This window comes from Streptomyces sp. NPDC020996, from assembly GCF_040641355.1.
Taxonomy (GTDB): Bacteria; Actinomycetota; Actinomycetes; order Streptomycetales; family Streptomycetaceae; genus Streptomyces.
Genome location: NZ_JBFADM010000008.1, coordinates 1 through 57,671 on the forward strand (window position 1 = coordinate 1; position 57,671 = coordinate 57,671).

The following is a 57,671-nucleotide window of genomic DNA, read 5'->3' on the forward strand; positions in this document are numbered from 1 at the left end:
CCCTCTCGGGCTTTCCTCCGGGCGCTTCCCTTCGGTCTTGCGTTTCCGACTCTATCAGATCCTTTCGGCGTCTGATTCCCAGTCAGCGGGAGTTGCCTTCCCGGCCGTTGGGCCGTTCCGACGTCTCAAACCTTAGCGGATCCGGTCGGCAGTTCCTAATCGGGCTGCCGGCCCCCAATTCGAGCAGAATTCGGGAACGCCGAATTCATCCCGGCTGGGAAAGGTCGTGCTGTGGTTTGGTGCCGCTAGCGCGGCGGAGGTGCTGTCGCAGAAGCGTTACGCCCCCGCGGCAACCCGAAGAACCTTACGGATACCCGAGGGGGCTGTCAAGCGCCCCCTGTCAAGATCTTTTAGTCGAGGTCGCTGAGACGCCCGCCGGCGTCCGGCTGCGCGTGCTCCACCCTGCGCAGCAGGCGGGTGAGGACCTCACCGAGGGCCGTGCGCTCCCGCGGGCTGAGGTCCTGGAGCAGGTCCTCCTCGAAGACCGACGCCAGGCGCATCGCCTCGAGCCACTTCTCGCGGCCCTCCGCGGTCAGCTCGACGATCACCCGCACCCGGTTCGACTCGTCGCGTTCCCGGGTGACCAGGCCCTCGGTGACCATGCGGTCGATGCGGTGGGTCATCGCGGCCGGCGTCAGGCCGAGGCGCTTGGCGAGGTCGCTCGGGCCCAGGCGGTAGGGGGCGCCGGACAGGACGAGGGCCTTGAGGACCTCCCACTCGGCGTTGCTGATGCCGAGGGCGGCGGTCTGGCGGCCGTAGGCGACGTTCATGCGGCGGTTCAGGCGGGACAGCGCCGAGACGATCTTCTCGACCTGGGGGTCGAGGTCCCGGAACTCGCGCTGGTAGGCGGCGATCTGCTCGTCGAGGGTCGGCTCGCCGCTGAGGCCGAGGGTGCCGGGTGTGTCGCCCATGGGCCCAAGTATCGCATGGGGCCGGTTGGCGTTGAAGTCCTTCGGGATGTAATGTTTAGCTTCGAACTTTAGCTTTGAAGTCTTTGGTGCTAAGTACTGACCGCACCAACCGTGTGAGAGAGGTGAACGTGACCAGGGCGATGGGCGCAGCGATGCGCCGGATCCACGTGGGCAACGCACTCAGCGCTTTCGGCCTCGGCTTCACGGTCCCCTACCTGTACGTCTACGTGGCGCAGGTGCGGGGACTGGGCGCCATGACGGCGGGCCTGGTGCTCGCCGTGTTCGCCGTGGCCGCGCTGGTCGTGCTGCCGTTCGCCGGGCGGGCCATCGTCCGGCGCGGCCCGCTGCCGGTGCTGCTCGCCGCCCTCGTCACGGCCGCCGCGGGGGCGCTGAGCCTGGGACTCGCGGGTGACGCGACGGCTGTCTTGCTGTCGGCCGCCGCGCTCGGGGCCGGGCAGGCCGTGATGCAGCCGGCGCTCGCGACGATGATCGTGGACTGCTCGACGGCGGACACCAGGTCGCGGGCGTTCGCCGTGCAGTTCTTCCTGCAGAACCTGGGGCTGGGCGTCGGCGGGCTCATCGGCGGCCATCTCGTCGACTCTACGCGCGTCGCGTCGTTCACCCTGCTGTTCTCGATCGAGGCGGCGGTGTTCTTGCTGCTGGTGGCCGTGATGGCGACGGTGCGGATGCCGCGCTCGCCGCGCGTCGAGGGCGCACCGGCGCGCTCGGCGCGGGGCAGCTGGAAGCAGCTGCTCGGCAACCGGGCCATGGTGCAGCTGTCGGTGCTGGGCTTCGTGCTGTTCTTCGCCTGCTACGGGCAGTTCGAGTCGGGGCTGGCCGCGTACGGGGTCGAGGCCGCCGGGATCTCGACGTCCGCGCTCGGCACCGCGCTGGCCGCCAACACGCTGGTGATCGTCGTCGCGCAGTTCGCCGTGCTGAAGTTCGTCGAGCGCCGGCGGCGGTCCCGGGTGATCGCGGGCGTCGGTCTGATCTGGGCCGTGGCCTGGGCCGTGGCCGGGTATGCCGGGCTCGGGCACGGCAGCCGGGAGATGGCGACGGCGGCGTTCGTCACGACGTACGCCCTGTTCGGGCTCGGTGAGGCGATGCTGTCGCCGACGGTCGCGCCGCTGGTCGCCGATCTCGCGCCGGAAGGGTTGGCGGGGCAGTACAACTCGGCTTTCGCCCTGGTGAAGCAGCTCGCGCTGGCCGTCGGGCCGGCGGTGGGCGGGCCGATGGCGGCCTCGCTGCACGGGCCGTACGTCGTGACGTTCCTGTTGTTCTCGCTGGGGATCAGCGTCCTGGCGGTGCGGCTGGGGCGGCTGCTCACCCCTGCGCAGGACCATCCGTGGCGGGGCAGGAGCCGGGTGGTCACCCGGGGCGGAGCGGCCGCGGAGGCCGTGCCCGCGGAGGCCTGAGCGGGCTGCGGCCTGAGTGGGCGGCGGCCGTCACCTCCGGGTGGCGGCCGCCTCCGGTTTCCGGCGGGGCGGCCGCCTTCGTGCCCCGGTCAGGCCGCCGCCTTCGGCAGGACGAACTCGCACCAGACCGCCTTGCCGCCGCCCGGTGTCCGTCTCGATCCCCAGCTGGACGCGATCGTCGCGACGATGGCGATGCCCCGGCCCGACTCGTCCCCCGGTTCCGCGCGGCGGCGGCGCGGGAGGTGGTCGTCGCCGTCGGTGACCTCGATGATCAGCCGGCGATCGGTGCGGCGCAGACGCAGGCGCATGGGCGGGGTGCCGTGCTGCAGGGAGTTGGCGACCAGTTCGCTGGCGGCCAGGACGCCCAGGTCGTGCAGTTCGGTGGGGAAGCGCCAGCTGGTGAGGACGCCGGAGGCGAACGCCCTTGCGCGCGGGGCCGCTTCCACCCCGCCGAGGAGTTCCAGGGCGGCGTTGCGGAACAGTTCGCTGTCCGGGCCCGAGCGCGCGGGGTGCTGCAGGACGAGGACCGCCACGTCGTCGTCGTGACCGGCGGTGACGCCCGCCGAGCGGACCAGGCGGTCGCAGACGACCTGCGGGGAGCCCGTCGCGCCGGCCAGGGCGCGTTCCAGTGCCGCGATGCCCTCGTCCAGGTCCTCGTCGCGCCGCTCCACGAGGCCGTCGGTGTAGAGCACCGCCGTGGAACCGGGACCCAGCGCGATCGAGCCCGACGCGTGCACCCAGCCTCCGGTGCCCAGGGGCGGCCCGGTCGGCTCGTCGGCGCGCGAGACGTCACCGTTCTCGTCGCGGACCAGGATCGGCAGGTGACCGGCCGAGGAGTACACCAGCCGGCCCTCGTTCGGGTCGTGGATGGCGTACACGCACGTGGCGATCTGGTTGGCGTCGATCTCGGTGGCGAGGCCGTCGAGGAGCTGGAGGACCTCGTGCGGGGGCAGGTCGAGGCGGGCGTACGCGCGGACGGCGGTGCGCAGCTGGCCCATGACGGCCGCGGCCCGCACGCCCCTGCCCATGACGTCGCCGATGACCAGGGCGGTGCGGCCGCCGCCGAGGGTGATGACGTCGTACCAGTCGCCGCCGACGGCGGCCTCCGTGCCGCCGGGCTGGTAGGTGGCGGCGACGCGCAGGTCGTCGGGCTGTTCCAGTTCCTGGGGCAGCAGGGAGCACTGGAGGGTGACCGCCGTCTCGCGCTGGCGGCGCTCGCTGGCACGCAGGCGTTCGGCGGCCTCGGCGTGGTCGGTGACGTCGGTCGCGAACACGAGCACACCGGGGCCGCCCGGGCCTCTGTGGCCGTCGCCCTCCGCCACCGGGGTGCAGGTGAAGGTGTAGGAGCGGCCGTCGGGGGCCTTGCGGGACTTCAGGGTGCGGGGTTTCCCGCTGCGCAGGACCTGGTCCAGGAGGGGCAGCAGGCCCAGCTCGTCGAGTTCCGGGAGGGCGTCGCGGGCGGGCGCGCCGAGGGGGCGGGCGCCGAAGGCCGCCGTATAGCTGTCGTTGACGTAGGCGACGCGGTGGTCGGGGCCGTGGACCAGGGCGACCAGGGCGGGGACACGGTCCAGGACGTCACGGACGGGGAGTTCGTCGACGGCGGGCACGAGCGGGCGCTCGTCGGTGAGGTGTTCGGCGCGGGCCGTGGGCACGGACCCCTCGCGGGCGATCACGTGGTCGGTCCGCGCTGCGGCGCGGCGCTGCGTTCCGGGGAGCCGGGCGCTCCAGCGCGTGAAGTTCACGAATCCTTGCCTCGTGTCGTCGTCTTCGGCGTCTTGGACCGGCTCCGGATCCGGCCTGGGGGTGGGGGGTTGGCGTCCCCGGGAAGCAGCACAGTGGAAAGCCTCTGGGTTCGAAGGGCGAGCGGATGCTCGCCCGAGCGGCGGGGATCAGTCTGGCAGGGTCGCCCACCGGGTCGACACCCGTCAGACGCCCACCCGGGCGCAGGAGTTCCTGGGTCCGGTCAGGACGACCCCTTCGGGTCGGACGTCGGGTCGGTAGGAGGCTTTCCACCGGCCGCGAGTTCGAACTCCGCTCGAGGATGTTCGAGCGATCCGAGGGAGACGATCTCTCGTTTGAAGAGGCCCGCCAGCGTCCATTCGGCCAGCACGCGGGCCTTCCGGTTGAAGGTGGGCACCCTGCTGAGGTGGTAGACGCGGTGCATGAACCACGCGGGGTAGCCCTTGAGCCTGCGCCCGTAGACGTGTGCGACGCCCTTGTGGAAGCCGAGTGAGGCGACCGAGCCGACGTAGCGGTGGGCGTACGTCTCCAGGGGCTCGCCGCGCAGGGAGTGGGCGATGTTGTCGCCGAGGAGCCTGGCCTGGCGCAGCGCGTGCTGGGCGTTGGGGGCCGTCTCCTTGCCGGGTCCTCCGGCGGTGACGTCGGGGACGGCGGCGGCGTCTCCGGCGGCCCACGCGTGCGGGGCGCCCTCGATGGTGAGCTGAGGGGTGCATTTCAGCCGACCTCGTTCGGTGCGCGGGAGGTCGGTGGCGGCGAGCAGCGGGTGGGGTCTCACGCCGGCCGTCCACACCACCGTACGGGTGGGGAAGCGGGATCCGTCGCTGAGGACGGCGACGCGGTCGGCGCAGGACTCCAGGCGGGTGCCGAGGCGTACGTCGATGTTGCGCCGGCGCAGTTCGGAGACCGTGTAGCGGCCCATCTCCGGGCCGACCTCGGGCAGGACGCGGTCGGTGGCCTCGACGAGGATCCACTTCATGTCGCCGGGTTCGACGTTGTGGTAGTAGCGCGTGGTGTAGCGGGCCATGTCCTCCAGTTCGCCGAGCGCCTCGACGCCGGCGAATCCGCCGCCGACGAAGACGAAGGTCAGGGCCGCGTCGCGGATCGCGGGGTCACGGGTGGAGGAGGCGATGTCCAGCTGTTCGATGACGTGGTTGCGCAGGCCGATGGCCTCCTCGACCGACTTGAAGCCGATCGCGTGCTCGGCGAGTCCGGGGATGGGCAGGGTGCGGGAGACCGACCCGGGCGCGAGGACCAGTTCGTCGTACGTCAACTGCGTGGGGCCCGTTCCCTCCTCCGCCGTGGCGAGGGTGGTGAAGGACGCGGTGTGCTTGGCGTGGTCGATGGACCGGACCTCGCCGACGACGACGTGGCACAGGTCGAGGACGCGGCGCAGCGGGACGACGACATGGCGCGGGGAGATGGACCCGGCGGCCGCCTCGGGGAGGAACGGCTGGTAGGTCATGTACGGGTCGGGGGTGACCACCGTGATCTCGATGTCACCGCGCCTGAGCTCGCGTTTCAGCCTCCCCTGCAGACGCAGGGCCGTGTACATCCCGACGTAGCCGCCGCCGACAACGAGAATGCGCGCACGTTCCTTCACCATCCCATGACGCACCCGGCGCGTGCGTTTGTCCACAGCCCCGACAGGGTCAGTGACGCGGGGCCGACGCCGCCCGGAGTTGGCCGAATCGCCGAAGTCCCCCGAAGGCGCCCAGGTCAGCGGGCATGCGCCGGGGACGCCGAGGGGGACCAATCGGGACGTTCACGACCCGTGCTCCGATCGGTGGGCGCTCCGTGCGGAACCTGCCCCTTCTGAATTGACTCCCTCTCAACTATGTTCGTGACGACGGGGTGTAGGGGGATGCGCTCTTCGGATCCGGAGTCCGTGACGGGCGGACCGGTGGTCCAGGATTCCCCGCGCGCTCCGCCTTCAGCTGCGGGGAGAGTCTCCGGGGGGAGACGTCATTACCGGGGGATCACTTATGAGCATTCAGGACTCGCACTGGTCGGCCGCGTCCGCTCTGGCACCGGGCGGCATGATGAGCGCGGCGGCGGGCAACGGACGCGCGGACAGAGCGCGGACGACGCCGCTGCGCGTGGACGCACAGCGCAATCTCGAACACGTACTGCGCGCGGCGCGCGAGGTCTTCGGCGAGCTGGGGTACGGCGCGCCGATGGAGGACGTGGCGCGGCGGGCACGGGTGGGCGTGGGCACGGTGTACCGGCGCTTCCCCTCCAAGGACGTCCTGGTGCGCCGGATAGCCGAGGAGGAGACCTCCCGGCTGACGGACCAGGCCCGGGCGGCGCTCGGCCAGGAGGACGAGCCGTGGTCGGCGCTCGCGCGCTTCCTGCGGACGTCGGTGGCCTCGGGCGCCGGGCGGCTGCTGCCGCCGCAGGTGCTGCGGGTGGGCGTGGCGGACGAGAGCGCCGTGCTCGACGAGTCTCCGGTCCCGCAGCAGCGTGCGCAGGCCGGCGCCGGTGAGCTGCGGCTGGTCGCGGAGGACGGTCCCGCGGCCGCCGCGGACGACGACACGGGGGCGACGGAGCTGCTGAAGGTCGTGGGCCGGCTCGTGGAGCGGGCGCGCGCGGCGGGTGAGCTGCGGCCGGACGTGTCGGTCTCGGACGTGCTGCTGGTGATCGCGACGGCGGCTCCCTCGCTGCCGGACGCGGCGATGCAGGCGGCCGCCTCGGCGCGGCTGCTGGACATCCTGCTGGAAGGGCTGCGGTCGCGCCCGGCCTGAGCCCGCGGCCCCGAGCCCCCGGGCCCCGTCGCCGATCCGCACGCACCGCGGTGCGTCGCCGGGCGGGCGGATCACTGGGCGCCGGTGACGCGGACACCGACGGTACGGGCATCGGTGACGCGGCGCAGGCGCCGGTCACGGTCACGGCAGGTGCCTACCGAAGGCGACGTCGCCCGCAGCGGAAGCGGGTCGGAGGGGACACCGGGAAGACGGCGTCCCGTGGCCGCCGTATGCCTCCGCGCGGGCCGTCCACAGCAGCCGCTACGCGCCACGCGGCTGCGACACGCCACGCCACTGCTGCACGCCACGCGGCTGCTGCACGCCATGCCGCCGCTGCTACATGCTCCCGGCCCGCTCGCCCGAGGCCAGCGCGCCCCGCTGCGGGCTGATGCCCGCGGGCACCGCCCGCTGGCGGGCCGGGGTGCCGGTCCAGCAGGTGCCGCGGCGGGCGAGGAGGCGGCCGAGCCACAGTTCCAGGGAGACCAGGTCGGCCAGGCCGTCCAGCGGCAGGGGTTCGCCCTGCGCGGCCGCCCGCAGCGCCTTGCGGACCACCCGCGCCTCGACCAGGCCGGCCTCCGCGAGCAGCGGCGTGGCGAACAGGGACATCAGGGAGTCCGCGGCCACCCGCAGCCCCGTGCGGGCGGCGACCGCCGCCGGCGCCTGGGAAGGGGCGCCCCAGCCGGGCGGGAGGTCGCTGACGCCGGCGCCCTCCAGGACCGTACGCAGGATGGCGGCGCGGGCTCCGGGCTGCACCCGCAGGGCCTCGGGCAGGGCCCGGCAGGCGCGGACGACCTGGTTGTCGAGGAAGGGCGCGTGCAGCCGCTGGGAGCGGATCTCGGCGGCCTGTTCCAGGACCCGGAGGTCCGCCGCCTGCCGTGCCAGGGCCGCACGCGCGCGGTAGTCGCCGGGACGCTGCCCCGGCCCGACTCCGGAGCGGCTCGTGGAGGCCTGCAGGCGAACCGATACTTCAGCCAGCGCCTCCCCGGTCAGCCAGCGCGCCGCCGGTCCCGGTCTGGCCCATGTCAGCGCGGCGAGCGACGCCCCGACGGCGCCTCCGGGTTCGTCGAAGCGGCGCTGCATCAGGCGCTCGGCGAGCAGGTCGAGCCCCGCGCGGTACGACGTCCGCGCGAGCTTGCGCGCCGCGGTGTACACGCGCGCGGGGACCAGCACCGAGCCGTCCGCCTTGGCGAGAGCGGCGACCGGGCGGACGAGGTGGCGGCGCTTGCGGTCCATGAGGAGGTCGGCGAGGCGGGCGGGGTGGGCGTCCAGGACCTGGCGCGCGCCGTATCCGGTGAAGTGGTCCGCGCTGCCGGCGGCCAGGCGGGCCCGGTGGCGGGCCGCGGTGACCAGGCTGGGGCCCGGCTCGTCGGTCAGGGGACCGTCCAGGTCGGCGTACGGCAGCAGCTCCTCGCCGCCGGTGACGACCACGTGGTGCAGGCGGGGATTGGCGGCCAGGGTGCCCGCCCGCTCCAGTTCGGCCTCCCGGCCGCCGACGGCCAGGTCGTTGAAGGTGACCGCCAGCAGGCGCTCGCCCGCGCCCGTGCCGTGGCCCAGGAGGGTGCCGGGCCTGCCGGGCAGCCCGGCGGCGAGCAGGGCCAGGGTGCCGGAGGCGGGCCCGCCGGAGAGGTCGGCGCCGATCCCGGCGACCGGCATCCCGCGCGCGGCGCGGCGCTCCGCGGGGCCCATGCCGGGCACGGGTCCGGGGTCCATGTCGGCGCCGGGCACGTGCCGGGGCGCCGCCAGCCGGGCGCGTACCGCGTCCACCAGGGCGTCGCGCACCGCGTCGAGGGCGCTGTCGGGGTCGGCGGGGGGCGCCGCCACCGCGAGGGAGGCGACCGGCTCGTAGCCGGCGATCTCGCGCGCCCCGGCGCGCAGGATCAGCGCGTGTCCCGGCGGGATGCGGCGTACGCCCTCGTAGGGCGTGGAGTCGTGCAGCGCGGCCGGCACGTCGGGGGCCGCCAGCAGGGCCGCGAGGTGGCCGAAGTCGAGGTTCGCCTCGGTGAGGTCGGCCAGCGGCAGCGCGGCCGTCGCGTACGCCGTGCCGCCCGCCCACGGGGTGTGGAAGACCGGGCGCGCGCCCGCGAGGTCGCCGCAGACGGTGATCCTGCGGCCGACCTGGAGGACGGCCGTGTAACTGCCCGGCCAGGCCGTCAGATGGCGCAGCGCGCCGCCGCGGGCGGCGAACAGGGCCACCCGCAGCTGCTCGTCGGAGGCCCCGCAGGTGCCCAGGACCGCGATCCGGGTCCGGGCGTCGGCCTTCACCACCCGCACCTCGTCGGGGCGCCAGTCGCCGACCGCCCACAGCGGATCGGGGTCGCCCCACAGGAGTTGGGAACCGACGGGGTGCACGGTCTCGCCGTCGTGCCCGGTGGACCCCGCGGAACCGGTCCCGGAGGTGCCCGCGGCGGTGCTGCTCCATCCCACCAACCACCGCATCGACGCCTCCACAGGCTGTGGACAACCAGTGCACCGTACGAACCGGTTCCCCATGCTGCCATGAAGGAGGCGCGCCGGAGGCGTGGCGGCGCCGCACGAGATCCACCGGGCGCGCACCCGCGCCGAACCGGCCGGAGGCGCGGACACCCGCGCCGCACAAGGCATCCGCGACGCGAATGCGCCCCCGTAGCGCGCCCCGAAAACGCCCTTCGCGCCCTCAAGTACCGTGGTGGGAGCGGTGATCGCCCGGGAGAGCAGGGGCGATTTTCGGCCAAATCGGCGGCACGCGGACAGGCGCGGGCCACGCTCCGTACAGGCTCCGCGCACCGTATACCGCGCACGCGGTCCGGGAGACGGAGATCGCCTCCCGGACCGTTCCGCCGCCCGCGGGGATGAAGGCGGCGGTGTCCCCCAGCCCACTGGATCCAGTACAGCGGGCCGACCCACGCACGATCCATGCAAGCGCTCCCCCGCCGGCCGCAGAAGAGCGCACGCACGGGCGCACGGCCACACGGCCGGGAGCACGACGCAACTGCGCGTATCGGGCCCGCACTTCAGTACGGACCACAATCCCGCCATCCGGAACAAAGCCCCTTAACGCTTGGGATGCGGCGAACTACGCTGGGTTTACGAATGCCGCGTGGTTATGCCAGCGCGGCAGCCGTCTGTGTCGAGGGGTGGCGCATGTCCAGGGAGCAACGCGGGCCGAACGAAAAACTCGGCGCCGTTCTCGCCCTCGCGGGAATCAGCAACGCGGGCCTCGCGCGACGCGTCAACGACCTTGGCGCTCAACGCGGGCTGACTCTTCGCTACGACAAGACCTCGGTGGCGCGCTGGGTGTCCAAGGGGATGGTGCCGCAGGGCGCCGCCCCGCACCTCATAGCGGCCGCCATCGGGCAGAAGCTCGGCCGTCCGGTGCCCCTCCACGAGATAGGGCTGGCGGACGCCGATCCCGCGCCGGAGGTGGGCCTCGCCTTCCCCAGGGACGTCGCGCAGGCGGTGAAGTCGGCGACCGAGCTGTACCGGCTCGACCTCGCCGGCCGGCGCGCCGGCTCCGGCGGCATCTGGCAGTCACTGGCCGGCTCGTTCGCGGTGAGCGCGTACGCGACACCCGCCTCGCGGTGGCTGATAACCCCGGCCGACAGTTCGGTGGCGCGCGAGGCGAACTCCGCTGAGGGGTCCGGCGCATCACTGAAAGTCGGCCACAGCGACGTGCGGAAGCTGCGGGAGGCCGCCGAGGACGCCAGGCGCTGGGACTCCAAGTACGGAGGCGGCGACTGGCGTTCGTCCATGGTGCCCGAGTGCCTGCGGGTGGAGGCGGCGCCCCTGCTGCTCGGCGCGTACTCCGACGAGGTCGGCCGGGCCCTGTTCGGGGCGTCCGCCGAACTCACCCGCCTCGCGGGCTGGATGGCCTTCGACACCGGCCAACAGGAGGCCGCACAGCGGTACTACATCCAGGCGCTGCGGCTCGCCCGCGCCGCCGCCGACGTCCCCCTCGGCGGCTACGTCCTGGCGTCGATGTCCCTGCAGGCGACCTACCGCGGCTTCGGCGACGAGGGCGTCGACCTCGCGCAGGCCGCGCTGGAGCGCAACCGGGGCCTGGCGACCGCCCGCACCATGAGCTTCTTCCGCCTCGTCGAGGCACGCGCGCACGCCCGCGCGGGCGACGCGCAGGCCGCCGGTGCGGCCCTGAAGGCGGCCGAGGGCTGGCTGGAGCGGTCCCGGGAGGGCGACAACGACCCGTCCTGGCTCGGCTTCTACTCCTACGACCGGTTCGCCGCCGACGCCGCCGAGTGCTACCGCGACCTGAAGGCGCCGCGGCAGGTGCGCCGTTTCACGGAGCAGGCCCTGTCGAAGCCGACGGAGGAGTTCGTGCGCTCGCACGGGCTCCGGCTGGTCGTCTCGGCGGTCGCCGAACTGGAGTCCGGCAACCTCGACGCGGCGTGCGAGCAGGGCGTGCGGGCGGTGGAGGTCGCCGGACGCATCTCGTCCGCGCGCACCACCGAGTACGTCAAGGACCTCCTGCACCGCCTGGAGCCGTACGGGGACGAGCCGCGGGTGGCGGAGCTGCGGGAGCGGGCCCGGCCCCTGCTGATGGCCCCGGCGTAGCGGCCCCCGCGATCCGCCGCGTCCGAGGCACCGTATAGGAAGGCACCGTATTCGAAGGCACCGCGTTACCGGGCACCACGTTTGAAGGCACTGTCAGTGGCGCAGTGCACTATCGGATGCGGGAGGTGGTGCCAGGTGCGGACCGGAAAGGTCTACGACTGCGACGTGCTCGTCGTCGGCGGCGGGATCGTCGGCTTGTCGACCGCGTTCGCGATCACGCGTGCCGCACCGGGCACGCGGGTGACGGTGCTGGAGAAGGAGCCCGGCCCGGCCCGGCACCAGACGGGGCGCAACAGCGGCGTCATCCACAGCGGGATCTACTACCGACCCGGGTCGCTGAAGGCCCGGTACGCGGTGCGGGGCGCCGCCGAGATGGTCAAGTTCTGCGCCGAGTACGGCATCGCGCACGCCGTCACCGGAAAGCTGATCGTCGCCACGGAGCGGGCGGAGCTGCCCCGGCTGCACGCACTCGTCCAGCGCGGCCGGGAGAACGGCATCCCGGTGCGGGAACTGGGTGCGGCGCAGATCGCGGAGTACGAGCCGGAGGTGCGGGGCCTGGCGGCCATTCACGTCGGCACGACCGGGGTGTGCGACTACGTCGGCGTGGCCCGGCAGCTGGCCCACGCCTCGGGCGCGGAGATCCGCTACGGCGCCCAGGTGGAGCGGATCGACCGGCGCCCGGAGCGGGGCGTCGCCGTGCGGACCCGGGCCGGCGACGTCGTACGGGCGCGTGTGCTGGTGAACTGCGCGGGCCTGTACTGCGACGAGGTGGCGCGGCTCACCGGGGACGACCCGGACGTACGGATCGTGCCCTTCCGCGGGGAGTACTACGAGCTGGCGCGGCCCGAGCTGGTGCGGGGACTGGTGTACCCGGTGCCGGATCCGGCGTTCCCGTTCCTCGGGGTGCACCTCACCCGCGGGATGGACTCCGGCGTCCACGTCGGACCGAACGCGGTGCCGGCGCTGGCCCGCGAGGGCTACGGCTGGGGCGTCGTACGCCCGCGGGAGGTGGCGGGGACGCTGGCGTGGCCGGGGTCCTGGCGGATAGCCCGCGCGCACTGGCGCTACGGGGCGGGCGAGCTGCGCCGGTCGGTGTCCAAGCGGGCGTTCACGGCGGCGGTGCGCAGACTGCTGCCGGCGGTGACGGAGGACGACCTGGTGCCCGCGGCGGCGGGAGTGCGGGCGCAGGCGGTGCTGCGGGACGGGACGCTGGTGGACGACTTCCTGATCCACGAGGGCCCGCGCGCGATCCACGTCCTGAACGCCCCCTCCCCCGCGGCCACGGCGTCCCTGCCGATCGGCCGGGAGGTGGCCCGCAGGGCACTGGCCGCACTGGGCGGCGACTGAGCCCGGCCCGGGACCCGGACGCCGCCACCGGCCGACCGGAAGGCCGGCGTGCAGCAACCACCGGACGGCCATCGACCGGCCGACCGGGCCCGTGCCCACACCCCGGCGGCCGCTGGGCAGCCGACAGAGGACCACAGCCGGTCAGCCCGGCCAACGGGAGAGACGCCCCCGGCCGACCACGCACCCACCGGCCGGAACCGCACACCTACCCGCCGGACGACCATGCACCCCCACCCGGCACCCGTCACCCACCACCTACCACCTACCACCGCCGGACGACGACGCACCCCCACCCACCACCACCGGACGACGACGCGCCCCAGACCGGAACCGCGCCCCCACCACCCCCGCCCGAAAGCACGCCCCCACCACCCCGAACCGCGCACGTAAAATCGACCGCACTGTGTCTGACTCCCGCAACGCCCCCGAGACCCCCCGCCCCGCCGCTCCCGCCCCCGTGGCCGGCGAGCACCACAGCCCCGCCCCCGTGGCCGGCGAGCGCCTCGCCCCCGGCCCCGGTGCGGGCGCGTCCTTCCCGCGTGCCCGGGGCAAGGGGGAACCGCGGTTCCCGGACGGGCCGCAGGCCGATCCCGCCGGGTCGCACTTCGAGCGGCGGATCCGGAGTTTCCAGCCCCGGCGCAGCAGGGTGACCGCGGGGCAGGCGGACGCGTTGCAGCGACTGTGGCCCAAGTGGGGACTGGACATCGACGGGCAGCGGGTGCTCGACCTCGCCGAGCTGTTCGGCAACACCGGCCCGGTGGTGCTGGAGATCGGGTTCGGCATGGGCGAGGCCACGGCGCAGATGGCCGCCGCCGACCCGGGGACCAACATCCTCGCCGTCGACGTGCACACCCCGGGCCAGGGCAATCTGCTCAACCTCGCCGACCAGGCCGGCCTGTCCAACGTCCGGGTCGGCAACGGGGACGCGATCATCCTGCTGCGCGAGATGCTCGTCCCGGACTCCCTCGACGGCCTGCGCGTCTACTTCCCCGACCCCTGGCCCAAGAAGCGGCACCACAAACGGCGCCTGATCCAGCCCGAGTTCCTGGATCTCGCCGCGTCCCGCATCAGACCGGGCGGCATCGTGCACTGCGCGACCGACTGGGAGCCGTACGCCGAGCAGATGCTCGAGGTGCTCACCGCGCATCCGGGGTTCGAGAACACCCAGCCCGGCGGCGGTTTCGCGCCGCGCCCCGGCTTCCGGCCGCTGACCCGTTTCGAGGGACAGGGACTGGACAAGGGACATGTCGTGAACGACCTGCTGTTCCGCCGCGTACAGCAGCACAACCAGCCCCAGCCCCCCACCGGCGCCTGAAGCGCGCCGGACGCGTCCCGCACCGTCGCGGGCGGCGCGCTGCCTCGTTAGGGTCGATGCCGTGGCCACCTTTCCCCCGTACCCGACGCATCCGCCGTACGCCGGGGGCCCCGCCGGCGGCGGGGCCAGGCACGCGCACTGGTGGCAGCGCAGGTGGGTGCGCTACGGCGCGCTCAGCACCCTGCTCGCGCTCTCCGGGCTCGTCATCCTCGCCCTGGTACGCGAACAGACCGGCACCGAGGGGTTCCTGGTCGGGCTGGGCCTCGCCGTGCTGCCGGTACCGCTCCTCGTGGCCGCCTTCCGCTGGCTCGACCGGGTCGCCCCCGGCCCGTGGCGCAACCTGGTGTTCGCCTTCGCGTGGGGCGCGTGCGCGGCGGCGCTGATAGCGATCGTCGCCAACAGCTTCGCGACCAGATGGATAGCGACGTCGACCGCGGACCCGGCGAGCGCGGACACGCTCGGCGCGACGGTCATAGCGCCGGTCGTCGAGGAGTCCGCGAAGGCCGCGGCCGTGCTGCTGGTGTTCCTGTTCCGCAGACGGGACTTCACGGGAATCGTCGACGGGGTGGTGATAGCCGGGATCACCGCCACCGGCTTCGCGTTCACCGAGAACATCCTCTACCTCGGCACCGCCTTCGGCACCGACCAGCTCACCGGTGACCGCGGCATCGCCTCCGTCACCGCGGCGACCTTCTTCGTCCGCGTCATCATGTCGCCGTTCGCGCACCCCCTGTTCACCGTCCTGACCGGTATCGGGTTCGGCGTGGCCGCGCTCTCGGCGGAACGGCAGCACGTCCGGCGTGTGCTCGTCCCGCTCTCCGGGCTGCTGCTCGCCATGGGCATGCACGCGCTGTGGAACGGCTCGGCGACGTTCGGCGGGTTCGGGTTCTTCGCGGTGTACGCGGCCTTCATGGTGCCCGCGTTCGGGCTGCTGACGTGGCTGGTGATCTGGACGCGGCAGCGCGAACTGCGGACCGTGCGCGAGGAACTGCCGCCGTACGTCCTCGCCGGCTGGCTGACGCCGGCCGAGCCGTACGCGCTCGGCTCCATGCGGGCGCGGCGGACGGCCCGCGACTACGCCCGCCACCGCTTCGGCAAGCCGGCCAGGCGGACGGTGGCCGAGTACGAGGCGTACGCGACGTCGCTGGCGTTCCTGCGGCACCGGGGACGGCGCGGACGCGCGGACGCCGACTTCGTCGTACGGGAGCGGGAGTTGCTGGCCGAGCTGTGGTGGCGGCGCGAGATCGCGCGGCCGGCACTGGACCACGCGGCCAGGATGACGGCTCCCCCGGTGCCGGTCGTCACACCGCCCTGGCCGGCGTACGGGCACCCCGCGAACCCCGCGTACAACCCGTACCGCCACTAGCCCTTCAGGCCCTGGACCGGCCGACGGCGTCGTCCCCGGAGTTCTCGGGCACGCCTGACCGGCAGTCCTGACGTCGGGGGGTTTGCCGTCAGGACCGCCGGGGATCAGGGGAGATCAGGGGTTGAGTCCCTTGCCGCGCAGCCAGGCCATCGGGTCGATGCCGCCGGCCTGCCCGTTCAGGTGGACCTCGAGGTGCAGGTGCGGGCCGGTCACGTTCCCGGTGGCGCCCACGCGCCCGATGACGTCACCGGTGCTGACCTTCTGTCCGACGCTCACACTGATCGACGACTGGTGGCAGAACCACAGCTCGGTGCCGTCGTCCAGGGTCAGGATCGTGCGGTAGCCGTACGCCCCCGCCCAGCCGGCCTCGGTGATGGTCCCGCTGTGGATGGCCTTGATGAGCGTGCCGGTAGGGGCGGCGAAGTCGAGGCCGGTGTGGTGGCCGGAGGACCACATGGAGCCGGCCTGGCCGAAGGTCGAGGTGATCGTGTACGAGGAGGTCGGCAGCGTGTACTGCTTGGCCAGCTCGGCGAGACGCGCGGCCTCGGCCTTCTTCTTGGCCTCCGCCTCCGCCTTCTCCTTGGCCGCGGCGGCCTTGGCGGCGGCCGCCTTCTCGGCCTGCTCGGCCGCGTCGGCGACCTGCTTGGCGAGGGCGGCCTCGGTGGCCTGCTGCGTCTTGCTCTCGACCTGGATCTGCTGCGACTCGGCCTGCGCCATGATGCGGTCGCGCAGCGCCTCGCCGGCGTCCTTGGTGCTCTCCGCGGAGGTCACGCCGACGCTGCTGAGCGGAGTGGCGGACCGCTGCGGCTCGGGCTCGTCGTCGGAGATCAGCGAGCCGACCGAGGGCAGGTCGGGCATGGAGATGGACACCGGCGGCTTGCCGGTGTTGGCGCTGGCCATGCCGCCCGCGCCGACAGCGGCTATGACGCCGACGCCCAGAACCGTGGAGCTGCGGGCGAGTCCCCCGCCGCGCTGCTTGGAGACGCGGTGCCGACCGCGGACGGGGCGGACGGAGTCCTCCGTGGGGTTCCATGCCTCCCACGGGCCCTCGTCGGTGCGGTAGCTGCCGTAGCCGAAGGTGTCACTCGGCTGGAACGGGGCTGTCGGGGCAGGCCGGTTTGACGCCACGTGGGCGTGCTCCTTTCCTTCCTCCTCGCCTACCGGGTTAGCTGACGGGTTCGGAGCAGGAAGGTCTCCTACGCGCGTATATCCACCGTGATCCCACGGCGGCATTCGCGCGATTCACCCCAGGGTGGTGGTTCCCCGGTTCCCTTGCGGGATTCGGCGCGTGCGCACGGAGCCGCCTCTTGTGACGGCTGGGACGACCGCGCTGCGTTATCGAACGTTAATAGACGCAGGGGCTCGTTTCCAAGCCGTTCCGCTTGATCATTAACGAATCCAGGTCGGACGTACATCCCCATGACCGTCTAAAAACGGGCGAGTTGGCCCCTCACATACCCCGCCGATCACACTGCGCAGGGCGGCCGCCCCATCACTCACAGTCACGGACCGTGCAAAAACACCGACGGCCGGGACCTCTGAGGATCCCGGCCGTCGGCCTTGAGTAGCGGGGACAGGATTTGAACCTGCGACCTCTGGGTTATGAGCCCAGCGAGCTACCGAGCTGCTCCACCCCGCGTCGGTGTGTCACCAGTGTACGTCATACGCAGGACGGCAAGCACACGCGTTTCTCCGCGGTACCCGCCGTCAGCCGCGTACGGCGGGAAGGCGACTCTGTCCGCACCGCAGGCGCAACGCGCACCCCCACCGAACCGCGACAGGCCGCCGCAGGCATCCCGCACCACGCCGCCACACGCACCCCGCTACCCCACCAGATGCCGATTGGGCGCCTTGGCCCGCTCCGCGTACTCCGGCAGCACGACCACGTCGACCCCCTCCCCCGCCAGCAGCCCACTGCCGTCGGCGCTCTCGACGAACGTGTCGGGCTCCCGCCAAGCCGTCACCACCCGCCGGACCCCCGCGTCGAGGATCAGCCGCGCGCACGGCTTGGGCCGGGACGCACGCCGGGCGCACGGCTCGAGGCTGCTGTAGACCGTGGCGCCGGCGAGCCGGGGATCGTCCGGATCGAGCTTCGCCAGAGCCGCCTCCTCGGCATGCACCACAGGATCGTCCCCCTCACGGGAGTACCCCCGGGCCAGCTCGGTGCCGTCACCGGCCACCACCACCGCCCCCACGCTGAACGCCGTCCGCGACGGCGGGCACAGCGCCGCCAGCTCGCACGCGAGGGCGAGCCAGTGGCGGTCGGCGGCCACGGCGACCTCCCCCGCCCCGGGAGCCGTCGGCTCGTACCGCATGAGGACGACGTCCTCGATCCGCCGCGTCTCCAGCAGGCGCAGCCGCCCGCCCTGGTACGCCCCCGGGCCGAACAGCCGCGGCGCGGCGGGGTCGCCCACGAACACCGGCGCCAGCACGAGCTGCAGCTCGTCGGCGAGCCCCTGCTGGAGCAGCTGGGTGTGCACGAGCCCCCCGCCCTCCACCATGAGACGGCGCACTCCCCGGACGTCGTGCAGATGCCGCAGCAGCGGCCGCCAGCCGACGTCGCCGCCCAGCGCGACGACGTCGGCGGCGAGTCCCAGCGCGCGGGCCCGTTCGGCGCCCTCGTTGGTCGTGTAGAGGACCTTCTCGCCGCCCGTGTGCCAGAACCGCGCCGCCGGATCGAGTTCCCCCGAGGCGCTGACCGTGACCTTGAGCGGGTAGGCGGACCGGCCCGCGGCCACCCGGCCGGCGCGGCGACGCTCCGAGTTGACCAGCAGCCGCGGATTGTCGGCCCGGATCGTCCCGGCACCGACCAGGATCGCGTCGACGGAAGCACGTACCTCGTCGACCCGGTCGAAGTCCGCCGGGCCGGAGAGCAGAAGCCGCTCGGGGCCGGTGTCGTCGAGGTAGCCGTCCAGGGAGACGGCGGCGGACAGCAGGACGTAGGGATGCGGCATCGAGCGCGCTCACTCTCGGAGGCGGGCGGTCTTGGTTCAAGTTTGAAACAAACTTACACTGGTGGCATGACGACCCGCTGGCTCACCCCGGACGAGCAGCGCGCCTGGCGCGCGTTCATCGCGGCGACGCACCTCCTGGAGGACGCGCTCGACCGGCAGCTCCAGCAGGACGCCGGCATGCCGCACCTGTACTACTCCATCCTGACCAATCTTTCCGAGGCGCCGGAGCGCAGGCTGCGCATGACCGACCTCGCCGAGAAGACGAAGATCACCCGTAGCCGTCTGACGTACGCGGTGACGCGGCTGGAGAAGGACGGCCTGCTGCGGCGCGAGAACTGCAGGTGGGACAAGCGGAGCAGCATCGCCGCGCTGACCGACGAGGGCATGGCGGTGCTGGAACGCACGGCCCCCGGCCACGTCGAGACGGTGCGCGCGTCCCTGTTCGACCACCTCACCGAGGAGCAGGTGGGACAGCTGGAGGACATCTGCACGGGGATCGCGCGGGCGCTGGAGGGCCAGGATGCCCCACGGCCGGCCCCCGACGAGGTCCCGTGGCGCCGCCGCTCCTCCCCTTGCTCGTGAGCCCCGGCGCCCCTTGCCGGTGAGCCGCGCCGCTTGCCGGTGAGCCGCGCCGCTTGCCGGTGAGCCGCGCCGCAAACCTGTTGATTCAAATTTAAAGCATGTAGTAGGGTCCCCTCAGCGGATCTGCTTCAAATCTGAAGCACCTCCCGTGCGACTGCAAGCACGGAAGCAGAGCACCCATCCGCGCCGTACGCCCCCCCGGCCCCGGAGGACCGCATGCCCGACCCCGACTTCCCCGCCGCCACGCCGCGCTCCCGCGTCCGGGTACCGCTGCGTTTCCACGACGGCTACAGCACCGACGCCGACCTGGTCACCTTCCACGGCCTGGCCGACGACCGCGAGCACGTGGCCGTCGTCCTCGGCACCCCGGCCCCCGGCACGCCCCCGCTGGTCCGCCTGCACTCCGAGTGCCTGACCGGCGATGTCTTCGGCTCGGCCCGCTGCGACTGCGGGCCCCAGCTGCGCGAGGCGGTCGAGCGCATCGCCGACCGCGGCGGCGTCCTGCTCTACCTCCGCCAGGAGGGACGCGGCATCGGCCTCTACAACAAGCTCGACGCCTACGCGCTCCAGGACGACGGCCTGGACACCTACCAGGCGAACGCGGCGCTCGGCCTGCCCGAGGACGCCCGCGACTACACGGCGGCCGCCCAGATGCTGCGCGCCCTGGGCATCGGCGAACTGGACCTGCTGTCCAACAACCCGGACAAGGCGGAGCAGTTGCGCACCCTCGGCATCGACGTCCGCGACCGCGTGCCCACGGGGGTGTTCACCACCGCCCACAACGTCCGGTACCTGCGCGCGAAGGTGCTCCAGACACGGCACACGCTGCCGTTGGACAGCCTGGCGGAGCTGACCGCGGGCTGAGGACGGCGGCCGTCAGCGGGCCGAGTCCGCCAACAGTCCGAGGACCCGCTCCAGCTCCCGCCGCGTCTCCGGATCGGCGATCAGCCCGTCCGCCCCGATCGCCTGCCGGTTGACGGGCAGCCGCACGCAGGCGGACGGCACGACGGTCGCGCCGGTGTACTCCAGCACCGTCCGCAGCGTGGCCTGCGCGCCTTCGCCGCGGCCCGGAGCGGCGGCGTTGACCCAGGCGACCGGCTTGCCGCCGATCTCGGTCCCGCCCACCGTCCAGTCGAGCAGGTTCTTGAACGAGCCCGGCAGCGTGCCGGCGTACTCCGGCGTGCAGACCAGGATCCCGGCCGCCCGGCCGATCGCCACCCGCAGCCCGGCCACCGGCGCCGGCAGCGGGTCCCGGTCGTCGTCGGGGTTGAAGTGCGGCAGCCGCGCCAGGCCCTCGTACAGCTCCGTGCGCACCGGCACGGACGGGGCGACGGCCTGCGCGGTGCGCAGCACGGCCTCGTTGCCGGAGCCGGCCCGCAGGCTGCCCGACAGCAACAGGATCGACGGAAGCGAGGACATCCGCCCAACCTACGACAGAACCCCGCCGGCACTCCCCTCCCCCCTCGCTCTCCCCGCACCACACCCCGAACCCGGACAATCCGCCCATAACATGTGTAACTCCCACACATCGGGGGACGTGCATGGATGCGGACCACCCCCGTGTCCGTCCCTGGCCGTGCCGTTGCAGTTGCCGTTGCGATCCGGTGGGGCTGTCTGCGCATGCTGGAGACGTATGCCGGTTCGGGAGGTGAGGCGGCTCCGTGAACGACCGGTCGGGCACGAACAGTGAGGGCTCTGACCAGCGGCTGCCCAGCAGGGCGGCGCCGGACGGGCGGCGAGAGCACGCCCGGGGGGTCCTCGACGGCCGCGACCGGATGCAGACGCTGCTGGACGCCGTCGTCGCGATCAGCGGAGACCTGGACCTGGAAGACCTGCTGCGGCGGATCGTGCAGTCCGCGGCCGACCTGGTGGACGCCGACTACGGTGCGCTGGGCGTCCTGGGCGAGGAAGGCCGGATACGGCAGTTCGTCACCGTCGAACGCGGCCCCGACTGCGACCAGGAGCCGACGATCCGGCATACCGGGTCCCGCCCCCGGAGCCGGGCCCTCCCCGACCCGCCGCCCGACCCGCCGCCCGACCCGCTGATTCGCGAGCCGCTGATTCGCGAGCCGCGTTCCCTCAGCTTCCTCGACACCGCCGTACAGGTCCGTGGCGAGGTCTACGGCACCCTGTACCTGGCCGGCAAGCGGGACGGCCGGCCGTTCGACGCCGACGACGAAACGGTCCTGCGCAGCCTGGCCGCCGCGTCGGGCGTGGCCATCGACAACGCCCGCCTCTACGACGAGAGCCGGCACCGCGAACGCCGGCTCGCGGCCGGTGCGGACCTGACACGCGCCCTGCTGTCCGGCGAGCACCCCGCACGGACCCTGCGGTCGCTGGCCGACACGGTGCGGGAGATGACCGGCGCGGACCTGGTGACCCTGGCCCTCCCGGTGGGCGACGGCGAGGAACTGGTCGTGGAGGCGGCGGCCGGCCGTTCGGCCGGCCGGGTGCGGGGCCTGGCGCTGCCCGACACCACCCTGGCGGCGAAGGTCTACGCGACGGGACAGACCGTCAGCAGCGCATCCCTGGCCGCCGATTCCCGCATCGCGGGCGGCAGCGCCTCCGTCGTCCCGCTCGGACCCGCCTTCTTCGTCCCGGTCGCCGGCCGCGAGCGGGTGCGGGGCGTGCTGCAGGTGGCCAACGAACCCGGCGGCGCCCCCTTCGACGAGGCGGTGGTGGAGATGGTGTGCGCCTTCGCCGACCAGGCCGCCCTGGCGCTGGAGATCGCCGAGCACCGCCGGGACGCCGAACAGCTCACTCTTCTGGGGGAACGCGACCGCATCGCGCGGGACCTGCACGACCTGGTCATCCAACGGCTGTTCGCCGACGGCCTGAGCCTGCAGGCCGCCCTCGGCCGCCTCGGCGACCGTCCGGACGCCGCCGAGCGCGTCCAGCGGGTCGTCGACGACCTGGACGACACCATCAAGGTCATCCGCTCCACCATCTTCGGGCTGCAGCACCAGGACCAGCCAGGCCGCCGCGACGGCCTGCGCTCCCGGCTCGTGGCGCTGAGCGCCGAGGCCGCCGCGGCCCTCGGCTTCACCCCGGCACTGCGCATGACCGGCCTGCTCGACACCGACGTGTCCGCGCACCACGCCGACCACCTCCTGGCGGTACTGCGTGAAGCGCTGTCCAACACGGCCCGGCACGCGGTCGCCTCCGCTGTGGAGATCACCGTGGATGCGTCGGACGCGACCCTGCGGCTGACCGTCGCCGACGACGGACGCGGCATCGACCCCGCCGTCACCCGCCGCAGCGGTCTGGCCAACATGCACAGCCGCGCCGGGGAACTCGGCGGACACCTCGTCGTCGGCCGCCGCGAACCCTCCGGCACGGTCCTGGAGTGGTCCGTGCCGCTGCCCGCCTACGGCCCGGACGCCACCTGACCGACGGCTTCCACGCGGTCGTCCGCCTCGACAGCTCCGGCAGGAGCCCGCGGCGTTTCCGGCGGCGCCGCTGCCGCCGGTCTCGGCGAGCAGCGCGGCACCGTATCCGGGCGGGCCGACGATTCCCGGCGACACCGGAGAATCACAGCGAGACCGGTGATTCCCGACGGCACCGGCACTCGCAGTGAGGGGAGTAGCGTGGTCAGCAGCACGGCGCACCCCGTGTCCGCCGGATCCCGAAGGCGTGGTCCTCATGACCGACTCCGACACATCCCCCGCTCCCCAGCAGCTGCCGAGTGGCATCCATCAGACCGTACGACCTGGGTGCGCACTGCTCCGGCTTCAGACGACGGCATCGCGCGAAGGGGTTCTCGACGGGGCGTGGTGGCCGCGATCCCATGACATCGGTGCGGAGTTGCCGGCACTGCTGGATGCGCTCACGGAGTACCTCGGCCCCCTGAGTCGGGTGGGGCTGGACGCCACGGCCTGGGCGGGGGTCCCCACCCGGATCGCCGTCGACGACCACGTGGTGCGGGTGGACTCCTTCCCGGTGGGCGATGACACCATCTTGATCACCCGGGGCGACAGGGACCACTTCTCGCTGCTGGTCATCCCGCCGGAGGCAGCCCCCGAGGACGCTCGGGCGGCGATGGCCCAGGCTGTCCTGGCCGGCAACGTCAGCTCCGCGCGGCAGATCCTCGTCGACACAGGACGAGGGCGGACGCCGTCGGGCTGACGAGTCGTCCCGCCCGGCGGGCCGCGGAGGCGGCGGTGGGGTCAGCCGACGCCGCGCCACTCCACCAGGAGCAGCGTGGCGTCGTCCGTGGTCCGTCCGCCGCGCGCCCGCTTGAGTGTGTGTGACAGGGCACGCGCCACCGCCCGGACCCCACGGCCGGTCCGCTCCAGCCCGTTCACCAGGCCGATCAACTGCTCCTCCCCGAACTGCTCCCCGCCCGCCGTGTGCTCCTCGATCAGCCCGTCGGTGAAGCACAGGACGCGATCTCCGCGCTCCAGCCCCAGCTCACTGACCTCCGGCTCCGCACCGCCCAGGCCCACCGGCAGGGTCGTCGGCCCGACCAGCCGGTGCGTGACGCGGTGGTCGCGGACGAGCATCGGCGCGGGGTGACCGGCGTTCACCCACTGCAAGCGACCCGTCGTCGTGTCCAGCCGCATCATCTGCGCGGTGACGAAGTGGTCGGCGCCGAACTGCTTCGCCACGGCGTCGTCCATGTAGGCGTAGATCTCCGCCAGGCCGATGCCGAGGCGGCGGGCATGGCGGTAGGCGCCGATGGCCACGGTGGCCATGGTGGCCGCACCGAGGCCGTGCCCCATCGCGTCGATCATGGCAACGTGCAGCATGTCGCCGTTGAGCGCGTAGTCGAAGCTGTCTCCCGCCACGTCGTAGGCGGGCTCCAGGACCCCGGCCACGGCGACCCGCGGCATGATCATGGCCAGCGGCGGCAGCAGGGACCACTGGATCTCGGCGGCCACGCTCATCTCCTCACCGCGGCGCATCCGGAAGAACAGGTCGGAGTAGCCGTGCTTGGTCACCAGCAGATCAGCCACCAGTCCGGCGACCCGGCGCAGCAGGCGGCGGTCGTCGTCGTCGACCTCGTCCAACGTCACCGCCATGACGCCCACCTGATCGCCGCCGTCCAGCAGCGGCAGATGGACGCGTACACCGTCCTCCCCGGGCAGCTCGACGGGCAGCGCGTCGAGGAAGCAGCCGCCCGCGGCGGAATCGTCGATCACCTGAGGGTCCCCGTCCGCGAGGCCCTCGCCGGGCAGGGGGACGAGCAGCAGCTGGCTGTAGTCCTGCAGCAGGATCTGCGGACGGCGGCCCCCCAGCCGCTCCATCACGTCGGCGACGAGTGGGCCGATGAGGTGGGCCGGCAGCTCATGCGCGCGATCGAGGAGCGCTCCCAGGAGCGCTTCCCCGAAGCTCTCGGAGCGGTCCGTGCCCGGTTCGGCCGTCATCTGCCCGTCCCATCACTTCAGCACGGTCCGTGCTGCTCCCCCGCGCTCTCCTGACCGGAGCCGTCCTCGACACGAGCGAAGGTGTGCTGAGCCGACTGCGGGTTCCACGGATCGGCGGCGGCGGTCAGCAGGCGTGCGGCGGTTCCGGCCGGCTCGTCGGGCGGGACGACCAGCAGCTCCCAGCGCCCCACGGTGCCGCAGTCCAGGGTGATGGCGTGCTCCTCCGCGGTGGCGTCGCTCAGAACGACCTCGATCACGTGGTCGGGCGCCGACACGGTGAGTGGCGCGTCAGGCCAGGCCGCAGCACCCACCGTGACGCGGGTGACCGTGCCACGGCCGGGGTCGAGCGAGCCCACGAGCGCGGGCAGCTCCAGTTCCAGGGCGTCACAACGCGGCCACCACGCGCCGTCCAGCGGTCCGTGGCTGGCCTCCGGCGTGAGGCTCAGCCGTGCCAACGGCATGCTGTACGTGTGCGCGTCGCGCGGTGGTGCGCCCCCGGCGGGCGGTGTGAGGGAGTCGTCCATCGTGCGATCCCGTCCGGGCGGCCCGGAGCCGCCCTCGTTCGTCACTTGCCGGGAACGGCGCTGCCGTGACCGTGCGCCCGACATGCACTCGGCACCTCCCAGGCTACGCCCGCCCTGGACCGGCGGCCCGAGACGCAGACGGCGAAGATCCGCTCTCCCGGGACCGGGCCGGCACGCGAGGAGCGCACCGACCGGGCAGCCCGGCCGTCTCCCCGTGGTTCCGCCGGCCCCAGGAGTCGTGGACGGCCTGTCCGACCCGGTCGGCCGGATGGAGCAGGGCCACTCCGAGCTCGACACGCCCATCGGCCCCGTACGCCGCCGGCCTCCTCGTCGAGCCGCAGCAGCGGACGGGCTCGACGCACGAGCGCACCGCCTGCCGAGCACTCATGGAGACATCCGGGGCAGACGGCCCACTCGTGAGGCACACTGCCGTACCTCACGCCCGCCGGGTATCCGCTGCGGGTGGTCTCACACGAACCCGCCGCATGGCCGCGCTTCCCGCTCACGCGTCGCTCACGCGTCGCTCACGCAAGGAGCCCGAAAACGAAGCAGCGTCCGAGCCGGCCGAAGCCGACCCGGACGCTGCACAGCAGGTCAGGGGTCATATACCCCGCCTACCAGCCGTAGGCCCTGTGGGACTCGAACCCACAACCAATGGATTAAAAGTCCACTGCTCTGCCAATTGAGCTAAGGGCCCTGGCGATGTTGCCTACCCGAGCATAGCCGGACGCGGCCGTGTCTCCGATCGGGTATCGCGGACACGGCCGCGTCGGAACTGCGGCCGGGGCCGGGAGTGTTACGGATCGACCTTTTCCGCCGCACCCGCCCGGGCCGCCTCACGGGCCGTCTCACGGGCGAGGGTGCGGGCGTGTTCCGGGTTGAGGAACCAGTGCCGGGCCGACGCCAGCCACCAGGTCGAGGCAAAGCCGAGCACCACCAGCACGGCCACGGGAGCGTAGTTGAACGTCTCCGTGGTGACCGGGGACACCTGCGGCAGCATGAACAGCACCGTGATCACGCCGACCCACGCCACCGCCACCACACCCACCAACTGCGACCAGCGGCCCAGGTGCCACGGCCCCCGCTCGAAGTCCGCGCCCTTGCGCACCCGCAGCAGCGTCGGAATGACGTAGGCGATGTACAGGCCGATCACGGCGATCGACGTCACCGCCGCGTACGCCGTCACGTTGATCAGGTACGGCAGACCGAGGACCAGCGCCCCGGCCGCCGCCAGCCACACCGCCGCCACCGGGGTGCGCGTGCGCGGGCTGACCGTGTGCCAGACGTGCGAGAAGGGCAGCGCCCCGTCCCGCGAGAAGGCGTAGATCATGCGGCTGTTGGCCGTCACCGACGCCATCCCGCAGAACAGCTGCGCGCCGATCACCACCAGCAGCAGCAGCTTCCCGGCCGTCGCGCCCAGCGCGTCGAGCAGGATCTGGGCCGGCGGCGCCCCGGTCGGCGACGCGAGTTGCCTGTCGTAGGACTGGATGGCGAAGGTGAAGCCCAGCAGGAGCACGAAGCCCGCGATCCAGGACGTCCAGATCGAGCGGACGATCCCCTTCGGTCCGGCCGTGGACGCGTCGTGCGTCTCCTCCGTCATGTGGGCCGAGGCGTCGTACCCGGTGAACGTGTACTGCGCCATCAGCAGACCGAGCAGGACGACGTACACGCCGCTGCCCCAGCCCGTGTTGTTCACGAACTCGCCGAACACGAAGGACGCCGACTGGTGCCTGTCCGGGACGAAGGCCAGCGCGCCGACGATCACCGCCACACCCAGCACGTGCCACCACACGCTGACGCTGTTGAGGAGGGCGACGATCCGCACCCCGAACGTGTTCAGCAGGCCGTGCAGCAGCAGGATCGCCGCGAACAGCAGGACCGTCCGGCCGGGCGTGACCTCGAAGCCGAACTGCAGGTTCAGATAGGCGCCCAGGAAGGACGCGGCGCCGAAGTCGATGCCCGCGGTCACGGCGACCTGGCCCAGCACGTTGAACCAGCCCGTGAACCACGCCCAGGCGGCCGCCGTGCGCGGCGGAGCGAGCCGGTGCGCCCAGAAGTACAGGCCGGCCGACGTCGGGTAGGCCGAACAGATCTCGGCCATGGCCAGACCGACGAACAGCGTCATCAGGCCCACCGCGACCCAGCCCCAGGTGATCACGGCGGGGCCGCCGGTGTTCATGCCGAACAGGTACAGCGTCAGGCAGCCCGACAGGACCGAGATGATCGTGAAGGAGACCGCGTAGTTGGAGAACGCCGACATGCGGCGGGCAAGGACCTGCGTGTAGCCGAGCTGGGCAAGCCGTTCTTCGTCCGACAGCCCAGTCGCGATGGCGTCATCTGTCATGTCCCCAGCGATTCCCGCGCCGGAGGCGTGACATGCGTCACAACATGGCCAAAAAATGCCCCTCGCCGTCGCCGCGTACGCGAAAGACGAAGAGGCCCGCACGACACGAAGTCGTACGGGCCCCTCCAGAATCACCCCGCGTCAGCCGACGGGTCCGGCCGACGGATCAGCCGTTGCGCTTCCAGCGCGGCTTGTCGTCACGACGACCGAAGGAACCGGCCCCACGGTGGTCGGCCCCACGGTGGTCGTCACGGCGGCCGAACGGGCGCTCGTGCCCGCCCGCACGGAAACCGGGACGGTCGTCACGGCGGTCGCGGTTGAACGGACGGTCACTGCCGCGGTGCCCGCCCCGCTCGTCACGCCGCTCGAACGAACGCCCACCCGAACGCTCCTCCCGGCGGAACCCGCCACGGTCGTCACGCCGCTCGAAGGACCGCCCGCCACGGTCGTCACGCCGCTCGTCCCGGCGGAACCCGCCACGGTCACCCCGGTCGTCACGCCGCTCGTCACGACGGAACCCGCCACGGTCGTCACGCCGCTCGAACGAACGCCCACCACGGTCGTCCCGGTCGTCACGACGGAAACCACCACGGTCGTCACGGTCGTCACGACGGAATCCACCACGGTCACCCCGGTCGTCACGCCGCTCGTCCCGACGGAACCCGCCACGATCGTCACGCCGCTCGAACGAACGCCCACCACGGTCGTCGCGCCGCTCGTCCCGGCGGAACCCGCCACGGTCACCCCGGTCGTCACGCCGCTCGAACGAACGCCCGCCCCGGTCGCCCCGGTCGTCCCGGCGCTCACGCCGCTCGTACGACGACGAACCCTCCGAACGCTCCTCGCGCTCGGCGGCGTCCACGTCCCGCGCGGCCGGCTGCTCCGGCACCGACACCTCGACGGCCTCCGCCACCGCGGCCGCCTGCGCCTCGGCCAGCGCCGCCTCCGGGTCCTCGCCCCGCTCACGGGCGGCCCGCGCGATCAGCCGGTCCGCCTCCTCCCGCAGCTCCGCCGCACGCCGCTGCGCCCGCTCCAGCTGCTTGGTCAGCTGCGCGACCTCACGCTCGGCCTGCTGAGCGGCGTTGCCCGCGGACTCCGCCTGAACCTCCGTCATCGACCGGGCGCCGGTGATCTCGGCTACCTCCGGCTCGAAGGCCGTACCCGAGTTGATGATGTGACGCGAGGCGTCGACACCCGCGTCCTCCATCAGCCGGAAGATCTGACGACGCTGGTGCGGCAGCGACAGCGACACCACCGTGCCGGTGCGGCCCGCACGGGCCGTACGGCCGGCGCGGTGCAGGTAGTCCTTGTGGTCACCGGCCGGGTCCACGTTCAGCACCAGGTCGATGCCGTCGACGTGGATGCCGCGGGCGGCGACATCGGTGGCGACCAGGACGTTGACGTACCCGTCCTTGAAGTCGGCCAGCGTCCGGGTCCGGGCGCCCTGCGTCATGCCGCCGTGCAGCGCGTCCGCCTTCACACCCGCGTCGCGCAGCTGCTCGGCGACACGGTCGGCGCCCAGCTGGGTACGCACGAAGATGATCGTGCGGCCCTTGCGGGAGGCGATCGCCGAGGTGACCGGCGCCTTGTCCTTGGGCTTCACGATCAGGATGTGGTGCGACATGGTCGTCACCGCGCCCTGCGCCGCGTCGACCTCGTGCGAGACCGGGTCCTTCAGGTAACGGTCGACGAGCGTCTTGATCTCGTTCTCCATGGTCGCGGAGAACAGCATCCGCTGGCCGCCGGCCGGCACCTGGTCGAGCAGCTCCGTGACCTCCGGCAGGAAGCCCAGGTCGGACATCTGGTCGGCCTCGTCCAGGACGGCGATCCGCACGTCCTCCAGGGAGCAGGCACCACGGCCGATGATGTCGCGCAGCCGGCCCGGCGTGGCGACGAGGACGTCGACGCCGCGCTCCAGGGCGTAGATCTGGTTGCCCATCGACGTGCCGCCGCAGACGACCTTCATCTTCAGCCCGAGAACGTCGCCGTACGGCTGCAGCGCGTCCGCCACCTGCATGGCCAGCTCACGCGTCGGCGTGAGGATGACGGCGCGCGGCTTGTGCTTCTCGGTGCGGCCGCCGGCCAGCGCGGCCAGCGTCGGCAGACCGAAGGACAGGGTCTTGCCGGAACCGGTGCGGCCCCGGCCCAGGATGTCCTTGCCGGCCAGGGCGTCCGGGATGGTCGCGGCCTGGATCGGGAAGGGAGTGGTCACGCCGTTCTGCGCCAGCTTGCGCACGACGCCCTCGGGCAGACCGAGGTCGGCGAAAGTGACCTCGGGGGCGTCGGTCGCCTCGTCGTTCTCGGACACGACGACGTTCTCGGACACGACGACGTTCTCGGACACGACGACGTGATCAGCACTGGAAATGGACATGCGTATGCGAAACCTTCCGGAGTCTCGTCGGCACGCGCCCGTCAACTCCGTGATTCGCAATACGACCGCCTCTGTGCGGTCAGCCACGGCAAGGGAGAGTACGCGCCACACGGCGCGCTCTGCGTTGGCGCCGGGCAAATGGGATCAAACGATCTACCACCATACGCACCCACCGCCCCCCAAGGCAAACCGAGCCCCCGGGACGTACGTCACACCCCACCCCCCGCACCGGCACACCGCCCCCGTACAAGCGCCTCCCGCCCCTACACCGGCGCCCCCGCCGCCGGTACCGGCACCGGCTCCCGCCCCGCCAATTGCGGCCCCTGCTCGTGCGCCGACGACGACGGCTCGGCCGACGGCGGCGGCTCCGGCGCCGACGACGACGGCTCCTGAGTCGGCGTGGGCTCCGTCACATCGGACCGCGTCGGCGTCGGCTGCTGCCCCCCGGTCGACCCCGGGACCCCCGGCCCGGAACTCACCCCCGGCCCACCCGGACGCACCGACTCACCAGCCCACGCCGACGGCGAAGCGGCAGCGGAGGCGGACCCCCGCCCCTCCCCCTTCTTCCGCCCGCCCTTCCCCTTCCCCCGGCCCTTCCCGTGCCTGCCACCCACCGCAGCCCCGACCCCGGCCCCGCCCCCGGACATCGCCGTCCCCCCGTCCGGCGCGGCACCACCCCGCTCCCCGACGGAACGCGACGGCCTGACACCCCCGCCCCCGTCGTCACCCACACTCATGCAGCTGGCAGCCGCGGCGACAGCCACGACCGCAGCGGCCAGACGGACGGACACGTACAAGGGGCGCACGGGCAGCCACCTCCGAGAGGGACGAAGTCAACCTGCCCAACTCCCGCCGCCCACAAGAGGACACGCGCAACGCGCCGACGACGGCCTACCCGTAACCCAGCGCGTGCAGCCGAGCGTCGTCGATGCCGAAATGGTGCGCGATCTCATGCACCACCGTCACCTCCGTCTCGGCCACCACGTCCTCCCGGGTCTCGCACATCCGCAACGTGGGCCCCCGGTACACCGTGATCCGATCCGGCAGCACCCCCGCATACCATTCGCCCCGATCCGTCAGCGGGGTACCCTCGTACAACCCGAGCAAATCGGGATCATCCACCGGAGGCTCGTCCTCGACGAACACCGCCACGTTGTCCATCAACCGCGTCAACTCCGGCGGAATCCGGTCGAGCGCCTCGGCGACCAGTTCCTCGAACTCCTCGCGTGTCATCTCCAGCACACGCCCATTGTCAGCCACGACCCACCGCAACGAGAGCCATGCGCACCACCGCATATCCAGCCGCACACCTGGGCATACGCGACCAATGGCCCGCGTCCCCGCCGTCCCCGCCATCGCCGCGACCGTCGTGAACCGGATCCGCAGGACCCCGCGCCCCCTCACCCGCCGCCACCGCACACACCGACCGCACCCCACCATGGAACTGCCCGCGCGACCCCGCCCCTGGACCCGCGCCCTCGGCCTCATCACCGTCGTCCTGCTCGGCGCCTGGCTCGGCCTGCTCATAGTCGGCAACGTCCGCGTCCCCGTAGGCCCCATGGACACCACCATGACCCTGCGCCCCTCCCTCACCGGCGGAACGAAGATCAACATCTCACCGCTCGGCGCCCTCCAACTCAACAGCCACCACGCACCCGTCCGCCTCGACGTCAACGTCGACCAACTCGACCCGGTCCGCTCCCAAGCCCTCGTCGACCACCCCGAACGCCTCTCCGGCCTCCAGGACGAAGTCGCCCACGACATCGAGGACGGCACCCGCGACCTCGCCCTGCGCTCCTGCGTCGCCGTCGTCTCCGGCGCCACCGCCCTCGGCCTCGCCGTCTACCGCCGCCCCCGCCGCGCCCTCGCCGCCGGCGGCCTCGCCCTCGCACTCCTCGGCGCCTCCGGGGCATCCGCGTACGCCACCTGGAACCCCGAATCCGTCCTCGAACCCAAGTACTCCGGCCTGCTCTCCTCGGCCCCGTCCCTGGTCGGCAACGCCCGCAGCATCGTCACCGAGTTCGACGTCTACCAGAAAGAGCTCGCCCGCCTCGTCACCAACGTGACCAAGCTCTACGACGTCACCTCCACGCTCCCCGCCTACCAGCCGGACCCCAGCACCGTCCGCGTCCTGCACGTGTCCGACATCCACCTCAACCCGGCGAGCTGGAAGATCATCGCCTCGCTGGTGGACCAGTACAAGGTCGACGTCATCGTGGACACCGGCGACACCATGGACCACGGCACGGCCGCCGAGAACGGCTTCCTCGACCCCATCAAGGACCTGGGCGCCCCGTACGTCTGGGTCAGGGGCAACCACGACTCCGCCGCCACCCAGCGCTACCTCTCCCGCATGGGCAACGTCCACGTCCTCGACGACGGCCGGGCACAGACGATCGCCGGACTGCGCTTCGCCGGCATCGGCGACCCGCAGTTCACCCCCGACCGCTCGAAGGCACCAGGAGCCGACGCCTCGGAGGAACTCGCGGGCGCCCGCCTCGCCGCCGCCCTGCGCGACCAGACCAACGCGGGCACCCCCGTCGACATCGCCCTCGCCCACGAACCGTCGGCGGCACGCGAGACGGACGGCACGGTGCCGCTGGTCCTGTGCGGACACCTGCACCACGAGGGCGACGAGGTCATGCGCTACGGCACCCGCCTGCGCATGGAGGGCTCCACCGGCGGCAGCGGCCTGCGCGCACTGGAACGCCAGTACCCCGCGCCGATCGAGGCGTCCGTCCTCTACTTCGACCGGGACACCCGCCGGCTCCAGGCCTGGGACTCGATAAAACTCGGCGGCCTGGGCGAGACCACGGCCGAGGTCGCCCGCCACCTCCCGGACGAGAACAAACCGGGCGCCACTCCCTCCTCTCCCGCCCCTTCCGCCTCCACCCCTTAAACCGTTTTGGCGATACCTCCCGCCATCCCATATGCTTCTCACGTCCCCGACGCGCTGAGAAGCGCCCAGGCGGGCCGATAGCCCTCATCGTCTAGCGGCCTAGGACGCCGCCCTTTCAAGGCGGTAGCACGGGTTCGAATCCCGTTGGGGGCACGCAGTACGGTGTGCGACACTGTCGTACACGAAGCTTGGTCCTGTGGAGCAGTTTGGAGTGCTCGCCACCCTGTCAAGGTGGAGGCCGCGGGTTCAAATCCCGTCAGGACCGCTGAGGTTTCACGTGAAACCTTGCGGCTGGGTAGCTCAGTTGGTACGAGCGTCCGCCTGAAAAGCGGAAGGTCGCCGGTTCGACCCCGGCCCCAGCCACAGCAAAGGCCCTGATCTTCGGATCAGGGCCTTGTTGTCTGTGGCTGCCTGTTCTGCTGGATCACTGGATCACTCGTACGAGCGATCGCGTCCGCTGCCCGAGAGCCGTGCTCCCCGGCTTGCAGCTCGTTGCCGCCGATGGCTTCGGCGGGAACGGCGCATCCAGCCCTACACGATCAGCGTGAGGGCAGGGACCTGTGACTCGGCCCCGCAGACCCACACCCACCAGCCGCGCCGGCTGATGACGTGGGACGCATTGAGGTCCGCGTGCTCAACGAAGCCGCAGGACCTGCAGACGAACGAACACGGCCTGGCTGGGCCGGTTGCGCCGGTCGATGTGGTGACAGCGCGAGCACTCCTGGCTGGTGTACGCGGGGTTCACGTGGACCAGGGGGACTCCGGCCCGGCGCGCCTTGTAGGCGATGAAGGCGCCGAGCTGGTGGAAGGCCCAGGAGTTGATCGTGACGCGTTGGGGCTTTTTCAGCCGTGCCCGTTCGCGGATGCCCTTCAGATCTTCGAGGGCGATGCCGCGGCCGGTGCGTTGAGCCTCCGCCACGATGTGCTTGCTGATCTTGTGGTTGATGTCGCGGGTTCGTCTGGCTTCTCTGCCCGCGTGGCGTTTGGCCCGTCGTTTCGCGGACCGTGTGCCCTTCTTCTGGAGTTCGGTGCGCAGCTTCCGGTCGTTGGCGCGGGTGCGGTTGAGTCGTCTGCCGCTGTGCCGGTGTCCTGTGGAGGTGGTGGCGATGTCGGCGATGCCGAGGTCGACGCCGATGAATCCGTGCGGGGCGGGGTTCTGTGGGGGGGTCGGGGATGTCGAGGGTGGCCATGAGGTACCACTGGCCGTTGTGGGTCAGCAGGTCGGATTCGCCTCGGCGGTACTGGTCGAGCAGTCGGAGGTGTTCTTCGCTGCCGGTGTAGGGGAGGTGTTTGACGCGGCCTGCGGTGGTCCAGATGGAGACGGTGCGTCGTTCCGTCTGCCAGGAGAGCATGCGGTCGTCGTAGGGCTGGGCGGCGTGGGTGCGGAAGGTGAGGGGTTTTCCGGTGGCTGCCTTGTGCCCCCGGGTGCCTGGCTTGCCGAGGTTGCCGGCTTTGAGGTTGCTCTTGAGGGACGTGTATGCGTCGCGGGTCTTCTTGATGACGTGCTGGGCGGCTTGGGCGCCGAGGTTCCAGTTGTCCTTGAGGTGGGTGTAGGTCCGGGCTCGGAGGGCTCGGATGTCGGTGGTGCGGTCGGCGTGGGCGATGGCGGAGACGTGGTTGGCGGCTTGGTTGCAGGCGCGGAGGGTCGCTTCGAGGGCCGATGCCTGTGGGGGCGTCGGGAGCAGTTTGATCCGCAGCACCAGTTTCACGAACAGGGAACCTAGGTCGTGATGGCTGTTCGATCGGGGTTTTTGTCGCTGTTTCGCCTGGATGAGCGGGTGCTCGAACGTGCGTCCGGGACTGTGGTGGCGGGCCGTGTGGGGCGTCGGGGGCAAATCGCTCGCCAGGAATTTCTTGGGGATGAGATCCTGGAACGCGTATGTCTACGCACCCTGCCCCCGCCGCACCGGTCCTCGGCGTGCTCGCCTCCCGGCTGACCGAGTTGTCCCTGCGTGACGCGCACCGGCTCGGGCGCCGGCTCGAGGGCGCGCGCAAGATCCGTAAGCCGGAGGCCCGGGCCGCTGTGCTCGCCGAGATCGAGGAGGAGATCGGCAAGGCCGAGGAGCGGATCGGTGAGCGGCGTGCCCGCGTGCCCGCCGTCACGTATCCCGAGCAGTTGCCGGTCAGTCAGAAGAAGGACGGCATCGCGGAGGCGATCCGCGATCACCAGGTGGTGATCGTGGCGGGTGAGACAGGCTCCGGGAAGACGACGCAGATCCCGAAGATCTGTCTGGAGCTCGGGCGGGGGGTGCGCGGCATGATCGGGCACACCCAGCCGCGCCGTATCGCCGCCCGTACGGTCGCGGAGCGGGTCGCGGAGGAGCTGGACACCCCGTTGGGGGAGTCGGTGGGCTGGAAGGTGCGGTTCACCGACCAGGTGAATCCGGAGGCCACCTTCATCAAGCTGATGACGGACGGCATCCTGCTCGCCGAGATCCAGACGGACCGGGAGCTGCGCGCCTACGACACGATCATCATCGACGAGGCCCATGAGCGGTCTCTGAACATCGACTTCCTGCTGGGGTATCTGGCGCAGTTGCTGCCGCGCCGGCCGGATCTGAAGGTCGTCATCACCTCCGCGACGATCGATCCGGAGCGTTTTTCGCGGCATTTCGGTGACGCGCCGATCGTGGAGGTCAGTGGGCGGACGTATCCGGTGGAGGTGCGGTACCGGCCGCTGCTGGAGGAGGACGGCGACGACTCCGACCGGGATCAGATCACCGCGATCACGGACGCGGTCGAGGAGCTGATGGGCGAGGGGCCGGGCGACATCCTGGTCTTCCTGTCCGGTGAGCGGGAGATCCGTGACACGGCGGACGCGCTGGAGAAGAAGAAGTATCGGTTCACGGAGATCCTGCCGCTGTACGCCCGGTTGTCGCACGCCGAGCAGCACCGGGTGTTCCAGCCGCACACGGGGCGCCGGATCGTGCTGGCGACGAATGTCGCCGAGACGTCGCTGACCGTTCCCGGGATCAAGTACGTGATCGATCCTGGTTTCGCCCGTATCAGCCGTTACAGTCACCGCACCAAGGTGCAGCGGCTGCCGATCGAGCCGGTCTCGCAGGCGAGCGCCAATCAGCGCAAGGGCCGTTGTGGTCGTACGAGTGACGGTGTCTGCATCCGGCTGTACAGCGAGGAGGATTTCCTCGCCCGGCCGGAGTTCACGGACGCGGAGATCCTGCGGACGAACCTGGCTTCCGTCATCCTGCAGATGACCGCGGCGGGTCTGGGTGAGATCGAGAAGTTCCCGTTCATCGATCCGCCGGATCACCGGAACATCCGTGACGGTGTGCAGTTGCTGCAGGAGCTGGGCGCGCTGGATCCGGCGCAGAAGGATCCGCGCAAGCGGCTGACGCAGACGGGCCGGAAGCTGGCGCAGCTGCCGGTCGATCCGCGGCTGGCCCGCATGGTGCTGGAGGCGGACCGCAACGGCTGTGTCCGTGAGGTGATGGTGATAGCGGCCGCGCTGTCCATCCAGGACCCGCGTGAGCGTCCCGCCGACAAGCAGACGCAGGCCGATCAGCAGCACGCCCGTTTCAAGGACGAGAGCAGCGACTTCCTCGCCTACCTCAACCTGTGGCGGTATCTGCGCGAGCAGCAGAAGGAGCGGGGGTCCAGTTCCTTCCGGCGGATGTGCAAGCAGGAGTACCTGAACTTCCTGCGCATCCGCGAGTGGCAGGACATCTACACCCAGCTGCGCACGGTGGCGAAGCAGATGGGCATCCACCTCAACGAGGAGGACGCCCCCGCGGACCGCGTCCACGTCTCGCTCCTGGCCGGGCTGCTGTCCCACATCGGGATGAAGGATGTGAAGGACGGCAACAAGAACGAGTATCTGGGGGCGCGGAACGCGAAGTTCGCGATCTTCCCGGGTTCGGCGCTGTTCCGGAAGCAGCCGCGTTTCGTGATGTCCGCGGAGCTGGTGGAGACGTCCCGGCTGTGGGCGCGGGTGAACGCCAGGATCGAGCCGGAGTGGGTGGAGCCGCTCGCCGGGCATCTGCTGAAGCGGACGTACAGCGAGCCGCACTGGGAGAAGGACCAGGCGGCGGTGATGGCGTACGAGAAGGTGACGCTGTACGGCGTGCCGATCGTCGCCCAGCGGAAGGTGAATTACGGCCGTATCGACCCGGAGGTGTCGCGGGAGCTGTTCATCCGCAACGCGCTCGTGGAGGGCGACTGGCGCACCCATCACAAGTTCTTCGCCGACAACCGCCGGCTGCTGAGCGAGGTGGAGGAGCTGGAGCACCGGGCGCGGCGCCGGGACATCGTGGTCGACGACGAGACGCTGTTCGACTTCTATGAGCAGCGGGTGCCCGAACACGTGGTGTCGGGTGCGCATTTCGACTCGTGGTGGAAGCGCAAGCGGCAGGAGCAGCCGGACTTCCTCGACTTCGAGCGGGAGATGCTCATCCGGGAGTCGGCGGAGGCGGTGACGAAGGCCGACTATCCGGACTCCTGGCGGCAGGGTGATCTGAAGTTCCGGGTGACGTACCAGTTCGAGCCGGGCGCGGACGCGGACGGTGTGACGGTGCACATCCCGTTGCAGGTTCTGAACCAGGTCGCGGACGAGGGTTTCGACTGGCAGATCCCGGGGTTGCGGGAGGAGTTGGTGACGGAGCTGATCCGTTCGCTGCCGAAGCCGGTCCGCCGTCACTATGTCCCGGCGCCGAACTATGCGAAGGCGTTCCTGGAGCGGGCGGTTCCTCTTCAGGAGCCGTTGACGGTGACGATGGCGCGTGAGCTGCGGCGGATGGTCGGGGTGCCGTTCGAGGCGGAGGACTTCGACTGGTCGAGGGTGCCGGACCATCTGCGTGTCACGTTCCGTATCGTCGACGAGCGGCGCCGCAAGCTGGCGGAGGACAAGGATCTGGAGGCTTTGCGGCTGCGGCTGAAGCCGAGGGCGCGCAAGGCGCTGTCCCAGGCAGCGGCGGCTACGGCCGAGCGGCGGGGCGGGGAGTCGCTGGAGCGTCAGGGTCTGACGGACTGGACGATCGGCACGCTCGACCGCGTCTTCGAGACCCGGCGGGCCGGCCAGCCGGTGAAGGCGTATCCGGCGCTGGTGGACGACGGTGACACGGTGTCGGTGCGTCTGTTCGACACGGAGGCCGAGCAGGCGGAGGCGATGTGGCGGGGGACGCGTCGGCTGATCCTGCGCAACATCCCGGTGAACGCGGCCAAATTCGCGAGCGATCGCCTGACGAACGCGCAGAAGCTGGCGCTGTCCGCCAATCCGCATGGTTCGGTGCAGGCTTTGTTCGACGACTGTGCGATGGCGGCGGCCGACAGGCTGATCGCGGACTTCGGTGGTCCGGTGTGGGACGAGGAGTCGTACCGGAAGCTGTTCGACAAGGTGCGGGCGGAGATCGTCGACACGACGGTCCGCACGGTCGGGCAGGTGCAGCAGGTCCTTGCCGCCTGGCAGGCCTGTGAGCGCCGTCTGAAGGGCGTTCGGAGCCCCGCGCTGCTGGCAAACCTCCAGGACGTGCGGGGGCAGTTGGACGCCTTGGTGAGGCCCGGTTTCGTGACGGCGGCGGGGCTTCGGCGGCTGCCGGACCTGATGCGGTACCTGGTGGCCGCCGACCGGCGGTTGCAGCAGATGCCGACCAACGTGCAGCGGGACACCACGCGTATGGAGAAGGTGCGGGAGATGCAGGACGAGTACGCGTGGCTGCTGGAGCAGTTGCCGAAGGGCCGCCCGGTTCCCGCTTCGGTGCTGGACATCCGCTGGATGATCGAGGAGCTGCGGGTCAGCTATTTCGCGCATGCGCTCGGGACGGCGTATCCCGTCTCGGACAAGCGGATCGTGAAGGCGATCGACGCGGCGGTGCCGTAGTCGGGCGGGTACGCTGGGTGAGTTCGACCAGGGGGCTCACCCTCCTGTAGAGTCCTTCTCGCAGCGCAACGCACGGATGGTGCTGCGAAACCTGGTCCTGTGGAGCAGTTTGGAGTGCTCGCCACCCTGTCAAGGTGGAGGCCGCGGGTTCAAATCCCGTCAGGACCGCAGTGGTGAGAGTGCCCGCATCCCGTCAGGGAAGCGGGCACTTTCGTCTTGCTCGTTTCGCCCCCCGACCGATTGCCCGCCACCCTGTCGAGGTGGAGGCCGCGCCCGCGGCGCAGCCGCGATCGGGTACAGCAAATCCCGTCAGGACCGCAGTAGCGGAAGTGCCCGCACCCCGTCAGGGAAGCGGGCACTTTCGCGTCGCCCCCTGGTCCATTGCCCGCCGCCCTCTCCGGGGGGCGGGCAGCTTTGTCGTTGGGGCTCGGAAGCGGGCCCTGGGCTGTGGATCCGGGTTCTTTCGCTGCCGCTTTCGTCGCTGCGGGCCCAGGGGTCGCTGCAGGCTCGTGCGGGCCGTGTGCGGTCTTGACGGCGTCACATTCGCTCGGTACCCAGAAACCAGGGCGCGTTCCCGCGCGGCCCCCTGGAGGTGGCGTATGGCGGCATCGGCTAGGCACGAGACGCGGGCGCTGCTCCGGGCGCACCTGTCGGCCGCGTCGTCGTACGGGCATCTGACCCGGCGTTGTCCGATCTGCCTTCGTCTGCTGCGCCTGGCGATGGACTCGCCGTCGCGTCCCGTCCAGGTGCCGGAGGAGCCGGCGGGGGACGAAAGGCCTACCACCGCGTGACCTTCGGCGTACTCCGGCAGCTGCTCGGGCGTGGCAAGGTGGAACGTGGGGTTCCGTTCGTGTGCGTAGTCTGGAGGCGGCCGGGCTCCGATGTGTGACGGGTGTCACTGCATGAGTTTCTGAAAGCGCGGTATTTACGCCTGACCTACAACTGGTCAATTTAATATGTGCAATTGCACTCTCCGGGATGTGCGTCCCGCGGCCCCGTCCGGCTCCCGTCCCGGGGTCTCCCACAGCGGTTCCGACAGCCCTCCCCAGACTCCGACAAGCCCGCTCACAGACGTGTCGGCCGCCGGGCGCCGGGCGCACAAAAAAGATCGCGCTGGACCCGGCGGGGTCCAGCGCGATCGACGACGCACCCTGTCACGTGCTGGGAGGGCTCCCAAGAGCCCGGGCGAAGGCCCTGTTGGGGCAGGACCCGCGTCGCTTGGAACTGGGGTTCGGGCTCCTCGGCACGTTGGGGGACCTGCCGATTTGCCCGGTCATGCAGTTGTTCAGGCCTCGCTGCGCTGCTGCGGGATGCCCGCGAGCAGTGCGCGGACCTCAGCCTCGCGATAACGGCGGTGCCCGCCGAGCGTACGGATCGACGTGAGCTTGCCGGCCTTCGCCCACCGCGTGACCGTCTTGGGGTCGACACGGAACATGGTGGCGACCTCAGCCGGGGTCAGCAGCGGCTCGGCATCAGGGGTGCGAGCGGTCATGAGCGGCCTCCTCGGGAGAACCGAACCTTCTCGGTTCTTTCCTCTAAATTCTGCACCTTGACCCGCGTTGCCCGAAATGGCGGACGCGAGTCGAGTCGGTTATAGGACGAACGGCTTGTCCTCGGCACTACAACTACACCATCTGTCCAGCCCCGTCGGCCAAACCGATGGAATTGCCCTCCAGGTGTCCATCACCGACGGAAGCCGATGGACCATGCCATAGCGGACAGTCACGCCGCTGTGACGATCAGTCACAGGGCGATCAGGAGTCACCAGACCCCCCAAAGCACGCAACGCGGAGATTCCGCCCGCCGTGGAACGTAGCGGGACGGACAGAGCCCTCCCCGGACTCCTTGTCCTATTTTGGCATGAGGAGGGGCAAGGGATGCAAGGGGCGTGTAAGTGCGGTCCGTCACGCTTGACGCTTTGGCCCGGATCCGGGTCCTACGTCCCATGTTGACGACGCCTCAGGCAGCCGGAGCATCAGTCGGTGCGAGGACGAAACCCCAAAAAGGGCGCCGCGTCAAACGCCAGTTCGCCTCCCGGAGCCCAGGAATCCGAGCCCAGGAATCCGAGCCCAGGAACCGGAGCCCAGGAACCAAGCCCCAGGACCTGGCCCAGGCCCCGGACTCAGTTCGCCGACCGCAGGTCCCTGACCGACCGCCACCGCTCCACCAGCCGCGCGTACGCGGCACCGGCGGCCTCGCCGTCGCCCCGCCGCAGCGCCTCGATGCCCTCGGCCACGTCCGCCGCCGAGTGGTCGCCCTCCAGGTCGCCGGCCGGCAGCAGGTGCACCAGCCCGCCGTAGTCGAGCTCCACCAGCGAGCGGGGGTGGAACTCCTCCAGCCAGCGCCCCACGTCGACCAGGCCGTCGATGAGCGGCCCCTCGTCGACGGCGTCGCGCAGCGCGCGCAGGGCCCGCGCCACCCGGCGCCGGGCCTGCACCATGGGCGTCCGGTAGCGCAGCATCGGCGGGATCTCGCCGGAGCCCTTGTCGAAGCGCCGTTCCCCGTCCGACACCAGCACGAACCAGTGCAGCGGCACCTGCCAGGTCGAGGTGCGGATCCACGGACGGGCGTCGGGGTTGCGGTTCAGCCAGCGCTCGTAGTCCCGGGCCGCCTGCTGCCGCACGACCTCCGGCAGCACCGCGTCCAGCACCGGCTTCGGCAGTTCCCCGGCCAGCTCGCCCAGGGCCTGCCAGCCGCGCAGCCGGGTCCGCCAGGGGCACACGCACACCACCCCGTCGACGTCGATCACGAACGCGTCGCTGCTCTCGTGCACCGGCACCGGCACCGGCGGGGTGGGCACCAAGTCGGCCAGGGAACGGCGCAGTTCGTCCTGGTACGACGGCCGGTCGGGGCGGCGGGCGTAGCGCGCCCAGTGACCGCGCTCCGGCTCGGGGAAGGCGGCCAGCGGCTCGTACACGCGCAGGTACGTCGTGTAGGGGACGATCACCGAGGACACCTTGGGCACGCCTGCTCCCTCCCCTGCCCATCACCGGGAAAACCTGCGGGACCCGCCCGGGACGTGCGGGAAATCCCTCCAAATCGTCGCACGTCCGTACTCTGCCAGGGGAAGATCCCCGGCGGTGCGCGGCGCAGGTGGGCGGGCAGGCTCTAATCTCGTCCTCACAGCAGCGCCCACCACCCCAGGGGAGCTGCTCTCCGACCGCCGCTACTTTCCAGGAGTCACCACAGTGACCGACGTAACCGGCGCACCTGCTGATGCACTGCACACCCTGTTCCACTCGGACCAGGGCGGTCATGAGCAAGTCGTGCTCTGCCAGGACCGTGCCAGCGGCCTGAAGGCCGTCATCGCCATCCACTCCACCGCGCTGGGTCCCGCGCTCGGCGGCACACGGTTCTATCCGTACGCCACCGAGGCGGAGGCCGTCGCCGACGCGCTCAACCTCGCGCGCGGCATGTCGTACAAGAACGCCATGGCCGGTCTCGACCACGGCGGCGGCAAGGCCGTGATCATCGGCGACCCGGAGCGGGTCAAGACCGAGGAGCTGCTGCGGGCCTACGGCCGGTTCGTCGCCTCTCTCGGCGGGCGGTACGTCACCGCGTGCGATGTCGGCACGTACGTCGCCGACATGGACGTGGTGGCGCGCGAGTGCCGCTGGACGACCGGGCGCTCCCCGGAGAACGGCGGCGCCGGCGACTCCTCGGTGCTGACCGCGTTCGGTGTCTACCAGGGCATGCGGGCGTCCGCCCAGCACCTGTGGGGCGACCCGTCGCTGCGTGGCCGCAGGGTGGGCATCGCGGGCGTCGGCAAGGTCGGCCGTCACCTGGTGACCCACCTGCTGGACGAGGGCGCCGAGGTCGTGGTCACGGACGTGCGCGAGGACGCCGTACGGCACATCCTCGACGCGCACCCGGCGGGCGTGAGCGCGGTCGCCGACACGAACGCGCTGATCCGCGTGGAGGGCCTGGACATCTACGCCCCGTGCGCGCTGGGCGGGGCACTGAACGACGTCAGCGTGCCCGTGCTGACCGCCGCGGTGGTCTGCGGCGCCGCCAACAACCAGCTCGCCCATCCGGGCGTGGAGAAGGACCTCGCCGACCGCGGGATCCTCTACGCGCCGGACTACGTGGTGAACGCCGGCGGCGTCATCCAGGTCGCCGACGAGCTGCACGGCTTCGACTTCGACCGGTGCAAGGCGAAGGCGGCGAAGATCTTCGACACCACGCTTGCCATCTTCGCTCGTGCGAAGGAGGACGGTATTCCGCCGGCCGCGGCGGCGGACCGGATCGCCGAGCAGCGGATGGCGGAGGGCCGCCGGGGCCTCTGATCGGGGGGCGCCCGGCGGGTTTGGCCGGTACCCGCCGACGGGCACTTAGAGAGAACTCTCACGTTCGTCGGCGGGTCGGCCGCCGATAAGTGGTTAAAATCGCGGTTGACCAGCGAGGACGGGGCGCCTCGAAGGTCCTGTGCACACGCGCGGGGTGCGGGCGACGTACCGTATGTGCGTGGGCTCAGGTACCGTGGAAGCCCTACGGACCGGTCTCTCCACGGAGAGCCCGTTCCGGATCATGAACGCGTGTCAAGACTCTGGGGCCGTCGAGCCCCGTCGTTGAGGGGGTCGAGCCATGGGGCGCGGCCGGGCCAAGGCCAAGCAGACGAAGGTCGCCCGCCAGCTGAAGTACAACAGCGGTGGGACGGACCTCTCACGCCTGGCCGAGGAGCTGGGCGCATCGACGTCGAACCAGTCGCCGAACGGCGACCGTTTCGAGGACGATGAGCATGACGACGACGACCTGTACTCACGTTACGCCGACCTCTATGAGGACGACGACGAGGAGGACGAGGACAGCCAGTCCTCACAGCATCGTCGCGGCGCTTGACCTTGTACTGAGCACACCCGGTCGGTGACTCCGGTCACCGACCGGGTTCTGTGCTGCCCACAAGGCCTCAGCCCGCGTAGTCCCCGACCAGGGCGGCGCCGGTAGGGTGCTCACCCCTGTCCGTGATCTCGCCGGCGATCCAGGCGTCGACCCCGCGGTCGGCCAGCGTGGCCAGGGCCACGTCCGCCGACTCCCCGGGCACGATGGCGATCATGCCGACGCCCATGTTCAGGGTCTTCTCCAGCTCCAGGCGTTCGACCCGACCGGTCCTGCCGACCAGGTCGAAGACCGGGGCGGGGGTCCAGGTGGAGCGGTCGACGACCGCGTGCAGCCCGTCGGGGATCACGCGCGCCAGGTTGGCGGCCAGGCCGCCGCCGGTGACGTGGCTGAACGCGTGCACGTCCGCGGTGCGGATCAGGGCCAGGCAGTCCAGGGAGTAGATCTTGGTGGGCTCCAGCAGCTCCTCGCCGAGGGTGCGGCCGAACTCCTCGACGTGCGCGTTGAGCGAGAGGCCGGCCTGGTTCAGCAGCACGTGCCGGACCAGCGAGTACCCGTTCGAGTGAAGACCGGAGGCCGCCATGGCGATCACCGCGTCCCCCTTGCGGATGCGGTCCGCGCCGAGGAGCCGGTCGGCCTCCACCACGCCCGTACCGGCGCCGGCGACGTCGAAGTCGTCCTCGCCCAGCAGGCCGGGGTGTTCGGCCGTCTCACCGCCGATGAGGGCGCAGCCGGCCAGCACGCAGCCCTCCGCGATGCCCTTGACGATGGCGGCGACCCGCTCGGGGTGGACCTTGCCGACGCAGATGTAGTCGGTCATGAACAGCGGCTCGGCGCCGCACACCACGATGTCGTCCATGACCATGGCGACCAGGTCGTGGCCGATGGTGTCGTAGACGCCGACCTGGCGGGCGATGTCGACCTTCGTGCCGACGCCGTCCGTGGCGGAGGCGAGCAGGGGGCGCTCGTAGCGCTTGAGGGCGGAGGCGTCGAAGAGGCCGGCGAAGCCGCCGATGCCGCCGAGGACCTCGGGGCGCCGGGTCTTCTTCACCCACTCCTTCATCAGCTCGACGGCGCGGTCGCCCGCCTCGATGTCGACGCCCGCCGCTGCGTAGCTGGCACCAGTTGTCTCAGACATGGCGATGAGGACTTTCGTGTCGTACGGCAGGTGGAACGGGCCGTCTACGGACGGCGGATCGCGTCGGTGGCCGCGGTGGCGGCGGTCCCGGCGGCCAGCTCGGTCTCCAGCAGCTGCTTGCCGAGCAGCTCCGGGTCCGGGAGGTCCATCGGGTACTCGCCGTCGAAGCAGGCGCGGCACAGGTTCGGCTTGGCGATGGTGGTCGCCTCGATCATGCCGTCGATGGAGATGTAGGCCAGGGAGTCGGCGCCGAGGGAGGTGCCGATCTCGTCGATCGTCATGCCGTTGGCGATGAGTTCGGCGCGGGTGGCGAAGTCGATGCCGAAGAAGCAGGGCCACTTCACGGGCGGCGAGGAGATCCGGATGTGGACCTCGGCGGCGCCCGCCTCGCGGAGCATGCGCACCAGGGCCCGCTGGGTGTTGCCGCGGACGATGGAGTCGTCGACGACGACCAGCCGCTTGCCCTTGATGACTTCCTTCAGCGGGTTCAGCTTCAGCCGGATGCCGAGCTGCCGGATGGTCTGCGAGGGCTGGATGAAGGTCCGGCCGACGTAGGCGTTCTTCACCAGGCCCGCGCCGAAGGGGATGCCGGAGGCCTCCGCGTAGCCGATGGCGGCCGGGGTGCCGGACTCCGGGGTCGCTATGACCAGGTCGGCCTCGACCGGGGCCTCCTTGGCCAGCTTGCGGCCCATCTCGACCCGGGACAGGTAGACGTTCCGGCCGGCGATGTCGGTGTCCGGGCGGGCCAGGTACACGTACTCGAAGACGCAGCCCTTGGGCTTCGCATCCGCGAATCGTGAGGTGCGCAGGCCGTTCTCGTCGACGGCGACGAACTCGCCCGGCTCGATCTCGCGGACGAAGCTGGCGCCGCAGATGTCGAGGGCGGCGGTCTCCGAGGCGACGACCCAGCCGCGCTCCAGCCGGCCGAGGACCAGTGGGCGGATGCCCTGCGGGTCGCGGGCGGCGTAGAGGGTGTGCTCGTCCATGAAGACGAGCGAGAAGGCGCCCTTGACCTGCGGGAGGATGGTGTGGGCCGCCTCCTCGATGGTCAGCGGCTTGCCGTCCTCGTCGACCTGGGCCGCGAGCAGCGCGGTGAGCAGGTCGGTGTCGTTGGTGGCCGCGACGCGGGTCGAACGGCCGCTGGGGTCCTTGGGCAGGTCGGCGACCATCTCGGCGAGCTGCGCCGTGTTGACCAGGTTGCCGTTGTGGCCGAGCGCGATGGAGCCGTGCCCGGTGGCGCGGAACGTCGGCTGGGCGTTCTCCCACACGGAGGCGCCGGTGGTCGAGTAGCGGGCGTGTCCGACCGCGATGTGACCCTGGAGCGAACCGAGCGAGGTCTCGTCGAAGACCTGGGAGACCAGGCCCATGTCCTTGAAGACGAGGATCTGGGAGCCGTTGCTGACCGCGATTCCCGCGGACTCCTGGCCCCGATGCTGGAGGGCGTAGAGCCCGAAGTACGTGAGCTTTGCGACCTCTTCGCCCGGAGCCCAGACACCGAAGACGCCACACGCGTCCTGGGGGCCTTTCTCACCGGGGAGCAGATCGTGATTGAGTCGACCGTCACCACGTGGCACGCCACCGAGTGTAGGCGAGATCGACCACTGGTCCGAATTCGGGTTACTCGGCGGTAGCGGATCAGTTGTCCGCGACGGCCCGGACGGTCGTGCCGTTTTCGCTGGTCAGGGCGAGGGTGTCGTGATCGACTCGGTAGCTCACCGAGCCGTCGAAGAGGCCCAGCAGGGTCCGTTCGATGCGCATGAGTGAGGCGTCGCACATCATTCGGGTGGTGACCGGACGGCCCAGCGTGATGCCGCCGTCGCGGACGGTGGCGGTGGCGCTGACGCGGTTGCAGCCGAGCCGGCCGCCGACCCTGCCGGTGTGCCGGTCGAGGACGAGGTACGCGCGCCCGTGAGCAGGGGGCGAGGTGACGGTCCACCTGGTGCCGTACAGAGGGGTGGCCTCCGGGCCGGCGCAGGCCACCGCGAGCGGGACGAGCGCGGCGGCGGCCGCCAGCGTCATGCGCTGCTTGTGCCTGTTCATGCCGCTTTGACGGGATCTGGGAGCCGATCGGTTCCCTCACGGCATCACGACATCACGACATCAGGGGCAGCAACCCGCTCAGGTCCGCCCGTTCCCCGCTCGCGCTGAGCTCGGCCTGCTCGAGCGCGTCCCGCCACGCCACCCGGCCGGTGGCGAGCCTGATCCAGGTCAGCGGACCGGTCTCGACGACGTTGGGCGGAGTGCCGCGGGTGTGCCGGGGCCCCTCGACGCACTGCACGACGGCGTACGGCGGGATGCGCACCTCGGTCGAGCCGCCGGGCGCCTTCGCGGCGAGCGCGTCGGCGAGCAGCCGGGTGCAGGCGGCGAGGGCCTGGCGGTCGTGGGGGATGTCGAGGCCCGGCACGGCGGCGTTCAGGTCGTCGGTGTGGACGATCAGTTCGACGGTGCGGGTGACCAGGTAGTCGGCGAGGGTCATGGCGCCGGTGCGGGCGGCGAGGAGACGGTCGCCGGGGGCGGTGTCGAGGGCCTCGGCGAAGCGCTCGCCGGTGCGGGTGTAGAGGGCGTCCAGGTCGGGGTGGGCGGCGGCCAGCTCGCGGGTGCCGTCGGCGATGTCGGCGGCGCGGGTGGCGGTGGCGAAGGGCCACTCGGTGAGCGTGAGCTCCGCCTTGACCGGCTCCTCGCGTTCGAGATTGCGGCTGACGGTCTCCACGGCCATGGTCACGTGCGCGGCGAGGTCACGGACGGTCCACTCGCCGAGCCGCGTGGGACCGGCCAGCTGCTCGGGGGTGAGGGTGCGCACGGCCTGCCGTACCTTGCCGAACTGGGCGAGGACCGCGGCGCGGATCTTGACGGGGTCGTAGACGCGGGCGCGCTTCTTGGCCGGTGACATGCGGGGAGCCTAGTCGGCGGACGCGAGCCCGACGCCCGCACGGCACCGGCCGGCACGGCGGAACGGCAACGCGGTTCGGCGCCGGAGAATGCAGCGGTGCCCCGCGGCGGAGAGGACGGCAGAAGCCCACGCCGGGAGACGCAGCGGCGGCCCCACGACGGACAGGACGGCAGAAGCCCACGCCGGGAGAATTCGGCGGGCCCGCACCGTGAGGAATCGGCGCGGCCCTGCGCGCCCGGGCGGCCCGCCTGCGGGCCGGTGGCGCCGGCGTCGGACGCCGCGCCCCCGGCCCGGTCGAAGTGACCGCAGCGCTCGTCACCACGAGGGCCGCGCTGAGGGAACGCGCCGTTGTGGTGGTGGGGGACGGCCGCTGGGGCGCGCACCGGAGGACACGGCGGGGGCCGCGCCAGAAGAAGCTGCGGGGATCCCGCGCCAGAGGACCCGGCGGTGCCCCGCTCCGGCGGATGCAGCGGCCCCGCACCGGGGGACCCGGCGGCGGCCCGCGCCGGAGAGCGCGGGGCTGGCCTGCTGTCGGAGGAGGCGGCGGGGATCCCGCCCCGCAGGACCCCGCAGGGCCCCGCACCCACAGATGCAGCGCAGATGCAGCGGGACCCTGTGCCGTGGGACCCCGCCGGGGCATGCGCCGTCGGGCGCGGCGGGGGCCTGCGCGGACGGATGCAGTGGCGTCCCGCGCCAGGGGACGCAGCGAGGGCCCGACCGGGAGGACCCGGCGGGGACCCGCGCCGGAGAGCGCGGCGCTGGCCTGCTGTCGGAAGACGCGGCGGGGATCCCGCCCCGCAGGACCCCGCAGGGCCCCGCACCCACAGATGCAGCGCAGATGCAGCGGGACCCTGTGCCGTGGGACCCCACCGGGCATGCGCCGGCGGATGCAGTGAGGCCACGCGCCAAGGACCCGGCGGAGACGCGTGCCGTAGGACCCGGCGGAGGCCCGTGCCGACCCGGCGAGGGACCGTGCCGTAGGACCTGGCGAGGGACCGTGCCGTAGGACGCGGCGGGGGCCCGTGCCAGGGGCGGAGCCGGGTGTTCGTGCCGGCGGGCGGGGCAATCCGGGCCCGGATGGCGAAGGGCCCCGCCCGGGACTTCGGCTGAGGTCCTGGTGGGCGGGGCCTTCGTCGACGGGATCAGGCGAGCAGCGCCGGGATGGTGGCCTCGTGTGCCTCGCGCAGCTCGCTCAGGGACAGTTCGAAGACGCCCTGGAGCTCGACCGTGTCACCGTCCACGACACCGATGCGGGTGGCCGGCAGGCCGCGCGCGCCGCACATGTCGTTGAAGCGGACCTCCTCCGAGCGCGGCACGGCGACGATCGCGCGCCCCGCCGACTCCGAGAAGCAGAGGGTGAACGCGTCCAGCCCGTCCGGCACGACCAGCCGTGCGCCCTTGCCGCCGAGCAGCGCCGACTCCACGACCGCCTGGATCAGGCCGCCGTCGGACAGGTCGTGCGCGGAGTCGATCATGCCGTCGCGGGAGGCGGAGATCAGGATCTCGGCCAGCAGCTTCTCCCGCTCCAGGTCGACCTTCGGGGGCAGGCCGCCGAGGTGGTCGTGGATCACCTGCGACCAGGCCGAGCCGCTGAACTCCTCGCGCGTGTCGCCGAGGAGGTACAGCAGCTGGCCCTCCTCCTGGAAGGCGACCGGGGTGCGGCGGGCGACGTCGTCGATGACGCCGAGGACCGCGACCACCGGGGTGGGGTGGATGGCGGCCTCGCCGGTCTGGTTGTAGAGCGAGACGTTGCCGCCGGTGACCGGGGTGCCGAGCTGCAGGCAGCCGTCGGCGAGACCGCGCACGGCCTCGGCGAACTGCCACATCACCGCCGGGTCCTCGGGCGAGCCGAAGTTCAGGCAGTCGGAGACCGCGAGGGGCTTGGCGCCGGTGGTCGCCACGTTCCGGTAGGCCTCGGCGAGGGCCAGCTGCGCGCCCGTGTACGGGTCGAGCTTGGCGTACCGGCCGTTGCCGTCGGTCGCGATGGCGACACCGAGGCCGGTGGCCTCGTCGACGCGGATCATGCCGGAGTCCTCGGGCTGGGCGAGGACGGTGTTGCCCTGCACGAAGTGGTCGTACTGCGAGGTGATCCACTTCTTGGACGCCTGGTTGGGGGAGGCCACCAGCTTCAGGACCTGGTCCTTCAGCTCCTCGCCCGTCGACGGCCGGGGCAGCTTGTTCGCGTCGTCGGCCTGGAGCTCGTCCTGCCAGGACGGGCGGGCGTACGGGCGCTCGTAGACCGGGCCCTCGTGGGCGACCGTCCGCGGGTCGACGTCGACGATCTTGCCGCCGTGCCAGTAGATCTCCAGGCGGTCGCCGTCGGTCACCTCGCCGATGACGGTGGCGATGACGTCCCACTTGTCGCAGATCTCCAGGAACCGGTCGACCTTCTCCGGCTCCACGACCGCGCACATGCGTTCCTGCGACTCGCTCATGAGGATCTCCTCGGGCGAGAGAGTCGAGTCGCGCAGGGGTACGTCGTCCAGGGTCACGCGCATGCCGCCGGAGCCGTTGGAGGCGAGCTCGGAGGTCGCGCAGGACAGGCCGGCCGCGCCGAGGTCCTGGATGCCGACGACCAGCTTCTCCTTGAAGGCCTCCAGGGTGCACTCGATGAGCAGCTTCTCCTGGAAGGGGTCGCCGACCTGGACCGCGGGGCGCTTGGACGGCTTGGCGTCGTCGAAGGTCTCGCTGGCCAGGATCGAGGCGCCGCCGATGCCGTCGCCGCCGGTCCGGGCGCCGTACAGGATGACCTTGTTGCCCGCGCCGGACGCCTTGGCGAGGTGGATGTCCTCGTGCCGCATCACGCCGATGGCGCCCGCGTTGACCAGCGGGTTGCCCTGGTAGCAGGCGTCGAAGACGACCTCGCCGCCGATGTTGGGCAGGCCGAGGCAGTTGCCGTAGCCGCCGATGCCGGCGACCACGCCGGGCAGGACGCGCTTGGTGTCGGGGTGGTCCGCGGCGCCGAACCGCAGCGGGTCGACGACCGCGACCGGGCGGGCGCCCATCGCGATGATGTCGCGCACGATGCCGCCGACGCCGGTGGCCGCGCCCTGGTAGGGCTCCACGTAGGAGGGGTGGTTGTGCGACTCGACCTTGAAGGTGACCGCGTAGCCCTGGCCGACGTCGACGACGCCCGCGTTCTCGCCGATGCCGACGAGGAGGGCGTCGGACTGGGGGGCCTTCTCGCCGAACTGGCGGAGGTGCACCTTCGAGGACTTGTAGCTGCAGTGCTCGGACCACATGACGGAGTACATGGCGAGCTCGGCGCCGGTGGGCCGGCGGCCGAGGATCTCCACGATCCGCTCGTACTCGTCCTTCTTCAGGCCGAGTTCGGCCCAGGGCAGCTCGACGTCGGGGGTCGCGGCCGCGTGCTCGACCGTGTCCAGAGGCGTCCTGCTCATGCGGTGACCAGCTTCTTGAGGATCGAGGTGAAGAAGGGAAGGCCGTCGGTGCGGCCGGTGCCGATCAGCGGCTCGACGGCGTGCTCGGGGTGCGGCATGAGGCCGACGACGTTCCCGGCCTCGTTGCTGATGCCGGCGATGTCCCGGAGCGAGCCGTTCGGGTTGAAGTCGAGGTAGCGGAAGGCGACCCGCCCCTCGGCCTCCAGCTTGTCGAGGGTGTACTCGTCGGCGACGTACCGGCCGTCCATGTTCTTCAGCGGGATGTGGATCTCCTGGCCCTGCTCGTAGTCGCTGGTCCAGGAGGTGCCCGCGTTCTCCACCCGCAGCTTCTGGTCGCGGCAGATGAAGTGCAGGTGGTCGTTGCCGAGCATGGCGCCGGGCAGCAGGTGGGCCTCGGTGAGGATCTGGAAGCCGTTGCAGATGCCGAGGACCGGCAGTCCGGCCTTCGCCTGCTCGATGAGGGGCTCCATCACCGGGGAGAAACGGGCGATCGCGCCGGCCCGCAGATAGTCGCCGTAGGAGAAGCCTCCGCACAGCACGACGGCGTCGACCTGGTGGAGGTTCTTGTCCTTGTGCCACAGGGCGACCGGTTCGGCGCCCGCGAGTCGGATCGCGCGCTGCGTGTCCCGGTCGTCGAGGCTGCCCGGGAAAGTGACGACGCCAATACGAGCGGTCACTTCGCGGCCTCCGCGACTTCCTCCACCTTGACGGTGAAGTCCTCGATCACGGTGTTGGCGAGGAAGGATTCCGCAAGATCGTGGATACGGGCGAGCGCGGCCTCGTCGACCGGCCCGTCAACTTCCAGTTCGAATCGCTTTCCCTGACGTACGTCCGAGATGCCGTCGAAACCCAGGCGCGGCAGCGCACGCTGGACCGCCTGGCCCTGGGGGTCGAGGATCTCCGGCTTGAGCATGACGTCGACTACGACGCGTGCCACTGGCACTCCCGGTGTGTGGTGCTGAGCAGGTCCCTTCAGACTACCCGCACAAAATTTCTACGCGAGTAGAGTTGTAGGAAACTACGTGACGGCAGTCACTGTCCCGTCCCCGAGGGGCTCCCGCCGCGAAAAGTTCACGGAAAGATCCCGGATCGACGCCCGCCTCCCTATTGCGCCGGGACACGCGGGAAGATTTAGTCGGGCTTCCCAATGCATTGCCGGGCACTGTACAAATGAAATACCAATAGCCGATACTTTGCCCATTAACTGGCGGACAGTCGACACCCGGGCGACGTCGTGGCACGTCATCGCAGATACAGGTGTCGCACGAAGGGACCGATATTCGTGGCGCAGAAGGTCGTGGTCACTCTCTTTGACGACATCGACGGCTCGGAAGCGGCGGAGACGATCGCCTTCGGACTCGACGGCAAGTCGTACGAGATCGACCTGAACCAAGCCAACGCCGAAAAACTGCGCACGGCCCTCGAGCCGTACGTGGCGGCCGGACGCAAGCGGTCGAAGTCCGGCAAGGCGTACCGGGAGACCGAGGTCGCTCCCGACCCGGCGGCCGTCCGGGCCTGGGCCCAGGCCCACAAGATGGACGTCCCGGCCCGCGGCCGTATCCCCAAGAAGGTCTACGAGGCGTTCAGCGCCGCGCAGTGACGCCGGCCGACGGCCGGTCACCGGCCCCTCGGCGGAACCGACTTGCGTTCCACCCCTCCTGATCAGCTAGAGTCTGGAGCACGCCGAGGGGCGAGGCCGAAAGGCCGGACCCACTCAGTCACGCGGGTGTAGTTCAGTAGCAGAACATCCCCCTTCCAGGGGGAAGGCGCAGTGTGCAATTCCTGTCACCCGCTCTGCACCGCCGGTCCTGAGCACTCTTGTGGATCAGGTAGGCTGGTGCTCGCGCCGATCGGTGGGAGCCGGTCGGAGGCATGCGGACGTAGCTCAGTTGGTAGAGCGCAACCTTGCCAAGGTTGAGGTCGCGAGTTCGAGCCTCGTCGTCCGCTCCAGGGAAGCCCCGGTCACCATGACCGGGGTCTTTTCGTATGCGCGAACGCGGGCCCTGCGCCGTCTGACATTTGTCATGCCGAGTGATGACACCGCGCACTGCTGCCCGGCCCCGGCAGCCGGGACGCTGAATCCATGGACCGGACGGACCACATGGACAGCGCGGACAGCGCGGACAGCGCGGACAGCGCGGACAGCGCGGACAGCGCGGAGGGCATGCACCGGATGCACCGGATGCACCGCATGGACGGCGACGGACACGAGCACGTGATCGAGGTCACCGACCTGCGGCGGGTGTACGGGGGCGGATTCGAGGCGGTGCGCGGGATCAGCTTCTCCGTGGCCCGTGGGGAGGTTTTCGCGCTGCTCGGCACCAACGGCGCGGGCAAGACCTCGACGGTCGAACTCCTGGAGGGGCTCGCGGCACCGGCCGGTGGCCGGGTCCGGGTGCTCGGACGCGACCCCTTCCGGGAGCGGGCCGCCGTCCGCCCGCGCACCGGCGTGATGCTCCAGGAGGGCGGCTTCCCCGCCGAGCTCACCGTCGCCGAGACCGCGCGGATGTGGGCGGGGTGCACGAGCGGGGCACGGCCCGAGGGGGAGGCGCTGGAACTGGTCGGGCTCGGCGGGCGGGCCGGGGTGCGGGTGAAGCAGCTGTCCGGGGGTGAACGGCGGCGACTGGACCTCGCGCTGGCCCTCCTCGGCGAACCCGAGGTGCTGTTCCTGGACGAACCGACGACCGGCCTGGACGTCGAAGGACGCCGCGCCACCTGGGATTTGGCACGGGCGCTGCGCGACGACGGCACCACCGTGCTGCTGACCACGCACTACCTGGAGGAGGCCGAGGGCCTCGCCGACCGGCTCGCGATCCTGCACGAGGGGCGCATCGCGGCCGCCGGGACACCCGCCGAGGTGACCGCCGGCCGGCCCTCGCGGATCTCCTTCGGCCTGCCCCCGGGTTACTTCCTCGGAGACCTGCCCCCGCTCGCCGAACTGCGGGTGTGCGGACACGAGATGACCGGCAGGACCGTACGGTTGCACACCCGCGAACCGCAGCGGACGGCGACCGCGCTGCTGGTGTGGGCCGAGCGGGCCGGGGTGGAACTGCGCCGGCTGGACATGCGGCCGGCCTCGCTGGAGGAGGCGTTCCTCGGGATCACGCGGGAGGCGGCGGCATGAGCGGCCCGGCCCCCACCCCGGTCATCCGGCGGCTGCGTGCCCTGGGCCGCGCCGAACTCACCCTGCTCGGCCGCAACCGCGGGGCAGTGACCACGGCGCTGCTCGTACCGCTCGCGCTGCCGTTCAGCGTGCGTCCGGCGATCGACCGGATGGACGTCGAGGCCGCGGGGCTGACCGCCGGCACGGTGATGCTGACCGCCGCGATCGGCTTCTCCCTCCTCTTCGCCGTGTACACCTCCCTGGTCAGTGCCTTCGTCGCCCGCCGCGAGGAACTGGTCCTCAAACGGCTGCGCACCGGCGAACTCGGCGACGCCGAGATCCTCACCGGCACCGCCCTGCCCGCGGCCGGCGTCGGCCTCGCCCAGTCGCTGCTGCTGGCCGCGGGCTGCGCGGTGCTCCTGAACACCGGGGCACCCGAGGCGCCGTACCTGACGGTCCTGGGGCTGCTGCTGGGCCTGGTGCTGTGCGCCGCGCTCGCGGCCCTCACCGCCTCCTTCACCAGGACCGTCGAGAGCGCCCAGGTGACCGCGCTGCCGCTGGTGTTCGTCTCCATGACGGGCTCGGGGATCGCGATCCCGACGGAGGTCATGCCCGACCGCCTCGCCTCCGTCTGCGAACTCCTTCCGCTGTCCCCCGCGATCCGGCTGGTCCGGGCCGGCTGGACCGGCGAACTGAGCGGCTACCAGGCGCTGGGCGCCCTGGTGACCGCGCTGGCCTGGGCCGTCCTGGCGGTGTTTGCTGTACGGCGGTGGTTCCGCTGGGAACCGCGGCGGTGACCTACGGGGGACGGGACATGGCGGAGACGGGGGGCACGGGCAGGCCCGCGGGCTGGTGGCGGCGCAAGAGCACTCCGGAGAAGGTCGAGACGTACACGCGCTGGTCGTTCCACCTCTTCGGCGTGATCGAGGTCGCGGCGTTCGGACTGCCGGTGTTCGGGCAGGTGCGCCCGGGTCTCGCGGGCTGGTCGACGGCCGTGGTCACCGTCCACGCGGTGACTGGTTGCCTGACCGCCTCGCGGGCGCTGGACTGGAGCCGCGGCCGGCGCGGCCGGCCGACGCGGCTGTTGTGGGTGCTCGGCACGCTCACGTCCGCCCTCGCGGTCGTCGCGCTCGCGCTGAAGGAGTACGAGCCCGCGGGCCCCGGCACGGCCAACGCCGCCGCCACGGTCTGTGGGGTCGTCCTGGCCTTCGGCGCGGGCACCATGGCGCTGGGTGCGCGCAGGCGGCGGCGCGGGTTCGCGATCGTGGCCGGATTCGCGTCCGGCGCGGGCGCGGCGGCGTTCGCGTTCGGCACGCCCTGGGCCGCTGTGCTGGTCTTGACGTCCATGGTGCTCATCGGCGCCGGGTCCATCGCCGCCACCTGCCTCTTCTCCGTCTGGCTGCTGGACGCCGTGTACGAACTCGACGCCGCCCGCGAGACCCGGGCCCGGCTCGCGGTCGCCGAGGAGCGGCTGCGGTTCGGGCGGGACCTGCACGACGTGCTGGGGCGGAACCTTTCCGTCATCTCGCTGAAGAGCGAACTCGCCGTGCAACTGGCCCGGCGCGGGCGGCCGGAGGCGGCGGAGCAGATGATCGAGGTGCAGCGCATCGCACAGGAGTCCCAGCGGGAGGTGCGGGAGGTGGTACGCGGTTACCGGGAGGCCGATCTCGGCGTGGAACTCCTCGGCGCCCAGGGCGTTCTGACGGCGGCCGGGATCGACTGCCAGGTCGCCGCGGACACCGCCGGGCTGCCCGCCGACGTGCAGTCCGCGCTCGGCTGGGTGGTGCGCGAGGCGACGACGAACGTGCTGCGCCACGGGGACGCGGGGCGATGCTCGGTGGCGCTGCGGATGCGGGAGGCGTCCGTGGTGCTGACGGTCGAGAACGACGGAGTCGCCGGACCCGGCGGGAATGGCGGCTCGGGGCTCGCCGGGCTGCGGGAACGGCTGGCGGCGGTGGGCGGAAAGCTGGAGGCGGGGCCTGTGGGTGCGGACGGGTTCAGGGTGGTGGCCGAGGTGCCGTTGACGCCTGTGACTGCTGTGGCCTCTGGAGCCGCTGAAGCCGCTGGAGCCGCTGGAGCCTCCGGACCTGTGAGCGGGGTCGTGTCATGAGTACTCCGGTACGCCTGCTGCTCGCCGACGACGAGCATCTGATCCGGGGCGCCCTGGCCGCGCTGCTCGCGCTGGAGGACGACCTCCTGGTCGTCGCGGAGGCGGCCACCGGCCCGGAGGCGCTGGCGATGGCACGGGCTCACGCGCCCGATGTGGCGGTCCTGGATCTGCAGATGCCCGGCGCCGACGGTGTGAAGGTCGCCACAGCTCTGCGCGCCGAGCTGCCCGGCTGCCAGGTGCTGATCGTCACCGGCCACGGGCGCCCCGGGCATCTGAAGCGGGCCCTTGCGGCGGGTGTTCGGGGATTCGTGCCGAAGACGGTCAGTGCGCAGCGGCTCGCGGAGATCATCCGTACCGTGCACGCCGGGAACCGCTATGTCGACCCGGAGTTGGCGGCCGACGCGATCTCCGCCGGGGACTCGCCGCTGACCGTACGGGAGGCGGAGGTGCTGGAGCTGGCCGCCGACGGGGCGCCGGTCGCGGAGATCGCCGAACGGGCCGCGCTGTCGCCGGGCACCGTGCGGAACTACCTCTCCTCGGCCGCGACGAAGCTCGGGGCGGAGAACCGGCACACGGCGGTGCGTCTCGCCCGGGAGCGCGGTTGGGTATAGTTGCTCTCGCGCCACGGCGCAACGCGGACGTAGCTCAGTTGGTAGAGCGCAACCTTGCCAAGGTTGAGGTCGCGAGTTCGAGCCTCGTCGTCCGCTCCAGGAAAAGGCCCCCGGTTCCCCGGGGGCCTTTCGCGTCAGGTCCGGCTCGTGCCGGTCAGGCGCTCGTCCAGCTCATGCCCGTGAGGCGCTCGTACGCCTCGACGTACTTGGCGCGGGTCGCGTCCACGATGTGCTGCGGCAGCGCGGGCGGCGGCTGCTCGCTCCGGCGGTCCCAGCCCGACTCCGGCGAGGTCAGCCAGTCGCGCACGAACTGCTTGTCGTACGACACCTGCGAGCGGCCCGGCTGCCACTGGTCGGCCGGCCAGAACCGCGAGGAGTCCGGGGTGAGGACCTCGTCGGCGATGACGAGGGTCTCGCCCTCGTAGCCGAACTCGAACTTGGTGTCCGCCAGGATGATCCCGCGGTCGCGGGCGATGTCGCGGGCGCGGGAGTACACCGCGAGGGTCACCTGACGCAGCTGCGCGGCGGTGTCCGCGCCGACCTGCCGGGCGACCTCCTCGTAGGAGACGTTCTCGTCGTGGTCGCCGACCGCCGCCTTGGTGGCCGGGGTGAAGATCGGGGCGGGCAGCTCGCTGCCGTCGACCAGGCCCTCGGGGAGGGCGAGGCCGCAGACCGTGCGGGACTCGTCGTACTCGGCGAGGCCCGAGCCGGTGAGGTAGCCGCGGGCCACGCACTCCACCGGGACCATCTGCAGCGACTTGCAGACCAGGGTGCGGCCCGCCCAGTCGGCGGGTGCTCCGGCGGGCAGTTCGGTGCTCAGGACGTGGTTGGGGACCAGGTCGGCGAGCTGGTCGAACCACCACAGGGACAGCTGGGTGAGGATGCGGCCCTTGTCGGGGATCTCCGTGGGCAGCACCCAGTCGTAGGCGGACGTACGGTCGCTGGCGACCATCACGAGGTCGCCGGCCTCGTTCTGGTACAGGTCGCGCACCTTTCCGGTGTGCAGGTGCACCAGGCCCGGCACCTGAAGGGGCTCGGGCTTCTCGACGAATCCGGACACGGTTCCTCCCCGTGGTGATGTCCAATGGCTCGATTCTCCCGTACGCCGGAGATCGGTCCTGGCGGGGGTCGGTGGAGCGAAGCTCAGTCACGTTTGCAGATGCGGTCCAGGAGGTTGGCGGTGGCGCGCTGGACGCGCCCGTCGACGTGGCCCGGACGGTCCAGGGCCGGGGACCAGGCGTACGTCCCGGACGCGAACACCAGCGCACCGGACGGAGCCCGGTACAGAGACGTCTCCTGGTGGCGCGGGACGCCGTCGCCGTCGGT

The 57,671-nt window shown here is 71.6% G+C and carries 44 protein-coding genes, 9 tRNA genes, 1 pseudogene and 1 riboswitch (1 of these 55 running past the window's edge); of the genes and pseudogenes, 28 read left to right on the forward strand and 26 right to left on the reverse strand.

Translation table 11 applies throughout. The features are described 5' to 3' along the window. Positions 1-350 precede the first annotated feature (350 nt). Positions 351-911 carry a MarR family transcriptional regulator gene (locus tag AB0G63_RS08250; RefSeq protein ID WP_360746186.1) on the reverse strand — a complete coding sequence of 187 codons (561 nt, stop codon included), beginning with the start codon at positions 909-911 and terminating at the stop codon, positions 351-353. Between the two features lie 140 nt (positions 912-1,051). On the opposite strand from AB0G63_RS08250, the gene AB0G63_RS08255 reads away from it, so the two are divergent. Then, positions 1,052-2,326, forward strand: coding sequence for an MFS transporter (locus AB0G63_RS08255; protein ID WP_360746575.1), 1,275 nt, complete (start codon positions 1,052-1,054; stop codon positions 2,324-2,326). A gap of 89 nt (positions 2,327-2,415) precedes the next feature. On the opposite strand, the gene AB0G63_RS08260 is transcribed toward AB0G63_RS08255, so the two are convergent. Both AB0G63_RS08260 and AB0G63_RS08265 read right to left on the reverse strand, forming a co-directional pair. Next, the gene (locus tag AB0G63_RS08260; protein WP_360746189.1) at positions 2,416-4,068 is read right to left on the reverse strand and encodes a SpoIIE family protein phosphatase; all 1,653 of its coding nucleotides are present in this window, start codon (positions 4,066-4,068) and stop codon (positions 2,416-2,418) included. Positions 4,069-4,289: 221 nt separating this feature from the next. After that, positions 4,290-5,669, reverse strand: a complete 1,380-nt coding sequence (locus AB0G63_RS08265; RefSeq protein ID WP_360746192.1) for an NAD(P)/FAD-dependent oxidoreductase — start codon at positions 5,667-5,669, stop codon at positions 4,290-4,292. A gap of 379 nt (positions 5,670-6,048) precedes the next feature. Here AB0G63_RS08265 and AB0G63_RS08270 point away from each other — a divergent pair, with 379 nt between their 5' ends. Next, the gene (locus tag AB0G63_RS08270) at positions 6,049-6,807 is read left to right on the forward strand and encodes a helix-turn-helix domain-containing protein (RefSeq protein WP_360746195.1); all 759 of its coding nucleotides are present in this window, start codon (positions 6,049-6,051) and stop codon (positions 6,805-6,807) included. 336 nt (positions 6,808-7,143) lie between these two features. On the opposite strand, the gene AB0G63_RS08275 is transcribed toward AB0G63_RS08270, so the two are convergent. Further along, on the reverse strand, positions 7,144-9,243 hold the full coding sequence (locus AB0G63_RS08275) for an asparagine synthase-related protein (RefSeq protein ID WP_360746198.1): 2,100 nt from the start codon (positions 9,241-9,243) through the stop codon (positions 7,144-7,146). A gap of 684 nt (positions 9,244-9,927) precedes the next feature. Here AB0G63_RS08275 and AB0G63_RS08280 point away from each other — a divergent pair. The 4 genes from AB0G63_RS08280 to AB0G63_RS08295 all read left to right on the forward strand — a co-directional run bounded on the left by AB0G63_RS08280 (position 9,928) and on the right by AB0G63_RS08295 (position 15,380). Then, on the forward strand, positions 9,928-11,352 hold the full coding sequence (locus tag AB0G63_RS08280) for an MFS transporter (protein ID WP_324783043.1): 1,425 nt from the start codon (positions 9,928-9,930) through the stop codon (positions 11,350-11,352). 135 nt (positions 11,353-11,487) lie between these two features. Continuing rightward, positions 11,488-12,699, forward strand: coding sequence for an L-2-hydroxyglutarate oxidase (lhgO, locus tag AB0G63_RS08285; RefSeq protein ID WP_360746201.1), 1,212 nt, complete (start codon positions 11,488-11,490; stop codon positions 12,697-12,699). A gap of 403 nt (positions 12,700-13,102) precedes the next feature. Then, the gene (gene trmB, locus AB0G63_RS08290; protein ID WP_360746204.1) at positions 13,103-14,014 is read left to right on the forward strand and encodes a tRNA (guanosine(46)-N7)-methyltransferase TrmB; all 912 of its coding nucleotides are present in this window, start codon (positions 13,103-13,105) and stop codon (positions 14,012-14,014) included. Between the two features lie 61 nt (positions 14,015-14,075). Then, on the forward strand, positions 14,076-15,380 hold the full coding sequence (locus tag AB0G63_RS08295; protein ID WP_360746207.1) for a PrsW family intramembrane metalloprotease: 1,305 nt from the start codon (positions 14,076-14,078) through the stop codon (positions 15,378-15,380). Positions 15,381-15,494: 114 nt separating this feature from the next. On the opposite strand, the gene AB0G63_RS08300 is transcribed toward AB0G63_RS08295, so the two are convergent. From AB0G63_RS08300 to AB0G63_RS08310, 3 genes are all read right to left on the reverse strand, one after another. After that, positions 15,495-16,508, reverse strand: a complete 1,014-nt coding sequence (locus tag AB0G63_RS08300) for a M23 family metallopeptidase (protein ID WP_360746210.1) — start codon at positions 16,506-16,508, stop codon at positions 15,495-15,497. An 11-nt stretch (positions 16,509-16,519) separates the two neighbouring features. Then, a riboswitch (cyclic di-AMP (ydaO/yuaA leader) is annotated at positions 16,520-16,677 on the reverse strand. A 268-nt stretch (positions 16,678-16,945) separates the two neighbouring features. Next, positions 16,946-17,019: transfer RNA gene (locus AB0G63_RS08305), tRNA-Met, on the reverse strand. A gap of 184 nt (positions 17,020-17,203) precedes the next feature. Continuing rightward, complete coding sequence (locus AB0G63_RS08310; RefSeq protein ID WP_360746213.1) at positions 17,204-18,334, reverse strand: dihydrofolate reductase family protein; 1,131 nt, start codon at positions 18,332-18,334, stop codon at positions 17,204-17,206. Between the two features lie 66 nt (positions 18,335-18,400). On the opposite strand from AB0G63_RS08310, the gene AB0G63_RS08315 reads away from it, so the two are divergent. After that, complete coding sequence (locus AB0G63_RS08315) at positions 18,401-18,916, forward strand: MarR family transcriptional regulator (protein WP_360746216.1); 516 nt, start codon at positions 18,401-18,403, stop codon at positions 18,914-18,916. A gap of 216 nt (positions 18,917-19,132) precedes the next feature. Then, positions 19,133-19,780 carry a GTP cyclohydrolase II gene (gene ribA, locus AB0G63_RS08320; protein ID WP_360746219.1) on the forward strand — a complete coding sequence of 216 codons (648 nt, stop codon included), beginning with the start codon at positions 19,133-19,135 and terminating at the stop codon, positions 19,778-19,780. 12 nt (positions 19,781-19,792) lie between these two features. Here ribA and AB0G63_RS08325 read toward each other — a convergent pair whose 3' ends face one another. Further along, positions 19,793-20,335 (reverse strand): NADPH-dependent FMN reductase, encoded by a 543-nt coding sequence (locus AB0G63_RS08325; protein WP_360746222.1) that lies wholly within the window; start codon positions 20,333-20,335, stop codon positions 19,793-19,795. Between the two features lie 242 nt (positions 20,336-20,577). Here AB0G63_RS08325 and AB0G63_RS08330 point away from each other — a divergent pair, with 242 nt between their 5' ends. Continuing rightward, on the forward strand, positions 20,578-22,305 hold the full coding sequence (locus AB0G63_RS08330) for a GAF domain-containing protein (protein ID WP_360746225.1): 1,728 nt from the start codon (positions 20,578-20,580) through the stop codon (positions 22,303-22,305). 253 nt (positions 22,306-22,558) lie between these two features. Beyond that, positions 22,559-23,041 carry a DUF5994 family protein gene (locus AB0G63_RS08335; protein WP_360746228.1) on the forward strand — a complete coding sequence of 161 codons (483 nt, stop codon included), beginning with the start codon at positions 22,559-22,561 and terminating at the stop codon, positions 23,039-23,041. 41 nt (positions 23,042-23,082) lie between these two features. Here the strand turns inward: AB0G63_RS08335 and AB0G63_RS08340 are convergent, their stop codons facing one another. From AB0G63_RS08340 to AB0G63_RS08365, 6 genes are all read right to left on the reverse strand, one after another. Beyond that, entirely contained in the window at positions 23,083-24,282 is a 1,200-nt protein-coding gene (locus tag AB0G63_RS08340; RefSeq protein WP_360746231.1) for a PP2C family protein-serine/threonine phosphatase, read from the reverse strand. Between the two features lie 17 nt (positions 24,283-24,299). Next, on the reverse strand, positions 24,300-24,806 hold the full coding sequence (locus AB0G63_RS08345) for a DUF5994 family protein (protein ID WP_360746234.1): 507 nt from the start codon (positions 24,804-24,806) through the stop codon (positions 24,300-24,302). 624 nt (positions 24,807-25,430) lie between these two features. Further along, a tRNA-Lys gene (locus AB0G63_RS08350) sits at positions 25,431-25,503 on the reverse strand. Between the two features lie 99 nt (positions 25,504-25,602). After that, positions 25,603-27,150 (reverse strand): amino acid permease, encoded by a 1,548-nt coding sequence (locus AB0G63_RS08355; RefSeq protein ID WP_360746236.1) that lies wholly within the window; start codon positions 27,148-27,150, stop codon positions 25,603-25,605. A gap of 166 nt (positions 27,151-27,316) precedes the next feature. Beyond that, a complete protein-coding gene (locus AB0G63_RS08360; RefSeq protein ID WP_360746239.1) occupies positions 27,317-29,524 on the reverse strand; it encodes a DEAD/DEAH box helicase in 2,208 nt (735 codons plus the stop codon). 891 nt (positions 29,525-30,415) lie between these two features. Further along, on the reverse strand, positions 30,416-30,766 hold the full coding sequence (locus tag AB0G63_RS08365) for a metallopeptidase family protein (protein ID WP_360746242.1): 351 nt from the start codon (positions 30,764-30,766) through the stop codon (positions 30,416-30,418). Between the two features lie 85 nt (positions 30,767-30,851). Here AB0G63_RS08365 and AB0G63_RS08370 point away from each other — a divergent pair, with 85 nt between their 5' ends. The 4 genes from AB0G63_RS08370 (at position 30,852) to AB0G63_RS08385 (ending at position 32,786) form a co-directional block, all read left to right on the forward strand. Further along, positions 30,852-32,423, forward strand: a complete 1,572-nt coding sequence (locus AB0G63_RS08370; protein ID WP_360746245.1) for a metallophosphoesterase — start codon at positions 30,852-30,854, stop codon at positions 32,421-32,423. A gap of 80 nt (positions 32,424-32,503) precedes the next feature. Continuing rightward, positions 32,504-32,576 (forward strand) — tRNA-Glu (locus tag AB0G63_RS08375). A gap of 37 nt (positions 32,577-32,613) precedes the next feature. Continuing rightward, positions 32,614-32,688: transfer RNA gene (locus AB0G63_RS08380), tRNA-Asp, on the forward strand. Positions 32,689-32,712: 24 nt separating this feature from the next. Continuing rightward, positions 32,713-32,786: transfer RNA gene (locus tag AB0G63_RS08385), tRNA-Phe, on the forward strand. A 271-nt stretch (positions 32,787-33,057) separates the two neighbouring features. Here AB0G63_RS08385 and AB0G63_RS08390 read toward each other — a convergent pair. Beyond that, positions 33,058-33,558 (reverse strand): transposase, encoded by a 501-nt coding sequence (locus AB0G63_RS08390; RefSeq protein ID WP_360746578.1) that lies wholly within the window; start codon positions 33,556-33,558, stop codon positions 33,058-33,060. A 73-nt stretch (positions 33,559-33,631) separates the two neighbouring features. Between AB0G63_RS08390 and AB0G63_RS08395 the strand changes: the two genes are divergently transcribed. The 4 genes from AB0G63_RS08395 (at position 33,632) to AB0G63_RS08410 (ending at position 39,047) form a co-directional block, all read left to right on the forward strand. Beyond that, positions 33,632-34,147: a hypothetical protein gene (locus AB0G63_RS08395; RefSeq protein WP_360746248.1), complete on the forward strand. Its 516-nt coding sequence runs from the start codon at positions 33,632-33,634 to the stop codon at positions 34,145-34,147. A 155-nt stretch (positions 34,148-34,302) separates the two neighbouring features. Further along, positions 34,303-38,256 (forward strand): ATP-dependent RNA helicase HrpA, encoded by a 3,954-nt coding sequence (gene hrpA / locus AB0G63_RS08400; RefSeq protein WP_360746251.1) that lies wholly within the window; start codon positions 34,303-34,305, stop codon positions 38,254-38,256. A 93-nt stretch (positions 38,257-38,349) separates the two neighbouring features. Continuing rightward, positions 38,350-38,424: transfer RNA gene (locus AB0G63_RS08405), tRNA-Asp, on the forward strand. A gap of 431 nt (positions 38,425-38,855) precedes the next feature. After that, positions 38,856-39,047 (forward strand): DUF6274 family protein, encoded by a 192-nt coding sequence (locus tag AB0G63_RS08410; RefSeq protein WP_360746254.1) that lies wholly within the window; start codon positions 38,856-38,858, stop codon positions 39,045-39,047. 494 nt (positions 39,048-39,541) lie between these two features. On the opposite strand, the gene bldC is transcribed toward AB0G63_RS08410, so the two are convergent. Both bldC and AB0G63_RS08420 read right to left on the reverse strand, forming a co-directional pair. After that, positions 39,542-39,748: a developmental transcriptional regulator BldC gene (bldC, locus tag AB0G63_RS08415; RefSeq protein WP_003949541.1), complete on the reverse strand. Its 207-nt coding sequence runs from the start codon at positions 39,746-39,748 to the stop codon at positions 39,542-39,544. A 630-nt stretch (positions 39,749-40,378) separates the two neighbouring features. Beyond that, positions 40,379-41,221 (reverse strand): hypothetical protein, encoded by an 843-nt coding sequence (locus AB0G63_RS08420; RefSeq protein ID WP_360746257.1) that lies wholly within the window; start codon positions 41,219-41,221, stop codon positions 40,379-40,381. A 223-nt stretch (positions 41,222-41,444) separates the two neighbouring features. On the opposite strand from AB0G63_RS08420, the gene AB0G63_RS08425 reads away from it, so the two are divergent. Both AB0G63_RS08425 and AB0G63_RS08430 read left to right on the forward strand, forming a co-directional pair. Then, the gene (locus AB0G63_RS08425; RefSeq protein WP_360746260.1) at positions 41,445-42,542 is read left to right on the forward strand and encodes a Glu/Leu/Phe/Val dehydrogenase dimerization domain-containing protein; all 1,098 of its coding nucleotides are present in this window, start codon (positions 41,445-41,447) and stop codon (positions 42,540-42,542) included. A gap of 298 nt (positions 42,543-42,840) precedes the next feature. Next, a complete protein-coding gene (locus AB0G63_RS08430) occupies positions 42,841-43,095 on the forward strand; it encodes a DUF3073 domain-containing protein (protein WP_324783065.1) in 255 nt (84 codons plus the stop codon). Between the two features lie 67 nt (positions 43,096-43,162). On the opposite strand, the gene purM is transcribed toward AB0G63_RS08430, so the two are convergent. From purM to purS, 7 genes and pseudogenes are all read right to left on the reverse strand, one after another. Next, positions 43,163-44,230, reverse strand: a complete 1,068-nt coding sequence (gene purM / locus AB0G63_RS08435; RefSeq protein ID WP_360746263.1) for a phosphoribosylformylglycinamidine cyclo-ligase — start codon at positions 44,228-44,230, stop codon at positions 43,163-43,165. Positions 44,231-44,274: 44 nt separating this feature from the next. Then, positions 44,275-45,804: an amidophosphoribosyltransferase gene (gene purF / locus AB0G63_RS08440; RefSeq protein WP_360746266.1), complete on the reverse strand. Its 1,530-nt coding sequence runs from the start codon at positions 45,802-45,804 to the stop codon at positions 44,275-44,277. A 61-nt stretch (positions 45,805-45,865) separates the two neighbouring features. Then, a pseudogene (locus AB0G63_RS08445) lies at positions 45,866-46,192 on the reverse strand (META domain-containing protein); the annotation flags it as partial. Positions 46,193-46,322: 130 nt separating this feature from the next. Then, positions 46,323-47,120 carry a sterol carrier family protein gene (locus AB0G63_RS08450; protein ID WP_360746269.1) on the reverse strand — a complete coding sequence of 266 codons (798 nt, stop codon included), beginning with the start codon at positions 47,118-47,120 and terminating at the stop codon, positions 46,323-46,325. A 1,142-nt stretch (positions 47,121-48,262) separates the two neighbouring features. Further along, on the reverse strand, positions 48,263-50,521 hold the full coding sequence (gene purL, locus AB0G63_RS08455) for a phosphoribosylformylglycinamidine synthase subunit PurL (RefSeq protein ID WP_360746272.1): 2,259 nt from the start codon (positions 50,519-50,521) through the stop codon (positions 48,263-48,265). Further along, a complete protein-coding gene (purQ, locus tag AB0G63_RS08460) occupies positions 50,518-51,198 on the reverse strand; it encodes a phosphoribosylformylglycinamidine synthase subunit PurQ (RefSeq protein ID WP_360746275.1) in 681 nt (226 codons plus the stop codon). The genes purL and purQ overlap by 4 nt, the downstream gene beginning before the upstream one ends. Beyond that, positions 51,195-51,458 carry a phosphoribosylformylglycinamidine synthase subunit PurS gene (gene purS, locus AB0G63_RS08465; protein ID WP_007383088.1) on the reverse strand — a complete coding sequence of 88 codons (264 nt, stop codon included), beginning with the start codon at positions 51,456-51,458 and terminating at the stop codon, positions 51,195-51,197. The genes purQ and purS overlap by 4 nt, the downstream gene beginning before the upstream one ends. A 345-nt stretch (positions 51,459-51,803) precedes the next feature. On the opposite strand from purS, the gene AB0G63_RS08470 reads away from it, so the two are divergent. The 8 genes from AB0G63_RS08470 to AB0G63_RS08505 all read left to right on the forward strand — a co-directional run bounded on the left by AB0G63_RS08470 (position 51,804) and on the right by AB0G63_RS08505 (position 56,444). Beyond that, positions 51,804-52,121: an Lsr2 family protein gene (locus AB0G63_RS08470; protein ID WP_324783071.1), complete on the forward strand. Its 318-nt coding sequence runs from the start codon at positions 51,804-51,806 to the stop codon at positions 52,119-52,121. A gap of 122 nt (positions 52,122-52,243) precedes the next feature. Beyond that, positions 52,244-52,315: transfer RNA gene (locus tag AB0G63_RS08475), tRNA-Gly, on the forward strand. 80 nt (positions 52,316-52,395) lie between these two features. Beyond that, a tRNA-Gly gene (locus AB0G63_RS08480) sits at positions 52,396-52,471 on the forward strand. A 241-nt stretch (positions 52,472-52,712) separates the two neighbouring features. Further along, positions 52,713-53,645: an ABC transporter ATP-binding protein gene (locus AB0G63_RS08485; protein ID WP_360746581.1), complete on the forward strand. Its 933-nt coding sequence runs from the start codon at positions 52,713-52,715 to the stop codon at positions 53,643-53,645. Further along, complete coding sequence (locus AB0G63_RS08490; RefSeq protein WP_360746279.1) at positions 53,642-54,421, forward strand: ABC transporter permease; 780 nt, start codon at positions 53,642-53,644, stop codon at positions 54,419-54,421. The genes AB0G63_RS08485 and AB0G63_RS08490 overlap by 4 nt, the downstream gene beginning before the upstream one ends. A gap of 17 nt (positions 54,422-54,438) precedes the next feature. Then, the gene (locus AB0G63_RS08495; protein ID WP_360746282.1) at positions 54,439-55,734 is read left to right on the forward strand and encodes a histidine kinase; all 1,296 of its coding nucleotides are present in this window, start codon (positions 54,439-54,441) and stop codon (positions 55,732-55,734) included. Continuing rightward, entirely contained in the window at positions 55,731-56,345 is a 615-nt protein-coding gene (locus AB0G63_RS08500) for a response regulator transcription factor (RefSeq protein WP_360746285.1), read from the forward strand. The genes AB0G63_RS08495 and AB0G63_RS08500 overlap by 4 nt, the downstream gene beginning before the upstream one ends. A gap of 23 nt (positions 56,346-56,368) precedes the next feature. Next, positions 56,369-56,444: transfer RNA gene (locus AB0G63_RS08505), tRNA-Gly, on the forward strand. Positions 56,445-56,499: 55 nt separating this feature from the next. Here the strand turns inward: AB0G63_RS08505 and AB0G63_RS08510 are convergent. Together AB0G63_RS08510 and AB0G63_RS08515 are read right to left on the reverse strand one after the other, a co-directional pair. Further along, complete coding sequence (locus AB0G63_RS08510; RefSeq protein WP_360746288.1) at positions 56,500-57,405, reverse strand: phosphoribosylaminoimidazolesuccinocarboxamide synthase; 906 nt, start codon at positions 57,403-57,405, stop codon at positions 56,500-56,502. An 83-nt stretch (positions 57,406-57,488) separates the two neighbouring features. Further along, positions 57,489-57,671: the 3' end of a N,N-dimethylformamidase beta subunit family domain-containing protein gene (locus tag AB0G63_RS08515; protein WP_360746291.1), read on the reverse strand. 1,314 nt of this gene lie beyond the right edge of the window; only the last 183 of its 1,497 coding nucleotides appear in the window; its start codon lies beyond the right edge, outside the window — the gene reads right to left on this strand; it ends in the stop codon at positions 57,489-57,491.

Coding starts and splice junctions, on each gene's coding strand:
- AB0G63_RS08250 (WP_360746186.1), bottom strand. CDS start 911: ATGGGCGACACACCCGGCACCCTCGGCCTCAGCGGCGAGCCGACCCTC.
- AB0G63_RS08255 (WP_360746575.1), top strand. CDS start 1,052: ATGGGCGCAGCGATGCGCCGGATCCACGTGGGCAACGCACTCAGCGCT.
- AB0G63_RS08265 (WP_360746192.1), bottom strand. CDS start 5,669: ATGGTGAAGGAACGTGCGCGCATTCTCGTTGTCGGCGGCGGCTACGTC.
- AB0G63_RS08270 (WP_360746195.1), top strand. CDS start 6,049: ATGAGCATTCAGGACTCGCACTGGTCGGCCGCGTCCGCTCTGGCACCG.
- AB0G63_RS08275 (WP_360746198.1), bottom strand. CDS start 9,243: ATGCGGTGGTTGGTGGGATGGAGCAGCACCGCCGCGGGCACCTCCGGG.
- AB0G63_RS08280 (WP_324783043.1), top strand. CDS start 9,928: ATGTCCAGGGAGCAACGCGGGCCGAACGAAAAACTCGGCGCCGTTCTC.
- AB0G63_RS08310 (WP_360746213.1), bottom strand. CDS start 18,334: ATGCCGCATCCCTACGTCCTGCTGTCCGCCGCCGTCTCCCTGGACGGC.
- AB0G63_RS08315 (WP_360746216.1), top strand. CDS start 18,401: ATGACGACCCGCTGGCTCACCCCGGACGAGCAGCGCGCCTGGCGCGCG.
- ribA (WP_360746219.1), top strand. CDS start 19,133: ATGCCCGACCCCGACTTCCCCGCCGCCACGCCGCGCTCCCGCGTCCGG.
- AB0G63_RS08325 (WP_360746222.1), bottom strand. CDS start 20,335: ATGTCCTCGCTTCCGTCGATCCTGTTGCTGTCGGGCAGCCTGCGGGCC.
- AB0G63_RS08335 (WP_360746228.1), top strand. CDS start 22,559: ATGACCGACTCCGACACATCCCCCGCTCCCCAGCAGCTGCCGAGTGGC.
- AB0G63_RS08340 (WP_360746231.1), bottom strand. CDS start 24,282: ATGACGGCCGAACCGGGCACGGACCGCTCCGAGAGCTTCGGGGAAGCG.
- AB0G63_RS08345 (WP_360746234.1), bottom strand. CDS start 24,806: ATGGACGACTCCCTCACACCGCCCGCCGGGGGCGCACCACCGCGCGAC.
- AB0G63_RS08355 (WP_360746236.1), bottom strand. CDS start 27,150: ATGACAGATGACGCCATCGCGACTGGGCTGTCGGACGAAGAACGGCTT.
- AB0G63_RS08360 (WP_360746239.1), bottom strand. CDS start 29,524: ATGTCCATTTCCAGTGCTGATCACGTCGTCGTGTCCGAGAACGTCGTC.
- AB0G63_RS08370 (WP_360746245.1), top strand. CDS start 30,852: ATGGCCCGCGTCCCCGCCGTCCCCGCCATCGCCGCGACCGTCGTGAAC.
- hrpA (WP_360746251.1), top strand. CDS start 34,303: ATGTCTACGCACCCTGCCCCCGCCGCACCGGTCCTCGGCGTGCTCGCC.
- AB0G63_RS08410 (WP_360746254.1), top strand. CDS start 38,856: ATGGCGGCATCGGCTAGGCACGAGACGCGGGCGCTGCTCCGGGCGCAC.
- bldC (WP_003949541.1), bottom strand. CDS start 39,748: ATGACCGCTCGCACCCCTGATGCCGAGCCGCTGCTGACCCCGGCTGAG.
- AB0G63_RS08430 (WP_324783065.1), top strand. CDS start 42,841: ATGGGGCGCGGCCGGGCCAAGGCCAAGCAGACGAAGGTCGCCCGCCAG.
- purM (WP_360746263.1), bottom strand. CDS start 44,230: ATGTCTGAGACAACTGGTGCCAGCTACGCAGCGGCGGGCGTCGACATC.
- AB0G63_RS08450 (WP_360746269.1), bottom strand. CDS start 47,120: ATGTCACCGGCCAAGAAGCGCGCCCGCGTCTACGACCCCGTCAAGATC.
- purL (WP_360746272.1), bottom strand. CDS start 50,521: ATGAGCAGGACGCCTCTGGACACGGTCGAGCACGCGGCCGCGACCCCC.
- AB0G63_RS08485 (WP_360746581.1), top strand. CDS start 52,713: ATGGACGGCGACGGACACGAGCACGTGATCGAGGTCACCGACCTGCGG.
- AB0G63_RS08490 (WP_360746279.1), top strand. CDS start 53,642: ATGAGCGGCCCGGCCCCCACCCCGGTCATCCGGCGGCTGCGTGCCCTG.
- AB0G63_RS08495 (WP_360746282.1), top strand. CDS start 54,439: ATGGCGGAGACGGGGGGCACGGGCAGGCCCGCGGGCTGGTGGCGGCGC.
- AB0G63_RS08500 (WP_360746285.1), top strand. CDS start 55,731: ATGAGTACTCCGGTACGCCTGCTGCTCGCCGACGACGAGCATCTGATC.